The 55,276-nt window shown below is 71.7% G+C and carries 46 protein-coding genes, 1 tRNA gene and 3 pseudogenes; 39 read left to right on the top strand and 11 right to left on the bottom strand.

What is annotated here, in order from left to right:
- Positions 1 to 235 precede the first annotated feature (235 nt).
- From ACWEQO_RS30940 to ACWEQO_RS30900, 9 genes are all read left to right on the top strand, one after another.
- A complete protein-coding gene (locus tag ACWEQO_RS30940) occupies positions 236 to 400 on the top strand; it encodes a hypothetical protein (protein WP_361448857.1) in 165 nt (54 codons plus the stop codon).
- A gap of 340 nt (positions 401 to 740) precedes the next feature.
- Positions 741 to 2,099 carry a nitrate/nitrite transporter gene (locus tag ACWEQO_RS30935; RefSeq protein ID WP_452986015.1) on the top strand — a complete coding sequence of 453 codons (1,359 nt, stop codon included), beginning with the start codon at positions 741 to 743 and terminating at the stop codon, positions 2,097 to 2,099.
- Between the two features lie 142 nt (positions 2,100 to 2,241).
- Positions 2,242 to 3,411, top strand: coding sequence for a uroporphyrinogen-III synthase (locus ACWEQO_RS30930; protein ID WP_452986017.1), 1,170 nt, complete (start codon positions 2,242 to 2,244; stop codon positions 3,409 to 3,411).
- A gap of 128 nt (positions 3,412 to 3,539) precedes the next feature.
- Positions 3,540 to 4,136 (top strand): CGNR zinc finger domain-containing protein, encoded by a 597-nt coding sequence (locus tag ACWEQO_RS30925; RefSeq protein WP_361448863.1) that lies wholly within the window; start codon positions 3,540 to 3,542, stop codon positions 4,134 to 4,136.
- Positions 4,137 to 4,446: 310 nt separating this feature from the next.
- A complete protein-coding gene (locus ACWEQO_RS30920; RefSeq protein ID WP_361448866.1) occupies positions 4,447 to 5,058 on the top strand; it encodes a sigma-70 family RNA polymerase sigma factor in 612 nt (203 codons plus the stop codon).
- A gap of 74 nt (positions 5,059 to 5,132) precedes the next feature.
- Positions 5,133 to 5,897 carry an anti-sigma factor family protein gene (locus ACWEQO_RS30915; protein WP_361448869.1) on the top strand — a complete coding sequence of 255 codons (765 nt, stop codon included), beginning with the start codon at positions 5,133 to 5,135 and terminating at the stop codon, positions 5,895 to 5,897.
- A gap of 60 nt (positions 5,898 to 5,957) precedes the next feature.
- The gene (locus ACWEQO_RS30910) at positions 5,958 to 8,258 is read left to right on the top strand and encodes a HelD family protein (RefSeq protein ID WP_452986014.1); all 2,301 of its coding nucleotides are present in this window, start codon (positions 5,958 to 5,960) and stop codon (positions 8,256 to 8,258) included.
- Positions 8,259 to 8,675: 417 nt separating this feature from the next.
- On the top strand, positions 8,676 to 10,100 hold the full coding sequence (locus ACWEQO_RS30905; protein WP_361448874.1) for an NAD-dependent malic enzyme: 1,425 nt from the start codon (positions 8,676 to 8,678) through the stop codon (positions 10,098 to 10,100).
- A gap of 449 nt (positions 10,101 to 10,549) precedes the next feature.
- Entirely contained in the window at positions 10,550 to 10,831 is a 282-nt protein-coding gene (locus ACWEQO_RS30900) for an HU family DNA-binding protein (RefSeq protein ID WP_042173245.1), read from the top strand.
- A gap of 155 nt (positions 10,832 to 10,986) precedes the next feature.
- Here the strand turns inward: ACWEQO_RS30900 and murA are convergent, their stop codons facing one another.
- Positions 10,987 to 12,333 (bottom strand): UDP-N-acetylglucosamine 1-carboxyvinyltransferase, encoded by a 1,347-nt coding sequence (gene murA / locus ACWEQO_RS30895; protein WP_361448877.1) that lies wholly within the window; start codon positions 12,331 to 12,333, stop codon positions 10,987 to 10,989.
- 320 nt (positions 12,334 to 12,653) lie between these two features.
- On the opposite strand from murA, the gene ACWEQO_RS30890 reads away from it, so the two are divergent.
- From ACWEQO_RS30890 to ACWEQO_RS30840, 11 genes are all read left to right on the top strand, one after another.
- Entirely contained in the window at positions 12,654 to 13,226 is a 573-nt protein-coding gene (locus ACWEQO_RS30890) for a YqgE/AlgH family protein (RefSeq protein WP_361448880.1), read from the top strand.
- A gap of 29 nt (positions 13,227 to 13,255) precedes the next feature.
- Positions 13,256 to 13,552 (top strand): DUF3039 domain-containing protein, encoded by a 297-nt coding sequence (locus tag ACWEQO_RS30885; RefSeq protein WP_279335692.1) that lies wholly within the window; start codon positions 13,256 to 13,258, stop codon positions 13,550 to 13,552.
- A 259-nt stretch (positions 13,553 to 13,811) separates the two neighbouring features.
- Positions 13,812 to 15,104: an extracellular solute-binding protein gene (locus ACWEQO_RS30880; RefSeq protein ID WP_452986013.1), complete on the top strand. Its 1,293-nt coding sequence runs from the start codon at positions 13,812 to 13,814 to the stop codon at positions 15,102 to 15,104.
- 4 nt (positions 15,105 to 15,108) lie between these two features.
- A complete protein-coding gene (locus ACWEQO_RS30875) occupies positions 15,109 to 16,071 on the top strand; it encodes a carbohydrate ABC transporter permease (RefSeq protein WP_452986012.1) in 963 nt (320 codons plus the stop codon).
- Between the two features lie 5 nt (positions 16,072 to 16,076).
- Positions 16,077 to 16,946, top strand: coding sequence for a carbohydrate ABC transporter permease (locus ACWEQO_RS30870; RefSeq protein ID WP_452986016.1), 870 nt, complete (start codon positions 16,077 to 16,079; stop codon positions 16,944 to 16,946).
- A gap of 1 nt (position 16,947) precedes the next feature.
- Entirely contained in the window at positions 16,948 to 18,627 is a 1,680-nt protein-coding gene (locus ACWEQO_RS30865) for a beta-N-acetylhexosaminidase (protein ID WP_452986011.1), read from the top strand.
- Between the two features lie 300 nt (positions 18,628 to 18,927).
- A complete protein-coding gene (locus ACWEQO_RS30860) occupies positions 18,928 to 19,821 on the top strand; it encodes an FAD binding domain-containing protein (RefSeq protein WP_361448893.1) in 894 nt (297 codons plus the stop codon).
- A complete protein-coding gene (locus ACWEQO_RS30855; RefSeq protein WP_452986010.1) occupies positions 19,818 to 21,491 on the top strand; it encodes a 2Fe-2S iron-sulfur cluster-binding protein in 1,674 nt (557 codons plus the stop codon). The genes ACWEQO_RS30860 and ACWEQO_RS30855 overlap by 4 nt, the downstream gene beginning before the upstream one ends.
- Complete coding sequence (locus ACWEQO_RS30850) at positions 21,488 to 23,803, top strand: xanthine dehydrogenase family protein molybdopterin-binding subunit (RefSeq protein WP_361448899.1); 2,316 nt, start codon at positions 21,488 to 21,490, stop codon at positions 23,801 to 23,803. Before ACWEQO_RS30855 ends, ACWEQO_RS30850 begins: the two co-directional genes overlap by 4 nt.
- Positions 23,804 to 24,143: 340 nt before the next feature.
- Positions 24,144 to 25,346, top strand: a complete 1,203-nt coding sequence (locus ACWEQO_RS30845) for an SUKH-4 family immunity protein (protein WP_452986009.1) — start codon at positions 24,144 to 24,146, stop codon at positions 25,344 to 25,346.
- 240 nt (positions 25,347 to 25,586) lie between these two features.
- A complete protein-coding gene (locus ACWEQO_RS30840) occupies positions 25,587 to 26,255 on the top strand; it encodes a hypothetical protein (protein ID WP_452986008.1) in 669 nt (222 codons plus the stop codon).
- A 38-nt stretch (positions 26,256 to 26,293) separates the two neighbouring features.
- Here ACWEQO_RS30840 and ACWEQO_RS30835 read toward each other — a convergent pair.
- A tRNA-Cys gene (locus tag ACWEQO_RS30835) sits at positions 26,294 to 26,365 on the bottom strand.
- 213 nt (positions 26,366 to 26,578) lie between these two features.
- Between ACWEQO_RS30835 and ACWEQO_RS30830 the strand changes: the two genes are divergently transcribed.
- The 6 genes from ACWEQO_RS30830 (at position 26,579) to ACWEQO_RS30805 (ending at position 34,093) form a co-directional block, all read left to right on the top strand.
- Positions 26,579 to 28,045 (top strand): MFS transporter, encoded by a 1,467-nt coding sequence (locus ACWEQO_RS30830; protein WP_452986007.1) that lies wholly within the window; start codon positions 26,579 to 26,581, stop codon positions 28,043 to 28,045.
- 126 nt (positions 28,046 to 28,171) lie between these two features.
- Complete coding sequence (locus ACWEQO_RS30825; protein WP_361448908.1) at positions 28,172 to 29,962, top strand: DEAD/DEAH box helicase; 1,791 nt, start codon at positions 28,172 to 28,174, stop codon at positions 29,960 to 29,962.
- Between the two features lie 294 nt (positions 29,963 to 30,256).
- Positions 30,257 to 30,898, top strand: a complete 642-nt coding sequence (locus tag ACWEQO_RS30820; RefSeq protein ID WP_361448911.1) for an IclR family transcriptional regulator — start codon at positions 30,257 to 30,259, stop codon at positions 30,896 to 30,898.
- 47 nt (positions 30,899 to 30,945) lie between these two features.
- The gene (locus ACWEQO_RS30815) at positions 30,946 to 31,737 is read left to right on the top strand and encodes a hypothetical protein (protein WP_452986006.1); all 792 of its coding nucleotides are present in this window, start codon (positions 30,946 to 30,948) and stop codon (positions 31,735 to 31,737) included.
- Between the two features lie 159 nt (positions 31,738 to 31,896).
- Positions 31,897 to 32,472, top strand: a complete 576-nt coding sequence (locus ACWEQO_RS30810) for an IS607 family transposase (protein ID WP_452986005.1) — start codon at positions 31,897 to 31,899, stop codon at positions 32,470 to 32,472.
- Entirely contained in the window at positions 32,465 to 34,093 is a 1,629-nt protein-coding gene (locus ACWEQO_RS30805) for an IS200/IS605 family accessory protein TnpB-related protein (RefSeq protein WP_452986004.1), read from the top strand. The genes ACWEQO_RS30810 and ACWEQO_RS30805 overlap by 8 nt, the downstream gene beginning before the upstream one ends.
- Here ACWEQO_RS30805 and ACWEQO_RS30800 read toward each other — a convergent pair.
- The 5 genes and pseudogenes from ACWEQO_RS30800 to ACWEQO_RS30780 all read right to left on the bottom strand — a co-directional run.
- Positions 34,090 to 34,401: pseudogene (locus ACWEQO_RS30800) on the bottom strand (glycine betaine ABC transporter substrate-binding protein); the annotation flags it as partial. The gene ACWEQO_RS30805 and the pseudogene ACWEQO_RS30800 sit on opposite strands and share 4 nt — an antisense overlap.
- The gene (locus tag ACWEQO_RS30795) at positions 34,398 to 35,360 is read right to left on the bottom strand and encodes an ABC transporter permease (RefSeq protein WP_452986003.1); all 963 of its coding nucleotides are present in this window, start codon (positions 35,358 to 35,360) and stop codon (positions 34,398 to 34,400) included. The pseudogene ACWEQO_RS30800 and the gene ACWEQO_RS30795, both read right to left, overlap by 4 nt.
- Positions 35,357 to 35,844: pseudogene (locus ACWEQO_RS30790) on the bottom strand (CBS domain-containing protein); the annotation flags it as partial. The pseudogene ACWEQO_RS30790 and the gene ACWEQO_RS30795, both read right to left, overlap by 4 nt.
- 22 nt (positions 35,845 to 35,866) lie before the next feature.
- Positions 35,867 to 36,514 (bottom strand): ABC transporter permease, encoded by a 648-nt coding sequence (locus ACWEQO_RS30785; protein WP_452986002.1) that lies wholly within the window; start codon positions 36,512 to 36,514, stop codon positions 35,867 to 35,869.
- A 34-nt stretch (positions 36,515 to 36,548) separates the two neighbouring features.
- Entirely contained in the window at positions 36,549 to 37,049 is a 501-nt protein-coding gene (locus ACWEQO_RS30780) for an Lrp/AsnC family transcriptional regulator (protein ID WP_361448926.1), read from the bottom strand.
- A 122-nt stretch (positions 37,050 to 37,171) separates the two neighbouring features.
- On the opposite strand from ACWEQO_RS30780, the gene hppD reads away from it, so the two are divergent.
- Entirely contained in the window at positions 37,172 to 38,320 is a 1,149-nt protein-coding gene (gene hppD, locus ACWEQO_RS30775) for a 4-hydroxyphenylpyruvate dioxygenase (RefSeq protein ID WP_361448929.1), read from the top strand.
- Between the two features lie 479 nt (positions 38,321 to 38,799).
- On the opposite strand, the pseudogene ACWEQO_RS30770 reads toward hppD, so the two are convergent.
- Positions 38,800 to 40,224 (bottom strand): annotated as a pseudogene (locus tag ACWEQO_RS30770) (tetratricopeptide repeat protein); the annotation flags it as partial.
- Positions 40,225 to 40,340: 116 nt separating this feature from the next.
- On the opposite strand from ACWEQO_RS30770, the gene ACWEQO_RS30765 reads away from it, so the two are divergent.
- The 3 genes from ACWEQO_RS30765 to ACWEQO_RS30755 all read left to right on the top strand — a co-directional run bounded on the left by ACWEQO_RS30765 (position 40,341) and on the right by ACWEQO_RS30755 (position 44,068).
- Positions 40,341 to 41,756, top strand: coding sequence for an FAD-binding oxidoreductase (locus tag ACWEQO_RS30765; RefSeq protein ID WP_452986001.1), 1,416 nt, complete (start codon positions 40,341 to 40,343; stop codon positions 41,754 to 41,756).
- A gap of 174 nt (positions 41,757 to 41,930) precedes the next feature.
- Complete coding sequence (locus ACWEQO_RS30760) at positions 41,931 to 43,310, top strand: RDD family protein (protein ID WP_452986000.1); 1,380 nt, start codon at positions 41,931 to 41,933, stop codon at positions 43,308 to 43,310.
- A 116-nt stretch (positions 43,311 to 43,426) separates the two neighbouring features.
- Complete coding sequence (locus ACWEQO_RS30755; protein ID WP_452985999.1) at positions 43,427 to 44,068, top strand: RDD family protein; 642 nt, start codon at positions 43,427 to 43,429, stop codon at positions 44,066 to 44,068.
- A 34-nt stretch (positions 44,069 to 44,102) separates the two neighbouring features.
- On the opposite strand, the gene ACWEQO_RS30750 is transcribed toward ACWEQO_RS30755, so the two are convergent.
- Entirely contained in the window at positions 44,103 to 44,396 is a 294-nt protein-coding gene (locus tag ACWEQO_RS30750) for a hypothetical protein (RefSeq protein WP_452985998.1), read from the bottom strand.
- Positions 44,397 to 44,754: 358 nt separating this feature from the next.
- On the opposite strand from ACWEQO_RS30750, the gene ACWEQO_RS30745 reads away from it, so the two are divergent.
- Together ACWEQO_RS30745 and ACWEQO_RS30740 are read left to right on the top strand one after the other, a co-directional pair.
- A complete protein-coding gene (locus tag ACWEQO_RS30745) occupies positions 44,755 to 47,115 on the top strand; it encodes an immune inhibitor A domain-containing protein (protein ID WP_452985997.1) in 2,361 nt (786 codons plus the stop codon).
- Positions 47,116 to 47,238: 123 nt separating this feature from the next.
- The gene (locus tag ACWEQO_RS30740) at positions 47,239 to 47,583 is read left to right on the top strand and encodes a hypothetical protein (protein ID WP_361448947.1); all 345 of its coding nucleotides are present in this window, start codon (positions 47,239 to 47,241) and stop codon (positions 47,581 to 47,583) included.
- Positions 47,584 to 47,632: 49 nt separating this feature from the next.
- Here the strand turns inward: ACWEQO_RS30740 and ACWEQO_RS30735 are convergent, their stop codons facing one another.
- Both ACWEQO_RS30735 and ACWEQO_RS30730 read right to left on the bottom strand, forming a co-directional pair.
- Positions 47,633 to 48,226: a nicotinamidase gene (locus tag ACWEQO_RS30735; RefSeq protein ID WP_361448950.1), complete on the bottom strand. Its 594-nt coding sequence runs from the start codon at positions 48,224 to 48,226 to the stop codon at positions 47,633 to 47,635.
- 206 nt (positions 48,227 to 48,432) lie between these two features.
- Positions 48,433 to 49,785 carry a nicotinate phosphoribosyltransferase gene (locus ACWEQO_RS30730; RefSeq protein WP_361448953.1) on the bottom strand — a complete coding sequence of 451 codons (1,353 nt, stop codon included), beginning with the start codon at positions 49,783 to 49,785 and terminating at the stop codon, positions 48,433 to 48,435.
- Between the two features lie 185 nt (positions 49,786 to 49,970).
- Here ACWEQO_RS30730 and clpS point away from each other — a divergent pair, with 185 nt between their 5' ends.
- The 7 genes from clpS (at position 49,971) to ACWEQO_RS30695 (ending at position 54,881) form a co-directional block, all read left to right on the top strand.
- The gene (gene clpS, locus ACWEQO_RS30725) at positions 49,971 to 50,288 is read left to right on the top strand and encodes an ATP-dependent Clp protease adapter ClpS (protein ID WP_361448956.1); all 318 of its coding nucleotides are present in this window, start codon (positions 49,971 to 49,973) and stop codon (positions 50,286 to 50,288) included.
- Between the two features lie 56 nt (positions 50,289 to 50,344).
- Entirely contained in the window at positions 50,345 to 50,947 is a 603-nt protein-coding gene (locus ACWEQO_RS30720) for a DUF2017 domain-containing protein (RefSeq protein ID WP_361448959.1), read from the top strand.
- Positions 50,948 to 51,362: 415 nt separating this feature from the next.
- Entirely contained in the window at positions 51,363 to 52,790 is a 1,428-nt protein-coding gene (locus ACWEQO_RS30715) for an amino acid permease (RefSeq protein ID WP_452985996.1), read from the top strand.
- 109 nt (positions 52,791 to 52,899) lie between these two features.
- Positions 52,900 to 53,322 carry a Mov34/MPN/PAD-1 family protein gene (locus ACWEQO_RS30710; RefSeq protein ID WP_452985995.1) on the top strand — a complete coding sequence of 141 codons (423 nt, stop codon included), beginning with the start codon at positions 52,900 to 52,902 and terminating at the stop codon, positions 53,320 to 53,322.
- Between the two features lie 96 nt (positions 53,323 to 53,418).
- The gene (locus ACWEQO_RS30705) at positions 53,419 to 53,514 is read left to right on the top strand and encodes a putative leader peptide (RefSeq protein WP_323056066.1); all 96 of its coding nucleotides are present in this window, start codon (positions 53,419 to 53,421) and stop codon (positions 53,512 to 53,514) included.
- A gap of 122 nt (positions 53,515 to 53,636) precedes the next feature.
- The gene (locus tag ACWEQO_RS30700) at positions 53,637 to 53,924 is read left to right on the top strand and encodes a MoaD/ThiS family protein (RefSeq protein ID WP_361448971.1); all 288 of its coding nucleotides are present in this window, start codon (positions 53,637 to 53,639) and stop codon (positions 53,922 to 53,924) included.
- A 6-nt stretch (positions 53,925 to 53,930) separates the two neighbouring features.
- Positions 53,931 to 54,881 (top strand): PLP-dependent cysteine synthase family protein, encoded by a 951-nt coding sequence (locus tag ACWEQO_RS30695; RefSeq protein ID WP_109378356.1) that lies wholly within the window; start codon positions 53,931 to 53,933, stop codon positions 54,879 to 54,881.
- Positions 54,882 to 55,276 lie beyond the last annotated feature (395 nt).

Genomic DNA, 55,276 nt, shown 5'->3' with positions numbered 1-55,276 from the left:
ACACTCTTTCCCTACCCGCCGCTCTTCCGATCTGGCGTGGCCGTGCGACCCGGCCGGGGGCCGCCGGACAGGGGTTCCGGCGGCCCCCGGGCCGGAGACGGATGCCGTGCCGAAAACCGTGAGCAGTCGGCGGGCATGTGTCACGCAGACGCCCGCATGAGCAGTATCGGGACAGCAGTGGCCGAAGTGCTCACGCTTCGGTGCGGTGGACCGCCGCACCGGTCAGGAGACCCTCGTGAACGATTTTTCCCTCGGCACCGTGCTGATGTCCGTCGGAGCCGTGGCCACCGTGGCCGGAGCCCTCATGTACGTCCTTCCGGGCCCCGGCCTTCCCGTCCTGCTGGCAGGGCTGGCGCTCACGGCCGGCGGAGCCGCCGTACGGATCATCGGCGGCAGGTGAGACGGTCACTTCGCGCCGTGCGTGAGGCGGGCGGTCCAGGAGGCGGGGAGAGGGCGAGGCGCGGGCCGGCCATGACGGCGCGGTACTCGGCCGACTGAGCCTCCGCGTCCAGGAATCCGCGGCCTCCGTGGTGGGTGTCCGGCTCGACGGTGTCGAGCTGCGGTACGGCGCCCGCGGCGTACCGGCACGCCCGGCGCCTCTCGGCTCGCACCCGCCGGGAGTGAGGGCGACGTTCCCCGGTGGTCATCCGCCGGCACAGGGCGGAAACGCCGTCTTCCTATCTTCGGGACAGTCCCTCGCGGCATCCGTCCGCCGCGTCCCGGAGAGCAGTGGAGGCGTCATGACGGCTTCTGGCGGTCGCTGGATCCAGCACTGGGACCCCGAGGACGAGGACTTCTGGCACCGGACCGGGGAGAAGGTCGCCCGACGGAACCTCCTCTTCTCGGTGCTGTCCGAGCACATCGGGTTCTCGGTGTGGACGATGTGGTCGGTGCTGGTGCTCTTCATGGGCCCGGAGTACGGGCTGACCCCGGCCGACAAGTTCCTGCTGACGTCCCTGGTGACGCTGGTCGGCGCCGTGGTCCGGGTCCCGTACACCTTCGCCGTCGCGGTCTTCGGCGGGCGGAACTGGACGGTCGTCTCCGCCGCCCTGCTGCTCGTCCCCACGGTCGCCGCGTTCGCCGTGATGGAACCGGGGACGTCCTTCTCCACGTTCCTGCTGGTCGGCCTGCTGGCAGGCATCGGCGGCGGCAACTTCGCCTCCTCCATGACCAACATCAACGCCTTCTTCCCGCTGTGGAGGAAGGGCTGGGCGCTCGGCCTGAACGCCGGCGGCGGGAACCTCGGCGTCCCGGTGATCCAGCTCGCCGCCCTCGCGGTCATCGGGGCGGGCGGCGGACCGCGGGTGCTGCTCGGCCTCTACGTCCCGCTGATCGTCGCCGCCGCCGTGCTCGCCGGGCTCCACATGGACAACCTGGCCTCCGTGAGGAACGACACCGGTGCCGCCAAGGACGCCGTCCGGGAGCCGCACACCTGGATCATGTCCCTCCTCTACGTCGGCACCTTCGGCTCGTTCATCGGCTACAGCTTCGCCTTCGGGACGGTGCTCCAGAACGAGTTCGGCCGTACGCCGTTGCAGGCCGCGTACGTCACCTTCCTCGGCCCGCTGCTGGGCTCCCTGGCCCGCCCGGTGGGCGGACGGCTCGCCGACCGGTACGGCGGCTCACGGATCACGCTGTGGAACTTCGTCGGCATGGGCGCGGCGACCGGAGTGCTGATCGTCGCCTCCACACAGGAGTCCCTGGCACTGTTCACCGTCGCCTTCGTGGTGCTGTTCGTGCTCACCGGCCTCGGCAACGGCTCGACGTACAAGATGATCCCGGGCATCTTCCGGGCCGAGGCGCGGGCCCGGGGACTGAGGGGCGAGGCGGCGGTGGCGTACGGGCGTCGGCTGTCCGGGGCCGCCATGGGGCTGATCGGCGCGGTGGGCGCGCTCGGCGGGGTCGGCATCAACCTGGCCTTCCGCCAGTCCTACCTCTCCCACGGCTCCGGCTCCGGCACCGGCGCCTTCGTCGCCTTCCTGGCCTTCTACGCGGTCTGCCTGGCGGTCACCTGGGCCGTGTACCTCCGCCGCCCGGCGCGCCCGGCCGGCACGACGGCCGTGGCGGAGGAGCCGCGGGTCAGCCACGCCCGGGTGTGACGTAACACGGGGGACACGAAGCCGAACCGGGCCCGTCATGGAGCATGGGCAGAGTCGGTCGGCACGAGGCCGAGCCGCGTCTCACGCAGCACACCGACTCGAGTGCGGGACGAGAGTCCGGGAATCCGAGAATCCGAGAATGATGGACGACGAACAAGAGCAGTCACCGGAGCACGGGCCCCTCGCGGGCTTCACCGTCGGCGTGACCGCCGCGCGCCGGGCCGAGGATCTGGGCGCGCTGCTCCAGCGGCGGGGCGCCGCCGTGCTGCACGCCCCGGCCCTGCGGATCGTGCCGCTCGCCGACGACGGCGAGCTGCTGGCCGCGACCAAGGAGATCATCGAGCGGGCCCCGGACATCGCCGTCGCCACGACGGCGATCGGCTTCCGCGGCTGGGTCGAGGCCGCCGACGGCTGGGGGCTGGGCGAGGAGCTGCTGGCGAGGCTGCGCGGGGCGCGGATCCTGGCGCGCGGACCGAAGGTCAAGGGCGCGATCCGGGCGGCCGGGCTGACGGAGGAGTGGTCGCCGTCCTCGGAGTCGATGGCCGAGGTGCTCGACCGGCTGCTGGCGGAGGGCGTCGACGGACTGCGGATCGTCCTCCAGCTGCACGGCGAACCGCTGCCCGGGTTCGTGGAGTCGCTGCGGGCCCGGGGAGCGGAGGTGGTGGGGGTGCCGGTCTACCGGTGGATGCCGCCGGAGGACCTCGGTCCCGTCGACCGGCTGCTGGACGCGGCCGTCGCCCGGACCCTGGACGCGGTCACCTTCACCAGCGCGCCCGCCGTCGCGTCCCTGCTGTCCCGGGCCGAACAGCGCGGGATGCTCGACGAGGTCCTCGCCGCCCTGGGCCACGACGTCCTGCCCGCCTGCGTCGGCCCGGTCACCGCCCTGCCGCTGCAGGACCGGGGCATCGACACCGTCCACCCGGAACGCTTCCGCCTCGGCCCGCTGGTCCAGCTGCTCTGCCGGGAACTGCCCGGCCGGGCCCGCTCGTTGGCGGTCGCCGGGCACCGGCTGGAGATCCGGGGTCACGCGGTCGTGGTGGACGGCGAGCTGCGCCCCGTACCGCCCGCGGGGATGTCGCTGCTGCGGGAGCTGGCCCGCCGGCCCGGTTGGGTCGTCGCCCGCGCGGACCTGCTGCGCGCGCTGCCGGGCGCCGGGCGGGACGAACACGCGGTGGAGACCGCGATGGCCCGCCTGCGCACCGCCCTCGGCACGCCGGAACTGATCCGGACGGTCGTCAAACGCGGCTACCGCCTCGCCCTGGACCCGCACGCGGAGCCGGGGTACGCGGAACCGGAGTACGCCGAGGACTGAGGCCGGGGGGTTCCGGCCGGGGGAGCGGGCGGGCACTGTAGGAGGGAGCGGGTTTCCGGGACGGACTTCCCACTCGCTCCGCACCGGCCCCCACGCGGTCGGGGCGAACCCTAGGCGGTGACAGGCACATGGCACTGGGTACGGTCACGGCGCCCCACGAGCTGCGGTTCGACACCGGGCGGATCTGTCTGGATCTCCTCGCGACCGCGCATCCCGAGGAACGGCTCGGCTCCGTCGAGGTGGTGTGCGCCTGGATCACCGGTTCCGGACTCGTCCCGGCGGGCACCCCGCTGGCCCACGCCGACGGCTCCTGGCCGGCCGCCTTCCGCGAACTGCGCGGGCACCTCGCCCGCCTGGTGCGCGGCCGGCCGGCGCCCGGCACCCCGGCGTACGCCCGCGCGCTCGCCCGCGTCAACGACCTCGCCCGTGCCGCGCCCCCGGCGCCGCGGGCGGTTCCCGGTGACGACGGGGCGCTGGTGCGGCGGCTGGACGGGCCGCCCGGCAGCGCGGCCCTGCTCGCGGTGATCGCCCGGGACGCCGTGGACCTGCTCACCGACCCGCTCGCGCGCGCGAGCCTGCGGCAGTGCGAGGGCGACAACTGCCCGATCGTCTACCTGGACACCTCGCGCGGCCGCCGCAGGCGCTGGTGCTCCAGCGAGATCTGCGGAAACCGCGAACGGGTGGCCCGCCACCGCCGCAGGGCCGCCGCCCTGACCCGCACCTGACCCGCCCTCACCCCCGTCCCGGCCCTTTCGCGTCTTCCTCCCCCCAACTCCGCCGTCCCGTATGCGGCTTTCGCTCTCCACCCCGCGAAGTGACTTCGCTTACACCTCGTTTGACCCCCGCGCCGGGCGGGCAGCCCGGCCGGACCGGCCACTGTGGCGGGAATGTGAAGGAGAAGCGGGGGGAATGTGCTCCCATGTCCCGCTCTTCCCCCCGCTCCGCGGAAAACTCTCGCCCCGCGTTGAACACCCGGCCCACCCCGTCCGTACCGGTTGTCGAGCAAGCGACTGGGGGATCCCCCGGACACCGGAGGTGGGCGTGCGCAAGGATGCGGCCGTGGCCAATGAACGTGGAGCGAGGGCCCGACATCGCATGTCTGCGTCCTCATCGCCCTCATCATCGTCTTCGTCTTCGAGCGAACCTGACGAGGAGTTGATGCGTGCGCTGTACCGAGAACACGCGGGACCCTTGCTCGCCTATGTCCTGCGCCTGGTCGCCGGAGACCGGCAGCGCGCCGAGGACGTCGTGCAGGAGACGCTCATCCGTGCCTGGAAGAACGCCGGTCAGCTCAACCGAGCCACCGGTTCGGTACGCCCCTGGCTGGTGACGGTCGCCCGGCGCATCGTCATCGACGGCCACCGCAGCCGGCAGGCCCGGCCGCAGGAGGTCGATCCGTCGCCGCTGGAGGTCATCCCCGCGGAGGACGAGATCGACAAGGCGCTGTGGCTGATGACGCTGTCGGACGCACTCGACGACCTGACCCCGGCTCACCGGGAGGTGCTCGTCGAGACGTACTTCAAGGGACGTACGGTCAATGAGGCGGCCGAGACGCTGGGCATACCCAGCGGCACGGTCCGCTCCAGGGTCTTCTACGCCCTGCGTTCGATGAAGCTGGCACTGGAGGAGCGGGGGGTGACGGCGTGATGAACGGGTACGGGGGAAACCAGGGATTCGGCGCGGGTGGTTCGGGTATGTCTGGTGTCATGCAGGGATCACCGGTGCCGAACGAACATGAGACCGTCGGCGCCTACGCTCTCGGCATCCTCGACGATGCCGAGGCGACAGCGTTCGAGGCGCACCTCGCGAGCTGCGAGTGGTGCGCCCAGCAGCTCGACGAACTCGCCGGCATGGAGCCGATGCTGGCCGCCCTCGCGGACCTGCCCGGCACCGGCACACCGTCGCTCGGCGAGTCGCTGTCGGCCAAGCCGGCGCCGCGCGTGGTGGAGAAGCTGGTCGACGAGGTCGCCGAGCGCCGCGCCAAGAAGCGCCGCCGCAACTTCTACATGGTGGCCGCCGCCGGCGCCCTGATCGTCAGCGGCCCCTTCGTGGCCGTCGCGGCTAACGGCGGCAACGACGGCGGGGGCGGCGGGGGCAACGGCACCAGCCAGACCCTCTCCGCGAACCCCGCGCAGGACCTCTTCGAGCAGATCCCCGACAAGATCACGGCCACCGACCCGGGCACCAAGGTGTCCGTGACCCTGGCGCTGCAGAAGAAGGACTGGGGCACCGGCGTCGTCACGCAGCTGACGAACGTCAAGGGTCCCGAGAAGTGCGTGCTGATCGCCATCGGCAAGAACGGCGAGCGGGAAACCGTCACCACCTGGTCCGTCCCGGAATGGGGCTACGGCCTGGCGGACGCCAAGACGGACAAGGCCAAGCAGCCGCTCTACGTCCAGGGCGGAGCGTCGCTGGACCTCAACGACATCGACAAGTTCGAGGTCATCAACTTCGACGGCGAGAAGCTGGTCGAGGTGGACGCGTAGCCTCACGGGGCCCCCTTCGCGTACGGTTGACGGCTGCCCAGCACGTCAGAAGGGGGCCCGGTGGCCGCTCAGGCACAGCAGGAAACCGCGGTCGATCCGGTTCACGACTCCGTTCGCGACCGGGAGATCGATGCCGAACAGGTACATCTCGACCAGGTGTACCGACGGCTCGAGGAGAAGATCCACGAGGCCGAGTTCCTCATGCACGACGCCGCCCGGGGCGGTCAGGTCGGCACCCCCGGCGCACTCGCCGAACGGGACGCCCAGGTCTTCCGGGCCGGCGTCCACCTCAACCGGCTGAACAACGAGTTCGAGGACTTCCTCTTCGGCCGGATCGACCTGCTCCGGGGCAAGGACGGCAAGAAGGGACCCGACGGCGCCTACACCGCCGTCGAGCCCGCCGAGGGCGCCGTCCGCCCCGACAACACCGCCGACATCGCCGAGACCCTGCACATCGGCCGCATCGGTGTCCTCGACGAGGAGTACTCCCCGCTGGTCATCGACTGGCGGGCGCCCGCCGCCGCCCCCTTCTACCGGTCCACCCCGGTCGACCCGGGCCGGGTGGTGCGCCGGCGCGTCATCCGCTCCAAGGGCCGCCGGGTCCTCGGCGTCGAGGACGACCTGATGCGCCCCGAGCTGACGGCCTTCCTGGACGGCCGCGAGCTGCCCGCCGTCGGCGACGGCGCCCTGATGGCCGCGCTCGGCCAGGCCCGTACCCACAGCATGCGGGACATCGTGGCCTCCATCCAGGCCGAGCAGGACCTGGTGATCCGCGCCCCCGCCGCCTCCGTGACCTACGTCGAGGGCGGCCCCGGCACCGGCAAGACCGCCGTCGCCCTGCACCGCGCGGCCTACCTGCTCTACCAGGACCGGCGCCGGTACGCGGGCGGCATCCTGATCGTCTCGCCCACCCCGCTCCTGGTCGCCTACACCGAGGGCGTGCTGCCCTCCCTCGGCGAGGAGGGCCAGGTCGCCATCCGCGCCATCGGCTCCCTGACCGACGACGCGTCCGGCGCCACCCTGTACGACGCCCCGGCCGTGGCCCGCGCCAAGGGCTCGTACCGCATGCTCAAGGTGCTCAGGAAGGCCGCCCGCGGCGCGCTGGAGCACGGTGGCACGCCGACCCGGCTGCGGGTCGTCGCCTTCGGCCGGCGGATCGAACTGGAGGCCGACGAGCTGGCGGCCGTCCGCCACGCCGCCCTCGGCGGCACCGCGCCGGTGAACCTGCTGCGCCCCCGCGCCCGCAAGCTGCTGCTGGACGCGCTGTGGGAGCGCTCCGGCGCGGCCGGCCGGCACACCGACCCGGAGCTCGCCGCCGAACTGCGCTCCTCCTTCGACGAGGACGTCACCACCGAGGACGACTTCCTCGCCTTCTTCGACGCCTGGTGGCCCGAGCTGACCCCGGCCGCCGTGCTGGACGCCATGGCGGACGAGCGGCGCCTCGGCCGCTGGGCCCGGCGGATCCTCAACCCGGGCGAGGTCCGCCGGGTCGCCCGTTCGCTGCGCCGGGACGGCCGCTCGGTGCACGACATCGCCCTGCTCGACGAGCTCCAGGCCCTCCTCGGCGCCCCCGCCCGGCCCCGGCGCAGGCGCGAACTCGACCCCCTGGACCAGCTCACCGGCCTCGAGGAGCTGATGCCGGTGCGCGAGGAGTCGCAGCGCGAGCGGGCCGAACGCCTCGCCCAGGAGCGCACCGAGTACGCCCACGTGATCGTCGACGAGGCCCAGGACCTCACCCCGATGCAGTGGCGCATGGTCGGCCGGCGCGGCCGGCACGCCACCTGGACGATCGTCGGCGACCCCGCCCAGTCCTCCTGGTCCGACCCCGACGAGGCCGCCCAGGCCCGCGACGAGGCCCTCGGCAGCAGGCCCCGCCGCCGCTTCGAGCTCACCGTGAACTACCGCAACCCGGCCGAGATCGCCGGCCTCGCCGCCAAGGTGCTGGCGCTCGCCATGCCCGGCGCCGAGGCGCCGAGGGCGGTGCGCTCCACGGGCGTCGAGCCGCGCTTCGTCGTCGCGGAGGGCGCGCCGGGCGAGACCGTGCGCGCGGAGACGGCCCGGCTGCTGGAGCGGGTGGACGGCACGGTCGGAGTGGTCGTCGCCATGCAGCGCCGGGAAGAGGCGCGGCGCTGGCTCGACGGGCTGGGGGACCGCGCGGTGGCCCTCGGCAGCCTGGAGGCCAAGGGCCTGGAGTACGACGCGACGATCGTGGTCTCCCCGGCCGAGATCGCCGACGAGTCCCCGGCCGGCCTGCGCGTCCTGTACGTCGCCCTGACCCGGGCGACCCAGCAGCTCACCGTCGTCTCGACGGAACGGGACGAGCCGGACACCGCCGGGGTGCCGGACCTGCTCCGGGACTGAACCCGGAAAAAGGTTCCCGGGGGAATGGCCCCGCGCCATCCGTTTGTTAGCCTGGCAAGTGACACCGGCCCGATCCAAGCCCCCGGGCCCAACCTTCGTCGCTGCGAGCGACCACTTGCCGCGAGGCGAGCATGGCGGGTCGGTGTCACCGATCGACCGAGAGGCCCATGTCACTTCCGGGTGACATGGGCCTCCCGCGTCCCCGCTACCGTGCCGGCCGCGGACCGTCCCGCACAGCGGCTTACGCGCGCCCCCTGCCTCTCGTATGGTGGAACGGTCTTTCCGAAAGATGCCGCAGATACCCGCTTTCCGCGCGAACAAAACGTTCGCAATAGGAGGCGGCTACCGCGTACTCAGGGGTAGGTGCGACGATCGGACGGCACGAACAGCTACAGGTGAAAGCAGAGGAAGTCGGCCATGGCAACGGCGCCCAGCGTCTCCTACTCGATGACCATCCGGCTGGAGGTGCCGTCGAGCGGGACCTCCGTCTCCCAGCTCACCACCGCCGTGGAGTCCTCCGGCGGCACGGTCACCGGCCTCGACGTCACCGCGTCCGGGCACGAGCGGCTCCGGATCGACGTCACCATCGCGGCCACCTCCACCGCCCACGCCGACGAGATCGTGGAGAAGCTCCGCGACATCGAGGGCGTCACGCTGGGCAAGGTCTCGGACCGTACGTTCCTGATGCACCTCGGCGGCAAGATCGAGATGGCGTCCAAGCACCCCATCCGCAACCGTGACGACCTCTCCATGGTCTACACGCCGGGTGTGGCCCGCGTCTGCATGGCGATCGCCGAGAACCCCGAGGACGCCCGCCGCCTCACCATCAAGCGCAACTCCGTTGCGGTCGTGACGGACGGCTCCGCCGTGCTCGGCCTGGGCAACATCGGCCCCAAGGCCGCCCTGCCCGTGATGGAGGGCAAGGCCGCCCTGTTCAAGCGGTTCGCCGGCATCGACGCCTGGCCGATCTGCCTCGACACCCAGGACACCGACGCGATCGTCGAGATCGTCAAGGCCATCGCCCCGGGGTTCGCCGGCATCAACCTGGAGGACATCTCCGCGCCGCGCTGCTTCGAGATCGAGGCCCGGCTGCGCGAGGCCCTCGACATCCCCGTCTTCCACGACGACCAGCACGGCACCGCGATCGTCGTCCTGGCGGCCCTGACCAACGCGCTGCGGGTCACCGGCAAGACCATCGAGAACATCAGGGTCGTCATGTCCGGCGCCGGCGCGGCCGGCACGGCCATCCTGAAGCTGCTGCTCGCGGCCGGTGTGAAGAACGCCGTCGTGGCCGACATCCACGGCGTGGTGCACGCGGGCCGCGAGGACCTGGTGGACACCCCCGCCGACTCCCCGCTGCGCTGGATCGCCGACCACACCAACCCGGAGAACCTGACGGGCACCCTGAAGGAGGCCGTGCGCGGCGCGGACGTCTTCATCGGCGTCTCCGCCCCGAACGTCCTCGACGGCGCGGACATCGCCGCGATGGCCGAGGGCGCGGTCGTCTTCGCGCTCGCGAACCCCGACCCCGAGGTGGAACCGGCCGTCGCCCGCGAGACCGCGGCCGTGGTGGCCACCGGCCGCTCCGACTTCCCGAACCAGATCAACAACGTGCTGGTCTTCCCGGGCGTCTTCCGCGGCCTGCTGGACGCCCAGTCCCGCACCGTCAACACGGAGATGATGCTCGCCGCCGCGCAGGCCCTCGCCGACGTGGTCACCGAGGACGAGCTGAACCCGAACTACATCATCCCGAGCGTGTTCAACGACAGGGTCGCGGGCGCGGTCGCCGACGCCGTGCGGGAGGCGGCGAAGCTGACGCGGACCCCGGCCTCCGCCTCCTAGCGGCCCCCGGGCCGGGCCGCGCCGCTGTGACCATCACCACGACAGGTGTGCGACCGGCGCGTCGTGGAACCCTTGGTGTACGGCCGCGCTCTATCGTGGCGGCCGTACACCAAGGGTTCCGCCCCCGGCTCCCGCGCTCTGCTGCCGGAAGCGGACGCAGTGTCACCGACATCAGGCCGCCGCGTTCCCCGTATGACCCCCATGGGTGACTCCCACGGGTGTTCTCACGGTTCCCGCGGGTGCCGGATTGGCGTTACTGCCGCAGGTAGAGGCAGGATGCTGCACCAGGACAACGTCCAGGGGGCAGCACCTCCAGGGGCGTGCGGGCCCGACAGGACCCGGGTCCGGGCCCTCACCGAGGACCCTGGCAGCATCGGCTCGACCGTGCCCTGCGTGCGGCCCTGCCGCGTGGCACGCCTCAACGGCAAGAAGAACACGGGAGTAACAACATGAACCGCAGTGAGCTGGTGGCCGCGCTGGCCGACCGCGCCGAGGTGACCCGCAAGGACGCCGACGCCGTGCTGGCCGCGTTCGCCGACATCGTCGGCGACATCGTCTCCAAGGGGGACGAGAAGGTCACCATCCCCGGTTTCCTGACCTTCGAGCGCACCCACCGTGCCGCTCGCACCGCGCGCAACCCGCAGACCGGTGAGCCGATCCAGATCCCGGCCGGCTACAGCGTGAAGGTCTCCGCGGGCTCGAAGCTCAAGGAAGCCGCCAAGGGCAAGTGATCCTGCCGTTCGTACGTCCCGGGACGGCGTACGACGCACAGTGACGTCAAAAGGGCGGCCACCCGAACGGGTGGCCGCCCTTTCGGCAGGACCGGATCAAGCCGACCGAGGGCCTTGCCCCCGGCCGGTCGGGGGCCGGGGGCTCGGGGAGCGGGTCAGCCGAGGGCCTTGCCGGGGAGTTCGACCTTCGCCCCCAGCTCGACCAGCTTCTCCATGAAGTTCTCGTAGCCGCGGTTGATCAGGCCGATGCCGTGGACGCGGGACGTGCCCTGGGCGGCGAGGGCGGCGATCAGGTAGGAGAAGCCGCCGCGCAGGTCGGGGATGACCAGATCGGCGCCCTGGAGCCGGGTCGGGCCCGAGACGACGGCCGAGTGGAGGAAGTTGCGCTGGCCGAAACGGCAGTGCGAGCCGCCCAGGCACTCGCGGTAGAGCTGGATGTGCGCGCCCATCTGGTTGAGCGCCGAGGTGAAGCCGAGCCGGGACTCGTAGACCGTCTCGTGGACGATGGACAGCCCGGTCGCCTGCGTCAGGGCGACCACCAGCGGCTGCTGCCAGTCGGTCTGGAAACCCGGGTGGACGTCCGTCTCCAGCGCGATGGACTTGAGCTGGCCGCCGGGGTGCCAGAAGCGGATGCCCTCGTCGTCTATCTCGAAGGCGCCGCCCACCTTCCGGTAGGTGTTCAGGAACGTCATCATCGAGCGCTGCTGGGCGCCGCGGACGTAGATGTTGCCCTCGGTGGCCAGCGCCGCGGACGCCCAGGAGGCGGCCTCCAGGCGGTCGGGGAGGGCACGGTGGTTGTAGCCGCCGAGCTTGTCCACACCGGTGATGCGGATGGTCCGGTCGGTGTCCATCGCGATGATCGCGCCCATTTTCTGCAGGACGCAGATCAGGTCCTCGATCTCCGGCTCCACCGCCGCGTTGGACAGCTCGGTGACGCCCTCCGCGAGGACCGCCGTCAGCAGCACCTGCTCCGTCGTGCCGACGGACGGGTACGGCAGCTTGATCTTCGTGCCGCGCAGCCGCTGCGGGGCCTCCAGGTACTGGCCGTCCGCCCGCTTCTCGATGGTCGCGCCGAACTGCCGCAGCACGTCGAAGTGGAAGTCGATCGGCCGGCCGCCGATGTCGCAGCCGCCCAGACCGGGGATGAACGCGTGCCCGAGACGGTGCAGCAGCGGTCCGCAGAACAGGATCGGGATGCGCGAGGAACCCGCGTGGGCGTCGATGTCGGCGACGTTGGCGCTCTCCACCCGCGTCGGGTCGAGCACCAGTTCACCGGGCTCGTCGCCCGGACGCACCGTCACCCCGTGCAGCTGCAGCAGCCCGCGCACGACCCGGACGTCACGGATGTCCGGAACGTTGCCCAGTCGGCTCGGCTCGCTGCCCAGCAGGGCGGCGACCATGGCCTTCGGTACGAGGTTCTTCGCACCGCGGACCCGGATCTCACCCTCCAGCGGGGTTCCGCCGTGGACAAGCAGGACGTCTTCAGCTCCGTTGACGGTCATGAATCTCGCGTTCCGTGGAGGGGGGCAGGGGCCAGGAAGGCAAGCCTAGTCGTCCTCTCGCCGGGCGCTGTCAGCCCGTGTACGCTCCGGCCCCGCCCCACCGCCCCCACGACACGGGCAGTTCCCCGGCGGCCACTCGGGGTCACCGCCGTTCTGTGCGCCGGGGGTGCTCCCGTACGCCCGCCGGGCCCCCGGGCCCCCGGTCGCGGGCCGTTCGGGACACGGCTCGACCAGGCGGCTCCGCCGCCGCGCGGCCCGGTTCACCCGCGCACCCCCGATTGCCTCCCCACGGGAAGGGAAGATGCGGGATCATGTCTGGCATGACCGAGGTGTCCTCGCTCACAGGGCGGCTGCTCGTGGCCACTCCCGCCCTGGCGGACCCGAACTTCGACCGTGCGGTGGTGCTCCTCCTCGACCACGACGAGGAGGGTTCCCTGGGTGTCGTCCTCAACCGGCCGACCCCGGTGGACGTGGCGGACATCCTGGAGGGCTGGGGGGACCTGGCCGGCGAACCGGGGGTCGTCTTCCAGGGCGGCCCGGTGTCACTGGACTCGGCCCTAGGCGTCGCCGTCGTCCCCGGCGGGGCGGGGAACGGGGCCGCACCGCTGGGCTGGCGCCAGGTGCACGGCGCGATCGGGCTGGTCGACCTGGAGGCGCCGCCCGAGCTGCTCGCCTCCGCCCTCGGCTCGCTGCGCATCTTCGCCGGGTACGCGGGCTGGGGCCCCGGCCAGCTGGAGGAGGAACTGGCGGACGGCGCCTGGTACGTCGTCGAGTCGGAGCCCGGCGACGTCTCGTCCCCGTCGCCCGAGCGGCTCTGGCGCGAGGTGCTGCGCCGCCAACGGGGTGAGCTGGCGATGGTGGCCACGTATCCGGACGACCCTTCGCTCAACTGATGCGCGTGAGCTTCAGTACCCTTTGCCTTATGAGCACTCTTGAGCCCGAGCGCGGGACTGGTACGGGGACCCTCGTCGAGCCGACGCCGCAGACGTCCCACGGCGACGGCGACCACGAGCGCTACGCCCACTACGTCCAGAAGGACAAGATCATGGCGAGCGCACTCGACGGCACGCCCGTCGTGGCGCTGTGCGGCAAGGTGTGGGTGCCGGGCCGGGATCCCAAGAAGTACCCCGTCTGCCCCATGTGCAAGGAGATCTACGAGTCCATGAGCGGCGGCGACGACGAGGGCGGCAAGGGCGGCAAGGGCAAGGGCGGAAAGTAGCCCCCGCCCTCCCGCGAACCCTTTGCGGAGTCGTCCGGACCCGCACAGCCGTCCGGACGCGACCAGGGCCCCCCGGGTGCGTTTTGCGCGCCCTGGGGGCCTTTGCGCTGCCCGTGCGTTGCGCGGAGTGCTTCTGCCGGTCACAGAGTGGTCGAGACCTCTTGTGGGCCGGTTCACCCAGTACCTAACCTCCGTTGTTGTTGTGCACGGCGAAACCTTCATTGCGTATGTTGCAACGCCTCACCGGAGGAAGCAGTCCATGAAGTTGTCCGTCCGCCTGGTCGCTCTCGCGGCCGTCCTCGCCACCGCCGCCTGCGCGCCGCAGACTTCCTCGGGCTCCTCCTCCGCCGAGGACGAGAAGACCGGCACCTTACGCGTCTGGCTCTTCCAGGAAGTCAACAACGCGCCCAAGGAGGAGGTCGTCGAGTCCGTCGTCGCCGGATTCGAGAAGGCGCACGACGGCGCCGAGGTCACCGTCGAGTACATCCCGGTCGAGACCCGCGCCCAGCGCATCAAGGCCGCCTTCAACGACCCGAAGTCCGCGCCCGACCTCGTCGAGTACGGCAACACGGACACCGCCGGATACGTCAAGGACGGCGGACTCGCCGACGTCACCGAGGAGTTCGGCGACTGGGACGAGGCGAAGGACACCGATCCGACCGCCCGGCAGTCGGTCACCGTCGACGGCAGGGTCTACGGGGCGCCGTACTTCGTCGGCGTCCGCGCGCTCTACTACCGCACCGACGTCTTCGAGGAACTCGGGCTCGAGGCGCCCAGGTCACAGGCCGAACTGATCTCCACGGCCCGGAAGATCCGCGCCGCGAAGCCGGAGTTGTACGGCATCGCCGTCGGCGGCGCCTACACCTACGGAGCGATGCCCTTCATCTGGGCCCACGGCGGCGAGCTCGCCACCGGCAAGGGAGGCTCGTACGCCTCCGCGATCGACACCCCCGCCGCCCGCAAGGGCATCGAGGCGTACACCTCCCTCTTCGGCGACGACAACTGCCCGGCCGCCAAGTGCGCCGGCATGGGCGGCAACGACACGGTGACCGCCTTCGCCGCGGGCAAGGCCGCCATGGCGATCGGCGGCGACTTCAGCCACGCGGCCGTCGAGGCCGGCAAGGTGAAGGGCCGGTACGCGGTCGTGCCGCTGCCGGGAGTACGGCCCGGTTCCATCGCCCCCGCTTTCGCGGGCGGGAACAACCTGGGGGTCCTGAAGTCGACTTCGCACCGCACCCTCGCCGTCGACCTGATGCGGCGGCTCGCCTCGAAGGAGGCGCAGGGCGAACTGTTCGACGCGATGGGCTTCCTGCCGACCTTCTCCGACGTGCGGCAGCAGGCGGCCGCGAAGGAGCCGTTCCTGAAGCCGTTCGTCGAGACCCTCGCCGCCGACACCAAGTTCGTGCCGGCCTCGCCGGCCTGGGCGCAGATCGACTCCTCGCTGGTGCTGCCGACGATGTTCCAGGAGGTCGTCAGCGGCAAGAAGGACGTGGACGCTGCCGCTGAGGACGCGGCGCGGAAGATGAACGAGGCGTTCGGCTCGGTGGGCTGAGCCGATGGCGGTACAGGACACGGTGGCCGTGCGGAAGCGCCCCGCGCTCCGCACGGCCCCCGCCCCCCACGAGCCGCGAGGCCCCCGGCGCCGCGGTAAGGGCCTCACCCCCTGGCTGTACCTGGCGCCGGCCCTCGTCGTCCTCGGGGGGCTGCTCGCCTATCCGGTCTACCAACTCGGCCTGATCTCGCTCTTCCACTACACCCAGGCACAGGTCAGCGGCGGCGAACCGACCACCTTCGAGGGGTTCGGCAACTACGCCGAGCTCTTCGCCGACGACCAGTTCTGGCAGGTGCTGCTGGCCACCGTGCTGTTCGCGGCGGCCTGCGTGGTGTCCACCCTGGCCGTCGGCTGCGCGCTCGCCGTGCTGCTCACCCGGGTGCGCGCCGTGCCCCGGCTCGCCCTGATGCTGGCCGCGCTCGGCGCCTGGGCGACCCCGGCCGTCACCGGCTCCACGGTGTGGCTGTTCCTCTTCGACGCCGACTTCGGCCCGGTGAACCGGGTGCTGGGCCTCGGCGACCACGCGTGGACGTACGGGCGGTACAGCGCCTTCTTCCTGGTCCTGCTCGAAGTGGTCTGGTGCTCCTTCCCGTTCGTGATGGTCACCGTCTACGCCGGCATCCGCGCCGTGCCCGCCGAGGTGCTGGAGGCCGCCGCCCTGGACGGCGCCTCGCAGTGGCGTATCTGGCGCTCGGTGCTCGCCCCGATGCTCCGGCCGATCCTGGTGGTCGTCACCATCCAGTCGGTGATCTGGGACTTCAAGGTCTTCACCCAGATCTACGTCATGACGGGCGGCGGCGGCATCGCCGGCCAGAACCTGGTCCTGAACGTCTACGCCTACCAGAAGGCGTTCGCCTCCTCGCAGTACAGCCTCGGCGCCGCGATCGGCGTGGTGATGCTGCTGATCCTGCTCGCCGTCACGCTGCTGTACCTGCGGCTGCTGCGCCGCCAGGGGGAGGAACTGTGAGCCTCGTGGGCCCGGGCGGGGCACGCCGGGGGAATCCCGTGCGCCGGTTCGTACGGCGTCCGTGGCGGCTCGCGGCCGAGGCGACGGCGCTGCTCGTGGCGGCGGTGGTGGCCTTCCCGCTCTACTGGATGGTGCTGGGCGCCTTCAAACCGGCCGGCGAGATCGAGTCGGACCGGCCCCGGCCGTGGACCCTGACACCCACCCTGGACTCCTTCCGACGGGTGTTCGGGCAACAGGAATTCGGCCGGTACTTCGTCAACAGCGTGGTCGTCGCGGTCACCGTGGTGATCGCCTCGGCGCTGATCGCCTTTCTCGCGGCGACCGCCGTGACGCGATTCAGGTTCCGTATGCGGACCACCCTGCTGATCATGTTTCTGGTGGCCCAGATGGTGCCCGTGGAGGCGCTGACGATTCCGCTGTTCTTCCTCATGCGGGACCTCGGTCAGTTGAACACGCTGTGGTCGCTGATCCTGCCGCACATCGCGTTCTCGCTGCCGTTCGCGATCTGGATGCTGCGGGGGTTCGTGAAAGCCGTTCCCGAGGCGCTGGAGGAGGCCGCGTACATCGACGGAGCGAGCCGCGCGCGGTTCCTGTGGCAGATCCTTTTCCCGCTCGTTCTGCCGGGGCTCGTGGCCACCAGTGTGTTTTCCTTCATCTCCACCTGGAACGACTTCCTGTTCGCCAAGTCCTTCATCATCAGCGACATCTCGCAGTCGACGCTGCCGATGGCCCTGCTGGTCTTCTACAAGCCGGACGAGCCGGACTGGGGCGGCGTGATGGCGGCGTCCACGGTGATGACGATCCCGGTGCTGGTCTTCTTCGTACTCGTACAGCGGCGCCTGGTCTCCGGACTGGGCGGAGCGGTGAAGGAGTGACATGAGCGAACTGATCCCGGCGCCCCGCAGCGTCGTCGCCGGTTCCGGCGAGGTGCGGCTGACGGCGCGCTCCCGGCTCCACGCCGGTCCCGGGACGGAGGGCGTCGGTCAATGGCTGCGCACCGTCCTCGGGCAGGCGACCGGCCTGCCGTTGCGCGAAGGGCGGAAAACCGGCAACCCCGACAGCCCCGACGAAGCGGAAGGCGACGGCATCGGGCTCCGGCTCGATTCCGGGCTCGGTCCCGAGGAGTACCGCCTGGTCAGCGACTCGACGGGCGTCCTGATCGAGGGCGGCGGCGCGGCCGGCGTCTTCCGGGGCGCCCAGACGCTGCGGCAGCTCCTCGGCCCCGACGCGTACCGCAGGGCCCCGATCGGCCGCGGCCGGGTGTGGGCGGTGCCGCACGTGACGATCGAGGATTCCCCCCGCTTCCGCTGGCGCGGACTCATGCTCGACGTCGCCCGGCACTTCATGCCCAAGGAAGGCGTGCTGCGCTATCTCGATCTGATGGCGGCGCACAAACTCAACGTCCTCCACTTTCATCTGACGGATGATCAGGGGTGGCGCATCGAGATCAAGCGGTATCCCAGGCTGACCGAGATCGGTTCCTGGCGGGCCCGGACGAAAATCGGGCACCGGGCGTCACCGCTGTGGGACGACACACCGCACGGTGGCCACTACACACAGGACGACATCCGCGAGATCGTCGCCTACGCCGCCGAGCGGCATATCAGCGTCGTACCGGAAATCGACGTGCCCGGGCACTCGCAGGCCGCCATCGCCGCGTATCCGGAACTCGGCAACACCGATGTCGTCGACACCGCCTCCCTGACCGTCTGGGACACCTGGGGGATCAATCCGAACGTACTCGCCCCCACCGACGACACCCTGCGTTTCTACGAAGGGGTGCTCGAGGAAGTCCTGGAACTGTTCCCCGCGGACGCCGGCCCCTCCACTTCCTTCACCCCCTTCTCGGGTTTCGTGCACCTCGGCGGCGACGAATGCCCCAAGGACCAGTGGCGTGCGTCGGCCGCCGCGCAGCAGCGGATCAGGGATCTCGGCCTGGCCGACGAGGACGCCCTCCAGTCCTGGTTCATCGGGCACTTCGCCGCCTGGCTCGCCGCGCGGGGGCGCCGGCTGATCGGCTGGGACGAGATCCTGGAGGGAGGGCTCGCCCCGGGCGCCGCCGTGTCGTCCTGGCGCGGCTACGCCGGCGGGATCGCCGCCGCCCGCGCGGGGCACGACGTGGTCATGTGCCCCGAGCAGCACGTCTACCTGGACCACCGGCAGGACGCGGGCCCCGACGAGCCGGTACCGATCGGGTACGTGCGCACCCTGGAGGACGTCTACCGGTTCGAGCCCGTGCCGCCGCGGCTGACGGCCGAGGAGGCCGGGCGGATCCTGGGCACCCAGGCCAACGCGTGGTCCGAGGTGATGGAGACCCAGGACCGGGTGGACTACCAGGTCTTCCCCCGGCTGGCCGCCTTCGCCGAGGTCGCCTGGAGCGCGCTGCCGGCCCCCGCGGAACGGGACTTCGCCGATTTCGAACGGCGAATGACCGCCCACCGCCGGCGCCTCGACGCCCTGGGCGTCGCCCACCGCCCGCCCACCGGGCCGCTCCCCTGGCAGCGGCGGCCCGGAGTGCTGGGCCGCCCCCTCGACGGCCCGCCCCCGAGCCGGTAGCGCGTACCCCGCACCGCCGGTGCGGGGTACGCGATTCGGCCATGCCCCGAAGTCGCCCCAACACCGAACGGATGGTGAAAAAAGGGCACAAGAGCTGCTGAAGGGTGCCGTCCGCCCGCATCGGCGATGTCCCGCCAAATCGGACCATGCCCGGGGTGGGGTGGGCGAATGCCTCCTGGCGGACCCCTGTCCTCGGCACCCGCGAAGATGTGCCAGAGTTGCCACGTCCGCCCTGTCAGGTCGTACCGTACGGCTGCGACAGGTGGGACCAGGTGGGGCCGCGGGAAGGGGCAGCCGGTTTTGAGCACGCACGCACCGCAGGCGGCGCAGGCCGTGACGCTGCCCACGACGCTGGACGAGGCGGTGGCGGCGCTCACCGCCATGCCCGCCGCCGTGCCCGTCGCGGGCGGTACGGATCTGATGGCCGCCGTCAACTCCGGGCAGCTCAGGCCCGCGGCGCTGGTCGGCCTCGGCAGGATCAGCGAGATCCGCGGCTGGCAGTACCAGGACGGCCACGCGCTGCTCGGCGCGGGCCTCACCCACGCTCGCATGGGCCGCCCCGACTTCGCCGCCCTCATCCCGGCGCTCGCCGCCTCCGCGCGTGCCGCCGGACCGCCGCACATCCGCAACGCGGGCACCCTGGGCGGCAACATCGCCTCCGCCGCCCCCACCGGTGACTCGCTGCCCGTACTGGCCGCGCTGGAGGCGACGCTGATCATCGCGGGCCCGGGCGGAGCCCGCCGGGAGATCCCGGTGTCGCACCTGCTGGCCGGGGTGGACATGCTGCGCGCCGGTGAACTCATCGGCTACGTGCGGGTGCCGCTGTTGCACGCCCCGCAGGTGTTCCTCAAGGCCACCGGCCGCACCGGCCCCGGCCGCGCGCTGGCCTCCGTCGCCCTGGTGCTCGACCCCGCCCGGCGCGGCGTCCGCTGCGCGGTGGGCGCCATAGCGCCGATGGCGCTGCGGCCCCTGGAGGCCGAGCAGTGGGTCGCCCAGCTGATCGACTGGGACAACAACCGCGCGCTCGTGCCGGAGGCGCTGCAGGCGTTCGGGGAGTACGTCGCCGCGGCCTGCATCCCCGACCCGGTCCCCGAGGAGGACGGCTCCGTCCCGCCGTTGCCCCCCGCGGTACTGCATCTGCGGCGCACCGTCGCCGCGCTGGCCCGACGAGCACTGGGGAGGGCGCTGTCGTGACCGACGACCAGCACGCGGAGGACACGTCCCGGGGCGGCGGCAGCCGCTGGGACCCGTTGCCCCAGGGCGACTACGACGACGGCGCCACGGCCTTCGTGAACCTCCCCGAGGGGGGCATCGACGCCCTGCTGGACTCGATGGAGAGCCCGCTCGCCGCGCCCGGCCACGGCTACGTGCCGCCGCCGATCACGGTCGCCCCCGCCACCACGGGCACCGACCCGGCGGGCACCGGCGGCTGGGCGGTGCCGGGCGCCGCCGTGCCGGGCGCGCCCGCCGACGGCGCCCAGTGGCACGTCCCGCACGACCCGCAGGCCGGCCCCTCCGGAGGGACGGCGGGGCAGGGCGGCCCCGAGGCGCGGGCCGCGCAGGGCCACAGCGGGCAGGACCGGTTCACCTACGACCCCGGGGCCTCCGGGCAGTGGGCCTTCGAGGAGCCGCCCGCCGCCGGGAACCCGGCACCGGGCTCCGACGTGACCGGGCAGTGGTCGATCCCCGTGGCCGAGGGCGACCTCCCGGACGAGTCCGGCGAGTTCACCACCTCCGCCCTGGCCGAACAGTGGGGCGCCACCCCGCCGGTCACCCCGCCCGCCACCCTTCCGGGCGGCGCCCCCGCGCCCTGGGCCGCGCAGTCCATCGGACAGCCGTGGGGACCGGGTGTGCCGGGCGTGGACCCGCACCACCCCGAGACCGGTTCCGAGCCCGGTCCCGGGACCGGCTCCGGCCGGGAGCAGGACGGCCCGGGACCCGGCCGGCCCGCGGAGGACGCCGCACGGCCCGCTCCCGGCCCCGGAGAGCCCGCCGGGACGGCGGAGTTCACCGGGCGTCCCGAAGCCCCGCACGGAGCCCAGGAGGCCCCGGAACGCCCCGCCGGTGACGACGCGTCCGCGCCGACCGCCGCCCCCGAGGCCGCACCGGACGCCCCGGAGGCGGCCGAGCACCCCGGACCCCCCGCGCCGGACGGCTCGCCGGCCGGACCCGAACCGCTCCCCGGCGCCGCCCACGACGACCACCCCCTCGCCACCTACGTGCTGAGCGTCAACGGCACCGACCGGCCCGTCAACGACGCCTGGATCGGCGAGTCGCTGCTCTACGTGCTGCGCGAGCGCCTCGGGCTCGCCGGCGCCAAGGACGGCTGCTCGCAGGGCGAGTGCGGGGCCTGCAACGTGCAGGTCGACGGTCGGCTCGTGGCGTCCTGCCTGGTCCCGGCCGTCACCACGGCCGGCAGCGAGGTCCGTACCGTCGAGGGACTCGCCCGGGACGGGCAGCCGTCGGACGTGCAGCGGGCACTCGCGCGGTGCGGCGCGGTGCAGTGCGGCTTCTGCGTACCGGGCATGGCGATGACCGTGCACGACCTGCTGGAGGGCAACCCGGCGCCCAGCCGGCTGGAGACCCGCCAGGCGCTGTGCGGCAACCTGTGCCGCTGCTCCGGCTACCGGGGCGTGGTGGAGGCGGTCCAGGAGGTCGTCGCCGAACGCGAGGCACACGCCGAGCACGCCGAACACGTAGAGCACACCGAGCACACCGAATCCGACCCGGGCACGGGCACGGACCCGGGCGAGCTCCGCATCCCGCACCAGGCCGGACCGGGCGCCGGCGGCGTCAACCCCGCCGCGTTCCCGCCCCCCGGACCGCACGACCGGCCCCACGGCCAGGACGGAGGCCAGGCGTGACCGACGAAGCCGCCACCGTGCAGGCCGCACGGGCCGCGGAGGACGCCCCCGGGGCGGAACCGGTCCCGCGCGGGCTGGGCACCTCCCTGCCGGCCGCCGACACCCGCGCCAAGACCGAGGGCACCTTCCCGTACGCCGCCGACCTGTGGGCCGAGGGCCTGCTGTGGGCGGCCGTGCTGCGCTCGCCCCACCCGCACGCGCGCATCCTGTCCATCGACACCACCCACGCACGCGAGATGCCCGGGGTGCGGGCCGTCGTCACCCACGAGGACGTCCCGGGCGAGCCGCTGTACGGCCGCGGCCGCGCCGACCGCCCGGTCTTCGCCTCCGACGTCGTGCGCCACCACGGCGAGGCCATCGCCGCCGTCGCCGCCGACCACCCGGACACCGCGCGGCTGGCCGCCGCGGCCGTCATCGTCGAGTACGAGGTGCTCGACCCGGTGATCGACCCCGAACAGGCCTTCGAGGCCGAGCCGTTGCACCCCGACGGCAACCTGATCCGGCACATCCCGCTGCGCCACGGCGACCCGGACGCGGTCGGCGACCTCGTCGTCGAGGGCCTGTACCGCATCGGCCGCCAGGACCCCGCCCCCATCGGCGCCGAGGCCGGACTCGCCGTACCCCGCCCCGACGGGGGCGTCGAGCTGTACCTGGCCTCCACCGACCCGCACGGCGACCGGGACACCGCCGCCGCCGCGTTCGGTCTGGAACCCGACCGCGTCAAGATCGTCGTCACCGGGGTGCCCGGCGCCATCGCCGACCGCGAGGACCAGAGCTTCCAGCTGCCGCTCGGCCTGCTGGCGCTGCGGACCGGCTGCCCGGTCAAACTCACCGCCACGCGCGAGGAGTCCTTCCTCGGTCACGCCCACCGGCACCCCACCCTGCTGCGCTACCGCCACCACGCCGACGCCGAGGGCAAGCTGGTGAAGGTCGAGGCGCAGATCCTGCTCGACGCGGGCGCCTACGCCGACACCTCCTCCGAGGCCCTGGCCGCCGCCGTCGCCTTCGCCTGCGGCCCCTACGTCGTCCCGAACGCCTTCATCGAGGGCTGGGCGGTCCGCACCAACAACCCGCCCTCCGGCCATGTGCGCGGCGAGGGCGCCCTGCAGGTGTGCGCCGCCCACGAGGCGCAGATGGACAAGCTGGCCAAGAAACTCGGCCTCGACCCGGCCGAACTGCGCCTGCGCAACGTCATGGCGACCGGTGACGTCCTGCCCACCGGCCAGACCGTGACCTGCCCCGCTCCGGTCGCCGAACTGCTCGAAGCGGTACAGGACTTCCCGCTGCCGCCGCTGCCCAAGGACACCCCCGCGGAGGAGTGGCTGCTGCCCGGCGGCCCCGAGGGCGCCGGGGAACCGGGCGCGGTGCGCCGCGGTGTGGGCTACGGCCTCGGCATGGTGCACATGCTCGGCGGCGAGGGCGCGGACGAGGTGTCCACGGCCACCGTGAAGGTTCAGGACGGCGTGGCGACGGTGCTGTGCGCGGCCGTCGAGACCGGCCAGGGCTTCACCACGCTGGCCCGGCAGATCGTCCAGGAGGTCCTCGGCGTCGACGAGGTGCGGGTGGCCCCCGTGGACACCGACCAGCCCCCGGCGGGCGCGGGCTGCCGCGGCCGGCACACCTGGGTGTCGGGCGGCGCGGTGGAGCGCGCGGCGAAGATGGTGCGCACCCAGCTCCTCCAGCCCCTGGCCCACACGTTCGGCATGTCCGCCGAGCTGCTCCAGATCACCGACGGCAGGATCACCTCGTACGACGGGGTGCTGTCGACGCCCGTCGCCGAGGCCCTGGCCGGCAAGGAACTGTGGGCCACCGCCCAGTGCCGTCCGCACCCCACGGAACCCCTGGACGACTCCGGCCAGGGCGACGCCTTCGTCGGGATGTCCTTCTGCGCGATCCGCGCGGTGGTCGACGTCGACATCGAGATCGGCTCGGTGCGGGTCGTGGAACTGGCCGTCGCCCAGGACGTGGGCCGGGTGCTGAACCCGGCCCAGCTGGCCGCCCGGATCGAGGCGGGGGTGACCCAGGGCGTGGGCGCCGCGCTCACCGAGAACCTGCGCACGCCCCGCGGCCTGATCCGCCACCCCGACCTCACCGGCTACGCCCTCCCGACCGCCCTGGACGCACCCGACATCCGGATCGTGAAGCTCGTGGAGGAGCGGGACGTGGTCGCGCCCTTCGGCGCGAAGGCGGTCAGCGCGGTGCCGGTGGTGACCGCCCCGGCGGCCATCGCCTCCGCCGTCCGGGCCGCCACCGGCCGCCCGGTCAACCGCCTGCCGATCCGCCCCCAGGCCGCGGTGGTGACCGGCGGCTGACGGCGGCCGCCGGAGAACGCGTCGCAGGTCGAAACGCGTTGCAGGGCGAAACGTGTCTCGGGCCGAAACGTGTTCCGGACCGATTCGCGGGCACAGGCAACGCACCGGGCCGTTCACGCGTCTTGTGGGGTGAGGGCGGCCGTGTCCGTGGGCGGCCGCCTGCCCGTCCGGCCGTCCGCCGGGCCGTCCGTCCTCTGTGGACCGGGGCGTTGTCAGTGGTGGCGCGTAGTGTTCCGAGCGGTGGGGGACGGCTGCCGACCCGAAGGCGCGGGGGCCCCTCCCGCCCGGGCGGGGCGGAGCACGGTACACGGGACTGAGCACACGAATGCGCGGGGGAGCCATGAGCACGACCGACACCGTTGTCACGGATGCCGCGGCAGCGATCACCCTGACCGACGACGCCCTCGACCCGTTCGTCACGCACGCGTCCACGCGCCGCTGGCTCACCGGTCCCGGACTCCCGTGCGACAGCGGCCTGTTCAGCTTCGCGCGGCTGCGGACCGAGGGCCTGCGCACCGTCGCCGGCTCGACGGACTCCGCGGATGGCACGGACGGCCGGCTCTCCGCGGAGCTGCGGGACCAGCTGGTCATCGGCGGGCTGCTCGGCCCGGCCGGCACGGAGACCGAGTCGGTCCTGCTGGACGGGGCCACCGGCGCGGTCTCGACGACGTACTTCTTCCACGACCGCCCCGACCGACCCGACCTGATGGACATGCGCCCGCTCGCCCCGTCACTGCCGACCCTGGTGCGGTTCGCCGCCGCGACGGACGAACTGGCGGGGCTGCGCGGCCAGTTCGCCGCGTACGCGGGCCGCTACGGCACGAAGGCGGTGGCCGAGGCCTCGCGGCAACTGCTCGCGGTGTTCGAGGAGGGCGCGGACGGCGAGCCGGCCCCGCTGTGGCGGATGGCCGCGCTGATCCGGCCGCTGGCCCTGGTGGCGGGCCCGGGCACGGCCTCGGGGCTCGCCCTGGACCTCCCGGTGCGGCTGCTGGACCGGGAGTTCGGCCGGGGCGGTGTGGTCCGCTTCGAGGAGGTCGACTTCCCCGCCACGCTGACGCACGAGCCGACCCGCCGCTTCCTGCGCGAGACGGGCCTGCCCGAGGACGGCTTCCTCTTCCAGCTGGACACCGACCTGCCGCTGCGCACCCTCACGGAGTACTACGCCGACGGCGAGGGCGGGTTCCCGCCCGCTCGCCTCCCCGCCCACGCCGACCGGCTCATACGCCTCGGCCACCTGATCGAGGACCACAGCCTGGTCGTCGACGGCGCCACCGGCGCGGTCCTGGACTGGAGCGAGCCGGACTCCGTCCTGTACCCGCTGAACACGGACATCTCGACCCTCGCCTTCACCCTCTGGCTGCTGCACCGCGAGCACGCCATCGACGAGGAGTCGGGCCACGCGCTGACCAGCGAGACGTACGACCAGCTGGCCATGACGATGATCCAGGTCCTGTCCGCCGTCGACCCCACGGGCACCACGACCGACGCGGACTGGCACTACTGGACGGAACTGTTCCAGGACGAAGCGGGCGGGGTGCTCTGAGGCGCGGGGGCGCCAGGAAGAGGGCGAAGTATCTCCGCGCCGTGGAAACCGCGGTGAGGAAACACCGCCGAAACTGCTGGACCGGTGGACCGGTGGGCCGGGGAAGAACAAAGGCCGCCCGATTTCCCGGGCGGCCCTCGTCCGACATCTGAACCCTGGGGTGTGGCCTGCCCTCGTTCGAGGGCTACCAGGGACGATTCCAGGGTCTTCGTCGCCCAGTGTACCTATGCTCGCCCCATCATGCGCAGCACACCGCCGACCGGCATCGAGCCACCCGACGACAAGACCGTCATCGAGCTGATCAGCCCCGACAGGCTGAATCCCTACCTGACCGCGTGCGCCGGCGACACCACCGCCGCGCTCGCGCTGTATCGGTGGAACAGCGATCTTGCCGCGGCCTTCTTCGAACCGCTGGGTCATCTGGAGATCATGCTGCGCAACGCGCTCGACGCCCGACTCGTCGCCCGCCAACAGCGTCGGGGCCGGACCGCGGAATGGTACGCCGACACGGCTGTCCCGCTCAGTGGCAAGGCCCGCAGCGACATCATCCAGGCCCAGCAGCGTGCCGGCAGAAACGGGACGGCCGTCCCGCGCGGAAAGGTCATCGCGGAGTTGAGTTTCGGGTTCTGGCGTTTCCTGCTGGCCCGCCAGTACACGGCCACCCTGTGGCCCGATCTGGCAGGCGCCTTCCCCCACGCTCCCAACCGCGCGCTGACCACGGTGGAGGATCCGGTGAAGCGGCTGCACAAGTTCCGTAACCGGATCGCCCACCACGAGGGCATCTGGCACCTGCCGCTCGAAGCCCGCCGTGACGACATCCAGACCGTGCTGGGCTTCATGGCGCCGACCGCGGCGGCCTGGGTTTCCGACGCGTCCCGCATCGACGACGTCCTCGCCCACCGGCCGTGACCCGCACGGCCGTCCAAGTCGATGCGGTGAGCAGGCTGAGGCCGTGGCGGGGATCGAACCCGCGTACCTCGCTTTGCAGGCGAGTCCCTGAGCCACTCGGGCACACGGCCGGGTCGGTGCGGACCGCTCCGGGAAGCGGTTCCGCGAACCGGATGTCATGACCGTAGGGCGGGCTTGCCGGGGGCTCAAGGGAACGCGGGGTGCCGCAACGGGACTGCCATGCTCCGTTCACGAACGGGCGGTGGGTCTTACGTCCGAGGTCCCGGTCAGGTCCCGACCCCCGACAGGGGTCAAAGCAGTCCGTGGACCTTACTCTGGCGGGCATGACCACCCCGAACCCGCGCGACACCGGTGTCGCCGACCCCGCTGAGCCCGTTGTTCCCGTCCCGACCCTCGCACCCGACCCCGACGCGACCGTACTGAGCCGCCCCTACCGGGCGCTGAGCATCGGGATCGTCTCCGTGGTGCTGCTGATCGCCTTCGAGGCGACCGCGGTGGGTACGGCGATGCCGGTGGCGGCGCGGGAGCTGGACGGGGTGTCCCTGTACGCGTTCGCGTTCTCGGGGTACTTCACGACGAGCCTGTTCGGCATGGTGCTCTCCGGCCAGTGGTCGGACCGGCGCGGCCCGCTCGCGCCGCTGACCTGGGGCATCGCCTCCTTCGCCGTCGGCCTGCTGCTCTCCGGGACGGCGGGCGCGATGTGGCCGTTCATCCTCGGGCGGGCCGTGCAGGGGCTCGGCGGCGGGCTGGTGATCGTCGCGCTGTACGTCGTGGTCGGGCGGGCCTACCCGGAGCGGCTGCGACCGGCGATCATGGCCGCGTTCGCGGCGAGCTGGGTCGTGCCGTCGATCGTCGGCCCGCTGGCCTCCGGCACGGTGACCGAACACCTCGGCTGGCGGTGGGTGTTCCTCGGCATCCCGGTGCTGGTGGTGTTCCCGCTGGCCCTGGCGCTGCCGCAGATACGCCGACTGGCCTCCGGCCCGGTGCACGACGGCGCGGAGGCGCCGGCCTCCTTCGACCGCCGCCGCATCCGGCTCGCCCTGGCGATCTCCCTCGGCGCCGGACTGCTCCAGTACGCCGCCCAGGACCTGCGCTGGCTCTCCCTGCTGCCCGCCGCGGCGGGCGTGGCGCTGCTCGTCCCCGCGGTGCTGGGGCTGCTCCCGCACGGCACCTGGCGGGCGGCCCGCGGACTGCCCTCGGTGGTGCTGCTGCGCGGCGTCGCCGCCGGGTCCTTCATCGCCGCGGAGTCCTTCGTCCCGCTGATGCTGGTCACCCAGCGGGGACTCAGCCCCACACTCGCCGGGTTCTCGCTCGCGGCGGGCGGCGTGACCTGGGCACTGGGCTCCTGGCTCCAGTCGCGGCCGCGGCTGGAGCCGTACCGGGAGCGGCTGATGACCCTCGGGATGCTGCTGGTGGCGGCGTCCATCGCGGGGGCCCCGAGCGTGCTGATCCCCGCGGTGCCCGCCTGGGCGACGGCCGTCGCCTGGGCCTTCGGCTGCCTCGGGATGGGCCTGGTGATCTCCTCCACCAGCGTGCTGCTGCTCCAGCTCTCCGCCCCCGAGGAGGCCGGCGCCAACTCCGCCGCGCTCCAGATCTCCGACGGCCTCTCCAACGTCCTCCTGCTGGCCATGGGCGGCGCCGCCTTCGCCGCCCTCGGCGGCGGCATGGTGGCCCACGGGGCGACCCAGACCACCGGCTCCCACCCGGCCGCCTTCGCCGCGGTGTTCCTCCCGATGGCGGCGGTGGCCCTGGCCGGCGTGTGGGTGACGACGCGGCTGCGGCGGTTGTGACGTCGGTCCCACCCGGGAGCGGCCCGGCACGGTCCGCGTCATCGGGGTGCCGGGGCGCGGATATGGTGGCCCGGTCGTCATCGGCGGCCGTGCCGCCCGAACCAGCCCCCGTCCCCCACGGAGACCGTGACTACCACCGCCGCTTCCGCCTCGCACCACCTGTCCCCCGCCTTTCCCGGCCGTGCCCCCTGGGGAACCGCCGGGAAACTGCGCGCCTGGCAGCAGGGGGCGATGGAGAAGTACCTCCAGGAACAGCCGCGCGACTTCCTGGCGGTCGCCACCCCGGGCGCCGGAAAGACGACCTTCGCGCTGACGCTGGCCTCCTGGCTGCTGCACCACCACGTCGTGCAGCAGGTGACCGTCGTGGCGCCCACCGAGCACCTGAAGAAGCAGTGGGCCGAGGCCGCCGCGCGGATAGGCATCAAACTGGACCCCGAGTACAGCGCGGGTCCGCTCGGCAAGGACTACCACGGCGTCGCCATCACCTACGCCGGTGTCGGGGTCCGCCCCATGCTGCACCGCAACCGGGTCGAGCAGCGCAAGACCCTGGTCATCCTCGACGAGATCCACCACGCCGGTGACAGCAAGTCCTGGGGCGAGGCGTGCCTGGAGGCGTTCGAGCCGGCCACCCGCAGGCTCGCGCTCACCGGTACGCCGTTCCGGTCCGACACCAACCCCATCCCGTTCGTGGCGTACGAGGAGGGCGACGACGGCATCCGCCGGTCGGCCGCCGACTACACCTACGGCTACGGTTCCGCGCTCCGCGACAACGTCGTCCGTCCCGTCATCTTCCTCTCCTACAGCGGCAACATGCGCTGGCGCACCAAGGCCGGCGACGAGGTCGAGGCCCGCCTCGGCGAGCCCATGACCAAGGACGCGATCAGCCAGGCCTGGCGCACCGCCCTCGACCCGCGCGGCGAGTGGATGCCGTCCGTGCTGCGTGCCGCGGACCAGCGGCTGACCGAGGTCAGGAAGTCCGTCCCGGACGCCGGGGCCCTCGTCATCGCCACCGACCAGGACTCCGCCCGCGCCTACGCCAAGCTGATCCGCGAGATCACCGGCAGCAAGCCCACCGTCGTCCTGTCCGACGACACCGGCGCCTCGAAACGGATCGACGACTTCAGCGGCAACGACGACCGCTGGATGGTCGCCGTCCGCATGGTGTCCGAGGGCGTCGACGTGCCGCGCCTGGCGGTCGGCGTGTACGCCACCACCATCTCCACCCCGCTGTTCTTCGCCCAGGCCGTCGGCCGTTTCGTGCGGTCCCGGCGGCGCGGCGAGACCGCGTCCGTGTTCCTGCCGACCATCCCGAACCTGCTGGAGTTCGCGAACGAGATGGAACGCGAACGCGACCACGTCCTCGACCGGCCCAAGAAGGAGGGCGAGGAGGACCCGTACGCCGAGTCCGAGAAGGAGATGGACGAGGCGAACCGGGAGCAGGACGAGGACACCGGCGAGGACATGCTGCCCTTCGAGGCGCTGGAGTCCGACGCGGTCTTCGACCGGGTCACCTACAACGGCGCCGACTTCGGCATGCAGGCCCACCCCGGCAGCGAGGAGGAGCAGGACTACCTCGGCATCCCGGGGCTCCTCGAACCCGACCAGGTGGAACTGCTGCTGCAGAAGCGGCAGGCCCGGCAGATCGCGCACAGCCGCAAGAAGCCGGACAGCGAGGCCGACCTGCTCGAACTGCCCGCCGAGCGGCGCCCCGTGGTCTCCCACAAGGAGATGATGGAACTGCGCCGCCAGCTCAACAACATGGTCGGCGCCTACGTCCACCAGAGCGGCAAACCGCACGGCGTCATCCACACCGAGCTGCGCCGCACCTGCGGCGGACCGCCCGCCGCGGAGGCCACCCCGGGACAGCTGCGCCAGCGGATCGCCAAGGTGCAGGAGTGGGCCACCCGCATGCGGTGATCCGGTCCGCCGACGCACATCCGGTGGTCCAATCGGGACAAAAAGCGCCAGTTCAGGGGTGAGGGTGCCCGGATTCTGGACAACGCCTTCCGCTGATCGGACCGGCTCGCTACTGTCCGGCTACGCACACGCCCCGTGGCAGCGCCGCCGCGGAGCGCAGCCGTGAAGCGACCGTGCCCGGAACATGGCCGGGCCGCCGGCCGATCGGCGGCCTCTGAAGCGCGTTGCCGACGGGACTCGGTGACGCACACGCCGCGAGGGGGCCGCCGACCTCACCACGAAGGAGTGGGCGTCGTGACCGCGGAGACCTCTCAGACGCTCGACCGGGGACTGCGGGTCCTCAAGCTGCTGGCCGACACGGACCACGGCCTGACCGTCACCGAGCTTTCCCACAGACTGGGCGTGAACCGGACCGTCGTGTACCGGTTGCTCGCCACACTGGAACAGCACGCGCTGGTACGCCGTGACCTCGGCGGCCGGGCCCGGGTCGGGCTCGGCGTGCTGCGGCTGGGCCACCAGGTGCACCCGCTGGTACGGGAGGCGGCGATGCCGGCCCTCCGGTCGCTGGCGGAGGACATCGGCGCGACCGCGCACCTGACCCTGGTCGACGGCGCGGACGCGCTGGCCGTGGCGGTGGTGGAACCCTCGTGGACGGACTACCACGTCGCCTACCGCGCCGGGTTCCGGCACCCGCTGGAACGGAGCGCCGCCGGCAAGGCGATCCTCTCGGCCCGCCTGCAACGGTCCGAGGAACCCGGATACGTCCTCACCCACGGCGAACTGGAGGCCGGGGCGTGCGGAGCGGCGGCGCCCCTGCTGGGAGTCACCGGGGTCGAGGGCAGCGTCGGCGTGGTGATGCTGGCCGACGTGGTGCCCGAACGGGTCGGCCCCCGGGTCGTGGACGCCGCCCGCGAGGTCGCGGAGGCCCTGAGCTGACGGCCGGCGGGGGAGGCGGGGTGAAGGCGTCGCGTTAGATTGATCCCGTGCTCTCTCGCCTCACACGTCCCCAGGCCCTGGCCGTCTGCGCCGCCCCCGCCGTCGCCCTGCTGGCCACGGCGGTCCTCGCACCGCTGCCGTTCTCGGTGGCGCAGCCGGGGCTGACGGCCGACGTGCTCGGCGAGAACAAGGGCACGCAGGTCATCACCGTCTCCGGCGCCGAGACCCGCGAGACCACCGGCCAGCTGCGGATGACGACGATCGAGGCGACCTCCCCGGACACCCGGGTCGACCTCCCCGACGTGATCGACGGCTGGTTCGGCACCGACCAGGCGGTCATGCCCCGCGACTCGGTCTACCCCTCCGGGGGCGACGTCAAGGAGATCGAGCGCTACAACGAGAAGCAGATGAAGCAGTCGCAGGACGAGGCGACCCGGGCCGCGCTGGGCTACCTGGACCTGGACGGCAAGGGCGTCGAGGTCGAGCTGAAGCTCGCCGACGTCGGCGGCCCCAGCGCCGGCCTGCTCTTCTCCCTCGGCATCGTCGACAAGCTGAACGGCGACGGCAGCGGCGGCGACCTCACCGGCGGCCGGATCATCGCCGGTACGGGGACCATCGACGCCGACGGCACGGTCGGCGCCGTGGGCGGAGTGCCGCTGAAGACGCAGGCCGCCCGGCGGGACGGCGCGACCGTCTTCCTGGTGCCCGAGGCGGAGTGCGCCCAGGCCCGGACCGAACTCCCGAAGGGGCTGCGCCTGATCCCGGTCACCACCCTCGGGGGCGCCGTGGACGCCCTGGTCTCCCTGCAGAAGGGCACCGGCAAGGTCCCCAGCTGCTGACCGGGCGCCGCCGCCGTCCCCGCACCGCCGCTACCTCCTCCTGACGAAGCCCTCGTCCACCATCCAGTCCAGCGTCACCTGGCGGGGGTCTTCACCTGCTGGTCCTCGAAGTCGGTTAAGTGAGCGTAACCATGTGTGAGTGAGTGTCGTTGCCAGGGTGTGAATCTGACGGAATGGGCGAAGGCGCAGGGCGTGCATCCGCAGACCGCGTATCGCTGGTTCCGTGAGGGGACCCTGCCGGTACCGGCTCAGCGGGTCGGGCCACGCACGATCCTGGTGAACATCGACGCGAACACCACGCCCGAGGCCATCGGAGGTCTGGGCCTATATGCCCGCGTGTCCTCGCACGGTCAGAGGACCGATCTGGAACGCCAGGTCGCTCGGCTGTCGGCGTGGGCGGCGAAGACCGGTCACCGAGTCGTTCGTGTCGAGGCGGAGATCGCTTCCGGGATGAACGGCTGCCGTTCCAAGGCCCGGCGTCTGCTGGCCGACCCGGACGTGACCTGCGTGGTGGTGGAGCACAAGGACCGGCTCGGCCGGATGAACGTCGAGCTTGTCGAGGCTGCCTTGTCCGCGACGGGCCGTCGCCTGCTGGTGCTGGACGACGGCGAGGTCGAAGACGACCTGGTGCGGGACATGGTGGAGGTGCTGACGTCGTTCTGTGCCCGGTTGTACGGGCGCAGGTCGGCAAAGAACCGCGCCCGCAAGGCACTGGAGGCCGCCGAACATGGCTGACCTCCGCCCGATCGCCGCGCCATTCGTCGCTCTCGGCCCGTCCGGCGTGGCGGTTCGTGACCACCTCAAGTACCTCACGCCCGAGGACGAGAAGGTGCTCAGGCTGGTGGGCGTGCACCTCGGATCGCTCGCGTCGAAAGACCTCAAAGCCCGCTGCATGGACGGACTTGAACACTCCACCGACACATGGGCGGCGCGGAAGCGGGAGCTGACGGCCCAGTCGTCCTCGCGGTGGGCGGGAAGTATCACCAAGGCCACACACGACCAATGGGCACTGGCCCGGCGCGGACAGACAGCGCACCTTCAATCTCTCGAAGCCGGCGTCCGGACGATCCGGCACCGCCTGTCGCTCCCGGTCGGCGAGAAGGGTGGCAAGCGCGTTCCGGGCGGCTACCGCTCCGCCCACGAATGGTTTCACAAGACGCGCCGCCTTCATGTCCTCGAAGACCGACTCGACAAGGTCCGCGCCGACCGTGACAACGGCGTCGTACACGTGACGCGGGGCGGCAAACGCCTGCTCGACACCCGCCACCACCTCGACGAGGCGCAGCTCACCGGGACCGAATGGCGCGAACGCTGGGAGGCGGAGCGCCGGTTCCTCGCCGCTGACGGGGAGTCCGGCAAGAGGTTCGGGAACGAGACGATCCGTATCTCGCCCGACGGCGAAGTGTCGATCAGGCTCCCGGCCCCGCTCACCGACCTGGCGAATGCCAGGCACGGCCGGTACGTACTCGCCGCGAAGGTGCGCTTCCCTCACCGGGGCGAGGAGTGGGCCGACCGTGTGGAAGCGAACCGGGCGGTTGCCTACCGCATCCACTACGACGTGCGGCGTGGGCGCTGGTATGTGACGGCCTCCTGGCAGATCCCGCCGACGAAGACCGTCCCGATGGAAGCAGCCCTCGCCCACGGCGTGATCGGTGTGGACACCAACGCCGATCACCTGGCCGCGTGGCGCCTCGATGCCCATGGGAACCCGATCGGCCGTCCCCGCCGGTTCGGCTACGAGCTGTCCGGCAGCGCGGACCATCGTGACGCCCAGGTGCGGCACGCCCTGTCACGGCTACTGAACTGGGCGAAGTCCTGCGGTGTCACAGCCATCGCGGTCGAAGACCTCGACTTCACGGCGGAGAAGACCCGCGAGAAGCACGGCCGCCGACGCCGCTTCAGACAGATGATCTCGGGCATACCCACCGGCAGGCTACGTGCCCGGCTGACCTCGATGGCCGACCAGACCGGCATCGCGATCATCGCCATCGATCCGGCGTACACCTCGAAGTGGGGCGCTCAACACTGGCAGAAGCCGATGGCCACCCTCACTCGTAAGACCACCCGTCACGATGCCGCGAGCATCGCGATCGGACGACGCGCCCAAGGGCATCCGATCCGGCGACGGACGACACCGCCCCGTGCACACCAGAGCGATGCGCACGGGCATCGGACCGTCCAGGCCCGACCGGCGGTCCCTGGGCGTGAGGGACCCCGCCCCCGCATCCCCGGACCACGGACACGATCCGTGCCGCCGGACGCGGCGAGAACGCGGGCGACCAGGACACCCAAAACCGTTCGGGGTGTCCGCAGTGACCAGGTATGGGTCCAAGACTCACTCCTGCTCACTGATTAGGAACGGTCCTCCCCGTCCACGTCCACCTTGGCGTTCAGGGTCCGTGCCACGTCGTTGTCCAGCCTCGCCGTGACCGGGTCGAGGACCTCCGCGATCGCCGACCACTCCTTGAGCGTGTCGGTGTTGACCGTCGGTGCCGCGTTGTAGTCGGGGAAGAACTTCTTGTCGTCCTCCGTCACCACCAGGTTCATGGACCTGATGCGGCCGTCGGTGGTGAAGACCTCGCCGTAGGTGCAGGCGCCCTTGGCCGTCTGGGTGTAGATGATCCCGGTGTCCATCTCCGTGATGTTCCCCGCGCCCACGTTCATGTGCCCGTCTCCAGCCCCCGTGGCCGCAGCAGCAGTTCGGCCAGCGAGGCCAGCCAGTCCACCAGCAGGGCCAGGGCGACGGTGAGGATCGAGCCCAGCACCAGTACCGGCATCCGCTGGCTGGTGATGCCGGTGGTGATCAGCACGCCCAGACCGCCGCCCCCGCCGAATGTCGCGAGGGTGGCCGTGCCGACGTTCAGAACGAGTGCCGTACGCATCCCGGCGAGGATGAGGGGGACGGCCAGGGGTAGCTCCCCCCGGGTCGGCACGCCCGGCGGGGACACGCCGATGCCGCGCGTCGCCTCCAGCAGCGCCGGGTCGTTGGCCCGCAGACCCGCGATGGTGTTGGAGAGCACCGGCAGCACGGCGTAGGCGACGATGCCGACGAGGGCGGCCCTGCGGCCGACCCCCAGCCAGATCACCAGCAGCGCGAGCAGACCGATCGCGGGCGTCGCCCGGCCCATGTCGGCGAACGTCATCGCGGCCGGGGCGGCCCTGCGGAACCTGGGCCGGGTCAGCAGGATGCCCAGCGGGATCGCGATGATCAGTACGAAGAACGTCGAGATCACGGTCAGCTCGATGTGCTGCCAGAGCGCCTTGGACACCTGCCCGTCGGACAGCGCGTTCTCGGACAGCGTGTCCAGATCGGCCTGGACGAACCACAGCCAGGTCGCGAGCAGCAGGGCGACCAGCATCATGGGCAGGAACGTCAGATGCCGCCAGGTCACCCGGGGCGCACTCACGGACGAGACTCCGGACTCCGGGGGCCCCGGCCCCGCACCGCGCGTGGCCCCGCCCCCACCCCTGCCTCCGTTCCCGCCCCTGCCGTTGCCCTCGCCGTCCCCCCGGTCGTCGCTCCGGCCGTCTTCGTCCTGGTCGTAAGCCTGGCCCTTGTTCCGGAAGGCGAGCCCCCTGACCTCGTACTCGCCGTCGGGCCGCCGCTGCGGAGAGGCGCTCACGCGTTCACCTCCTCGTTTACGCCCTCCTGCTCGGCGTGCGTCCGGTCGCTCCGCATACTTTTCGGTTCGTGCTGGGCCTCCATCGCCTTCAGCCGGTCGGCCTCCAGCAGTTCGTGCACGGAGTTCATCAGCGTCTCCACATCGACGACGCCCTCGTACGTGCCGCGCCCTCCGGTGACCACCACTCGTCCGAGCTGTCGGTGAGGACGGCCTCCAGCGCGTCCCGCAGGGCCGCGTCCCGGGCCACCGCGTCGTGCACCGGGGTGCCCGCGCGGGCCGGCGAGCCCTTGGCCCGCATCAGGTCGCCGCGCCGGAGCCACTTGTAGGGGCGGCCCCGCCGGTCGAGTAGCAGGATCTCGTTCGAGCGGCTGGAACGGAGCACGGTGAAGATCTGCTGGAGCGGGTCGTCGACGGTCACCGTCGGACAGTCGGTGATCCCCACGTCCCGCACCCGGGTGAGGTTCAGCCGCTTCAGCGCCGCCCCGGGGGCCCCTGTCGTCGGTGGCTCAGACACGGATCCCCCTGGAGATGGTCAGCCGTCCGAGCAGGACGTACGCGGCGTCGAAGAGCAGCGCGAGGACGATGATCCCGAGGGTGCCCGCGAGGACCTGGTTGAGCGCGTTCTCGCTGCCCAGCGAGGCGATGCCGCGGAAGATCAGGTTCCCGAGGCCGGGACCGGAGGCGTAGGCGGCGATGGCGGCGATGCCCATCAGCATCTGTGTGGAGACCCGGATCCCGGTGAGGATCGGCGGCCAGGCCAGCGGCAGTTCGACCCGTACCAGCCGGGCCGTCCGCGACATGCCGATGCCCGTGGCCGCGTCCACCAGCGACGGGTCGACCCCGCGCAGGCCGACGATCGCGTTGCGCACGATCGGCAGCAGCCCGTACAGCGTCAGCGCGATCACCGTCGGCGGCACCCCGAGCCCCACCAGCGGGATCAACAGGCCGATCATGGCCAGCGACGGGATGGTCAGCAGGGTCGAGGTGGTGGTCGTGGCCAGGTCGCCCGCCCAGCCGCTGCGGTACGTCACGACCCCGATCAGCACCCCGAGCACGGTCGCCGCCACCATGCACTGGAAGACGACACTGGCGTGCTGGTACGCGTCGACGAGCAGCTGCTGATGGCGGTTGCCCAGGTACTCCCAGAAGTTCACGTCCGCTCACCCCAGCTCGGCCAGGCCCGTCCGGTCAGTCCGGTGCGCTCCGGCCGCCCCTCGGCGGCTCGTGGAGCGCCGCCTGCTCCACCAGGGGGATGATCCGCAGCGGAACGGGGTTCTCCATCACGATCGCCGTGGCGGCCCGGACGATCCCATCAAAACCGACGACCCGGTCGATCACCCGTTGGAGATCGGCGTTGGAACGGGCCACGAGCCGGCACAGCATGTCCCCGCTGCCGGTGGTGGTGTGCAGCTCGAGCACCTCCGGCACGCTCGCCAAGTGCTCCCGGACATCGGGCCCTTGACCCTGCCGGATCTCCAGCGTCGCGAACGCCGTGACCGGATAGCCGAGGGCCGCCGGGTCCACCTGGGGGCCGAACCCGCGGATGACTCCGTTCGACTGAAGCCGGTCCAGCCGCGCCTGCACCGTCCCCCGCGCCACCCCGAGCCGCCGGGACATCTCCAGCACGCCGATCCGCGGCTCCCGTGCCAGCAGCAGGATGATCCGCCCGTCCAGATGATCGATCGCCATACCGGCCTCCTCGATGGTCATCCTGTACAGAAAGCCCGCGCGGGCGGGCGTACAGCTGAACACATTGCCCAGTGAACGGGCAAACTATTGCGCACCTTGCAGGGCTGGCCCACCCTGCACCTATGACGCAGACCACACACCTCACTCCCGACGCGACCGCCCGGCAGGCCGACCCCTTCCCGGTCAAGGGAATGGACGCGGTCGTCTTCGCCGTGGGCAACGCCAAGCAGGCGGCGCACTACTACTCCACCGCCTTCGGCATGAAGCTGGTCGCCTACTCCGGACCGGAGAACGGCAGCCGCGAGACCGCGAGCTACGTCCTGGAGAGCGGCTCCGCCCGCTTCGTCCTCACCTCGGTGGTCAAGCAGTCCACCGAGTGGGGCGCCTTCCTCGCCGACCACGTGGCCGCGCACGGCGACGGCGTCGTCGACCTCGCCATCGAGGTCCCGGACGCGCGCGCCGCGTACGCCTACGCCGTCGAGCACGGCGCCCGCTCCCTCGCCGAGCCGTACGAGATGAAGGACGAGCACGGCACCGTCGTCCTCGCCGCGATCGCCACCTACGGCGAGACCCGCCACACGCTGGTCGAGCGCACCGGCTACGACGGTCCCTACCTGCCCGGTTACGTCGCCGCCGACCCGATCGTCGAACCGCCGGCCCAGCGCTTCTTCCAGGCCGTCGACCACTGCGTGGGCAACGTGGAGCTCGGCCGGATGAACGAGTGGGTCGCGTTCTACAACAAGGTCATGGGCTTCACGAACATGAAGGAGTTCGTGGGCGACGACATCGCCACCGAGTACAGCGCGCTGATGTCGAAGGTGGTCGCCGACGGCACGCTCAAGGTCAAGTTCCCGATCAACGAGCCCGCCGTCGCCAAGAAGAAGTCCCAGATCGACGAGTACCTGGAGTTCTACGGCGGCGCCGGCGTCCAGCACATCGCGCTCAACACCAACGACATCGTGCAGACGGTCCGGCAGATGCGCGCGGCCGGTGTGCGGTTCCTGGACACCCCGGACTCGTACTACGACACCCTCGGCGAGTGGGTCGGCGACACCCGGGTGCCCGTCGAGACCCTGCGCGAGCTGAAGATCCTCGCCGACCGGGACGAGGACGGCTATCTGCTGCAGATCTTTACCAAGCCGGTCCAGGACCGGCCGACCGTGTTCTTCGAGATCATCGAACGGCACGGCTCCATGGGCTTCGGCAAGGGCAACTTCAAGGCCCTGTTCGAGGCGATCGAGCGGGAGCAGGAGCGCCGCGGCAACCTGTGACCGGCCGGTTCGGCCGGCGGGGCGCCGGACGCGGGACCCCCGCATCCGACGCCCCACCGGCCGACCCCGCCTCAGCCCGCTTCAGCCTCTTCGGCTCCCGTGAGCTCTTCGGCTGCCCCGGCCCTTTCGGCCGTCTCGGGCGTCTCGGCCCTCTCGGTTCTCTCGGCCTCTTCGGCCGCCCTGGCCCTTTCGGCCCTCTCGGCTTCCTCCGCCCTCTCGGCTTCCTTCGCCCTCGCAGCTCTCTCGGCCTGCTCGGCCGCCCTGGCCCTTTCGGCGTGCTCGGCCTTCCTCGCTTGCTCGGCCTTCCTGGCTTCCTCGGTTTCCTTGGCCCTCTCGGCTTCCTGGGCCCTTTCGGCCTCCCTGGCCCTCTCCGCCCTCTCCTCTCTCTCCGCCCTTTCGGCCCTCTCCGCCTGCTCGGCCTCCTCGGCCCTTCTGGCTTCCCTGGCCTCTTCGGCCCTCTCGGCCTCCTCCGCCCAGGCGGGCGGTCCGTCGACGGGCGGTTCGCCCAGCCGCTCCAGTGCCGCCCGGGCCAGTGGCACCCGGAGCGGGGAGAAGTACGGGTTGAGCGCCATCGCCTCCCGCAGATGCCGCCGCGCCGGCCCGTGCATGTCCAGCTGCCCCTCGATCATGCCCCGGTGGAAGAGGTGCGGGGCGGTGCGCACCCCGCCCTTCGTCACCTCCGTCGCCCGCACCGCGTACTCCAGCGCCTCCTCGTACCTCCCCGACCGGTGCAGCGCCCAGCCCAGCGCGTCGGCCACCTCCGCCGACGGCTGCCGCTTCCACTCCGCCCGCAGCAGCCGCACCGCGGTCCCGGGGTCCCCGTGGTCGGCTTCGAGCCGCCCGAGGACCAGGTCCTCGTCGACCCCGTGCGCGGCGGCCGCCCGCGCCCGCTCGCGCAGCAGGTCGTACTGGTCCCGGGCCGCCTGCCGCATCCCCAGCGACGCGTACAACTCGCCCAGTTCCAGCGCGTACTCCGGCCGCGGCTGCCGCGCCAGCGCCGCCCGGTAGGCGTCGATCGCCTCCGTGGTCCGGCCGAGCGCGGCCAGCGCCCTGCCCTGCCCCGCCTGCGCCGCCCGCTGGTCCGGGTCGATCCGCAGCGCCTCCCGGAAGTGCCGCAGCGCGTCCTCCCGGTCGCCGCGTTCCCAGGCCAGCTGCCCGGCCCGCTCCAGATACCCGGCCCGCTCGGCGGGTTCCCCGGCGGCCGCGGCGGCGTCGGACAGCTGGGCCGCCGCGTCCTCCCGGCGGCCCTTGTCCCGGTGCAGGGCCGCCGCCCGGGCCATCACGACCGGTCCGGACCGCAGTGCCTCCAGCCGGTCCAGCATCTTCTCCGCCGCCCCGTTGTCGCCGAGCCCGGCATACGCCTCGATCAGCGGCGGATACGTCGTCCACCGCTCCGGCTCCAGCCTCAGCGCCCGCTCGCCCCACTCGCGGGCGGCGGGGTAGTCGCGGCGGGCGTTCGCCAGCACCGCCATCCCGCGCAGCGCCCCGGCGTTGGCCTTCGCCCGCACCCGCAGCGAGGTGCGCAGCGCCTTCTCGGCCCGCGGGTAGTGCGCGGGGTCCGCGAGCCGCCGCCCCTGCTCCACCCGGGCCGTCCCGAGCACCGTCCAGGCCTCCGCGTCCTGCGGATGCTTCTCCAGATGCCGCTGCCGCTCCGCGATCAGGCTCTCCAGCTCGGGCAGCGACGCCGGCACGCCGCTGGCGACCGCCGCCAGGGCCGGCGCCCCCGGCGCCGGTTCCACAGGCCCGTCCGCCCCGTTCCCCCACGGCAGCAGCACCAGCACCCCGCCGATCACGGCGCACCCGGCGACCGAGCCGAGCAGCATCCGGCGGTTCACCCGCCGACGGGTGCCGCCGTGCGCAGGGGCCGCGTCCGGCTCGCGGGTCTCTCGTGGCTTGTCGTCCATGGCGCACACTGTGCGTCACATCATCTGCCGATACGACGAACCACACCCCGGCTCACCACGGCTTACCACCGGGTGCCGTACGCGGGGTTCACACCGATGGCCCCGGGTGTCACGCTGTGATCGTGAGCCGTATCGAAGCGCGACGCGATGAAGACACGGTGCCGGCCGACAGCCTCGTCGACCGCCTGCTCGGCGGCCTGCCGCCCGGAGCGGTGCTCACCGACCCCGACATCACGGCCTCCTACGCCAACGACATGGCGAGCTTCTGCCCGGCCGGCAGCCCGGCGGTGGTCGTCCTGCCCCGCACGGTCGAACAGGTCCAGCACGTCATGCGCACCGCCACCGCGCTGCGCGTCCCGGTCGTCCCGCAGGGCGCCCGCACCGGCCTGTCCGGCGCCGCCAACGCGACCGACGGGTGCATCGTGCTCTCCCTGACCAGGATGGACGCCATCCTGGAGATCAACCCCGTCGACCGGATCGCCGTCGTCGAACCCGGCGTCGTCAACGCCACCCTCTCCCGGGCCGTCGGCGAGCACGGCCTCTCCTACCCGCCCGACCCCTCCAGTTGGGAGACGTGCACCATCGGCGGCAACATCGGCACCGCCTCCGGCGGGCTGTGCTGCGTGAAGTACGGGGTCACCGCCGAGTACGTGCTCGGCCTCGACGTGGTCCTCGCCGACGGCCGCCTGATGTCCACCGGCCGCCGCACCGCCAAGGGCGTCGCCGGGTACGACCTGACCCGCCTGTTCGTCGGTTCCGAGGGCTCCCTCGGCATCGTCGTGCGCGCGATCCTCGCCCTGCGGCCCGAACCGCCCGAGCAGCTCGTCCTGGCCGCCGAGTTCGCCTCCTCCGCCGCCGCCTGCGACGCGGTGTGCCGCATCATGGCCGGCGGGCACGTCCCCTCCCTCCTCGAACTCATGGACCGCACCACGGTCAAGGCCGTCAACGACATGGCCCGCATGGGCCTCCCCGAGAGCACCGAGGCCCTGCTGCTCGCGGCCTTCGACACCGCCGACCCCACCGCCGACCTCGCCGCCCTCGGCGCGCTCTGCGAGGCCGCCGGAGCCACCCAGGTCGTACCGGCCGACGACACCGCCGAGTCCGAACTGCTGCTCAAGGCCCGGCGGCTGTCCCTGCCCGCGCTGGAGGCGGTCAAGGGCACCACGATGATCGACGACGTGTGCGTGCCCCGCTCCCGGCTCGCCGAACTCATCGACGGCGTCGAACGGATCTCCGAGAAGTACCGGCTCACCATCGGAGTCGTCGCCCACGCGGGGGACGGCAACACCCATCCGACGGTCTGCTTCGACGCCCGGGACGCCGAGGAGTCGCGCCGCGCCCGCGAGTCCTTCGACGAGATCATGGCCCTCGGCCTGGAACTCGGCGGCACCATCACCGGCGAGCACGGCGTCGGCGTCCTGAAGAGGGAGTGGCTGGCACGCGAGATCGGCCCGGTGGGCCTGGAGATGCAGCGGGCCGTCAAACGGACCTTCGACCCGCTGAACCTCCTGAACCCGGGCAAGCTCTTCTGAACAGCCGCTGTCCGCACCGTCCTTCCCTGCCGCACCGGTACGAAAGGTTTTTCGTCGCTTTACCAGATCGGTGCCCGAAAGGGGTGGCTCCGGCCGGACGGGCGGTGGTGCCTGCGCCCGTCTGATAGATGTGGTGCCCCCGACCCACCCCCGAGCAGATACGGGACGACGGACATGAGCGCCCCCACCCCGGCCCCCGGCGACGACACGCCGCGCGAAGGCTATTACCCGGACCCGTCCATTCCCGGATACGTCCGGTACTGGAACGGTGCCGCCTGGGTGCCGGGCACGAGCCGTCCGGCACCGGAGGGCGGCGGCGCGCCCCTCGCGCCGGCGTCGTCCGCCGGTACCGCCCCGGCGGTGCCCCCCGTCGAGGAGACCGGCCCGCACTTCTTCGACGAGGACCCGGCCGACGAACCGTCCCCTTTCCCGGCTCCCTCCCCGGCCGAGTCCCAGCACGGCAGCCGGCCCGAGCCCGCCTCCGCCTGGGGTGCCGACCGCTCCCGCCAGTCGGGCTTCGGCGGCGACCAGGACCGCCGGGTCTCCTGGGGCGCGGACCCGAGAGTGCCGCACGCCGCCCCCGCTCCGGACGCCGGTGGGACGCCCGTGGACGACCGGTCCGCGTTCCGTCCGCCGACGGCTCAGCCGCCCGCCGCACCCGCCGCCTCTTCGGGGTCCGCACCTTCCTCCGGCGGTGCCCCGGCGGACGAGGGCACCGTGACCTTCCGCGCCGTCGGCCCGCGCAAGGGTTCCTCCGGGGGGCCCGGTTTCGGGGCCGGGAAGGCCGCCGCCGCGCGTGCCGCCCGCGCCGCCGCCCAGGCGGAGAGGGGGAGTCCGGCCGCCGCCGCCCCGGGGGTCCCTCCACAGGCCGCCGCTCCGGCTCCCGCTCCCAGCCCCACCCCCGCTGCCGCTCAGGCCCCGGCAGCCGGGCCGCTGTCGAGCGGTCCCGGCGGGGGGCAGTCCTCCTGGGCGCAGCAGGCGCACCGGCGTGCGGACGGGGGCGAGCAGCCGCCCGCGCCGTGGAAGCCACCGGTCGAGGACGTGTTCCAGGCCGCCGCCAGACGCCGGGCCTCGGCCCGGCCGGCCGGACTCGGCAAGCGGCTGGCCGCGCGGCTGCTGGACACGGTCCTGCTCGGCGGGGTCACCGCGGTGGCCGCCGTGCCGCTCGGCATCGCGGCGGCGGATCACCTCACAGCGAAGATCGACGCGGCCAAACTGTCCGGCGAGACCGTCACGGTGTGGCTGCTCGACGGCACCACGTCGGTCTACCTCGGCATCGTCCTCGCGGTGCTCCTGGTCGGCGGCGTCCTCTACGAGGTGCTGCCCACCGTCAAATGGGGCCGCACCCTGGGCAAGAAGCTGCTGGGGCTCGAGGTACGGGACATCGAGGGCCACGAGACACCGGAGTGGGGCGCGGCCCTGCGCCGTTGGCTGGTCTACAGCATCCCCGGACTGCTCGTCATCGGTGTGGTGGGCGTCCTGTGGTGTCTGTTCGACAAGCCGTGGCGGCAGTGCTGGCACGACAAGGTCGCGCACACGTTCGTCGCGGGCTAGGGCTTTTTCCGCCGGAATCCTTCCGCCGGAACGCTTCCGACGGTCGTCCCGGCGCCGGTACTCCGGACGGCGGCTCGCCGGATGCGGCGCCGGGGGGTTCGCGGTCGACTCGGGCCATGAGCACCGAACCGCCCCCCGGCTCCGGTCAGCAGCCGCCGGACGACGACCCGTTCAAGAAGCAGCCCCCGCCGCCGCACCAGGGCGAGGGCGGCGGCTCGTACGAGGGCGGCGGCCCGTACGGCGAGGGCGGCGGAGGTCCGTACGGCGGTGGCAGCCCCTACGGGCCCGGTCCCACCGACCCCCTCGCGGGAATGCCGCCGCTCGCCGACAGCGGCAGGCGCACCCTCGCCCGCATCATCGACATGATCCTCGTGGGCATCGTCCTCTGGCTGCTCACCTGGCCCTTCGGGGTGAGCCAGTACAGCGTGAACGGCGACCAGCTCAACGCGGGGAAGTCCTTCGCCCAGTCCCTCATCGCCGCGGTCCTCTACACCGGCTACGACACCTTCATGACGGCCCGCACGGGGCAGACCCTCGGTAAGAAGTGGCTGAAACTGAGGGTGGCCGACCTGTCCGACGGCGCGACCCCGTCCACGCAGACGTCGCTGATCCGTGCCGCCGTGCTCTGGCTGCCGTTCGCGTTCTGCTGCGCCTGCGTCTGGACCGTGATCGCGGGCGGCTGGAGCTTCTTCGACCGACCCTACAAGCAGGGCCTGCACGACAAGGCGGCCAAGACGGTCGTGGTGAGCACGGGGTGACGCCGGGCCGGCTCGAGGCCGGCTCGGCACTCCGTCAGGAGGCAGCCCGCTCCCGCACCGCCTCGCGGGTCCGCGCGGCCGCCGGTGACGGCACGGTCACCCGTGCCGGCGGCTGCGGCGCGGACCGCGCCACCGGGGCGGGACGGGTGCGCCCGGAGAGCGGCACCGTCATGGCCACCAGCAGGCCGAGGGCGAGCGCCACGACGGCGACGAGCGCGATACCCGCGCCCGAACTCGTCTGGAACAACAGCAGCATGGTGAGGGTGGAGAAGACCACGGTGCACGAACCGTAGGCGAGCTGAGCGACAGTCGGACGGGGCATGGCCATCGTGTCCTCGGAGGTCGGGGGCTGTCGGCCTGGCTTTCCACCGGCTCAACGGTGTGCCGCCAAGCGACTCTAACGGCGAGAGTGCCCGAGCGGAACGCAGAGTAAGCGTGACCTGACCGACAGGTCCGGTGCACAGGGGGCGCACGGAGTCATGCCGTCCGCACGACCGTGCCCGGCGGGCCCGCGAAGCCGGCCGTCCCTCCGCATAATGCAGTTGACCTGTTCAAGTCAAGATCTGTTTTTTCTGCTGAACCTTTAGTCAAATGTGGTCACTTGACTACACGCGTTGATCACGTGTGCGCGACCATCCATCACCCGGACCCGCTTTCGCGCGCACGAACGCGGGAGGGGATCTCAAGTGACCAGTAGACCCTGGACGTTCAGAGCGGCCGCGACGGGCGTGGCGCTCGCGGCGGTCACCGCCACCTGCTCTGCGTTCACCGTGGCCCAGGCCGACACGGCCGACCGGGCCGACCGGCCCGCCACCGTGGACCGACAGGACCCGGCGGAGCACCAGCACGTGGAGCACGACCTCGCGGGACCGCTCTCCAAGACGCAGGCGGCACAGCGCGAAGAAGCCCTGAACCAGGTCATATCAGGCCAGGCGTCGGTCAAGAACCGGGACGGTTCGAAGGTCGTCGAACTCAAGGGCAAGGGCAAGAAGGGCACCGGCAAGTACGTCGAGCTCGGCCGGGAGAAGACCGACAGGATCTTCACGATCCTGGTCGAGTTCGGCGACAGGGTCGACAGCCGTTACGGCGGCACCCCCGGCCCGCTGCACAACGAGATAGCCGAGCCGGACCGCCGCGTGGACAACTCCACCGCGTGGCAGGCGGACTACGACCGGAAGCACTTCGAGGACATGTACTTCGGCACCGGCAAGGGTGTCGAGTCGGTCAAGACGTACTTCGAGAAGCAGTCCTCGGGCCGCTACTCGGTCGAGGGCGCGGTCTCCGACTGGGTCAAGGTCCCCTACAACGAGGCCCGTTACGGCTCCAACCAGTGCGTCCCCGACAACTGCGCCTGGTTCGTGGTGCAGGACGGAGTCAACGCCTGGGTCGACGACCAGAAGGCGGCCGGCCGGACCGGCGCCGAGATCAGGGCCGATCTCGCCGAGTACGACCAGTGGGACCGCTACGACCACGACGGCGACGGCGACTTCAACGAGCCCGACGGCTACATCGACCACTTCCAGATCGTGCACGCCGGTGAGGACGAGTCCGCCGGCGGCGGCGCCCAGGGCGAGGACGCGATCTGGGCCCACCGCTGGTACGCCTTCGGCACCGACGCCGGCGCCACCGGACCCGAGCAGAACAAGCTCGGCGGCACCCAGATCGGCGACACCGGCGTCTGGGTCGGCGACTACACCATCCAGCCGGAGAACGGCGGACTCGGCGTCTTCGCCCACGAGTACGGCCACGACCTCGGCCTGCCGGACCACTACGACACCGCGGGCGGCGAGAACTCCACCGGTTTCTGGACCCTGATGTCCTCCGGTTCCTGGCTCGGCACCGGCAAGAACGAGATCGGCGACCTGCCCGGCGACATGACCGCCTGGGACAAGCTCCAACTGGGCTGGCTGGACTACGACACGGCCAGGGCCGCGACGAAGTCGAAGCACAAGCTGGGCCCCGCCGAGTACAACACCCGCGACAAGCAGGCCCTCGTGGTCGAGCTGCCCGAGAAGGCGGTCACCACCGAGGTCGTCGTCCCGGCCGAGGGCGAGACCCAGTGGTGGAGCGGCAGCGGTGACGACCTGAGGAACACGCTGACCCGTTCCGTGGACCTCACCGGCAAGGCGTCGGCCGAGCTGACCCTCGATGGCTGGTACGAGATCGAGTCCGACTACGACTTCCTCTACGCCGAGGTCTCCACCGACGGCGGCGCCAACTGGACCGCCCTGGACGGCACGGTCGACGGCCGGCCGATCCCGCGCGACGGCAGCGACAAGCCGGCCCTGCACGGCACGGTCGACGGCTACCAGCCGCTGGCGTACCCGCTGGACGCCTACGCCGGCCGGCGGATCGACCTGCGCTTCCGCTACCAGACCGACGGCGGCCTGGCGATGAAGGGCTTCGCGGCCGACCGGATCTCGGTCACCGCGGACGGCGCCGCCCTGTTCACGGACGACGCGGAGACCGCGGACGCCGCCTGGACGGCGAAGGGCTTCTCCCGCATCGGCGCGTCCTTCACCAAGGACTACGCGCAGTACTACATCGCCGAGAACCGCCAGTACGTGTCGTACGACAAGACGTTGAAGGCCGGCCCGTACAACTTCGGCTTCGCGGACAGCCGTCCGGACTGGGTGGAGCACTTCCCTTACCAGAACGGCCTGTTGATCTGGAAGTGGGACACCTCCCAGGTCGACAACAACACCAGCCGCCACCCGGGCAGGGGCCTGATCCTGCCGGTCGACTCGCACCCGACCGCGCTGAAGTGGTCCGACGGCACGCTGATGCGCAACCGCATCCAGACCTACGACGCCCCGTTCAGCACGTTCCGCACGGACGGCATCACGCTGCACAAGAACGGCGTCGCGACCAAGATCCGCTCCTCGAAGGGGGTGCCGGTCTTCAACGACCGGACCCACACCTACTACGACGAGACGAACCCGACCGGCGGTGTCCGGATCACTGACACCAACACCAAGATCAAGATCGTCAAGGAGTCCGGAAACGGCTCGACGATCCACCTCGAGGTGGGCCGAGCGACCAGGTAAACAGCGTTTTCGCAGGTCAGAGCGTGATCGGCGGCGGCCCCCTGGCGGGTTGCCGCCGATCCGTGTTTAGGTGCGTCCTGTGGCTTTCTTATTGACACCTGGTCCCACGGGGGTATGACATCCATGGCCGCAGGAGGTTTCTGCAAGCTGCCGAACGGCACCGTGGTGGTGGCGCTGAACCTGCCCAGCCCCGCCGCCGGCCCCGCCGGCTCGGTGCGCTTCCTCGTGCACGCGGGCAACCGGGCGCGCGCCCTGACCAGGCTGCGCAACCTGGGTCTGCGCGCCGTCTACCTGCGGGGCAACGCGGCCCCGCCGAGCCCCGACGAGATCACCGCGGTGCTGCACCATCCCGACGGGCTGATCTGGCGCACGGCGCCCGGCAGCGGCGTCCTGGCCGGCACCGCGCCGGCCGTGGAGCTGTGGCATCCGATCAGGGCGCTGCTCAGAAGCCCCGCGGCCCCCGCCTGACCCGGCGGTCGCGCGGTCGCCGCACGGTCACCGCGCGACCACCGCACGCCTACTGCACGACCGGCTTCCCCGAGAGCTCCACACCCGCTCCGCGCAGCTCCTCGAGCGCCCGCTCGGTGGTCTGCGCGGCCACCCCGGCGGTGAGGTCGAGCAGGACCCGGGCGCGGAAGCCCTCGCGGACGGCGTCCAGCGCGGTCGCGCGCACGCAGTGGTCGGTGGCGATGCCCACCACGTCCACCTCGTCGATCTGCCGCTCCCGCAGCCAGTCGGCCAGCGTCACACCGTTCTCGTCGGTCCCCTCGAAGCCGCTGTACGCCGCCGAGTACGCCCCCTTGTCGAAGACGGCGTCGACCGCTCCGGAGCCGACCACGGGGGCGAAGTTCGGGTGGAAGGCGGCGCCCTCCGTCCCGGCGACGCAGTGCGCGGGCCAGGAGCTGACGTAGTCGGGGCGGTCGGCGAAGTGGCCGCCGGGGGCGATGTGGTGGTCGCGGGTGGCCACCACGTGCCGGTAGCCGGCCGGGGCGGGGGCCTGCGCGATCAGCTCGGTGATGGCGGCGGCCACGTCGGCGCCACCGGTGACGGCGAGGCTGCCCCCCTCGCAGAAGTCGTTCTGCACGTCGACGACGATCAAGGCGCGGCGCATGGTCGGAGTCCTCCGGCTGTGGGGTCGGGCGGGGAGCGGACCCGGCCGGTGAGGCTCCGGGCCCGCGGAACACGGGATCAAACGCAGGATCAAACGCAGAATCGAATGTGGAACGGTGTGGACAGGGGTGCGGCACGAAGGGCCGGGGTCCCGGCCGGGGAGCCGTGCGCGCGGTGGGTGCGGCGGGTGCGGCGGGACACGCGGTTCTAGCTACCCGAGCCCTCGTGCGCGTACTCCGTGGGAATGACGGGTTCCCCCCGGGAGAGCTGGGTCGCGGAGAGCGGCAGGTTGGCGCGGGCCGCCCGGTGCCGCTCGCGGAGCACGTCCAGCGGCTCGCGCGCGGTCCCGGTCACCTCGCCGCCCTTGACCAGTTCCACCAGCAGCTGCCGGTCGGCCAGGGCGTCGGGCACCCGTCCGGTGCCGACCACCTCGGCCTCGGCGACGCCGTACTCGTCCAGCCGCCGCGCGGCCCACTTGCGGCCGCCGACGGAGGTCTTGCCGCCGGTGGACCTCTTCGCCACCGGCACCAGCGGCGCCTCGGGGTCGGCGGACTCGGCGCGGGCGACCAGCTTGTAGACCATGGAGGCCGTCGGGTGCCCGGAGCCGGTCACCAGCTGGGTGCCGACGCCGTACGCGTCCACCGGCGCGGCGGCCAGGGAGGCGATGGCGTACTCGTCCAGGTCGGAGGTCACCAGGATCCTCGTACCGGTGGCGCCCAGCTCGTCCAGCTGCTGCCGCACCCGGTGCGCCACCAGCAGCAGGTCGCCGGAGTCGATCCGTACGGCGCCCAGCTCCGGCCCGGCGACCTCGACGGCCGCGCGGACCGCCTCGGCCACGTCGTAGGTGTCCACCAGCAGCGTCGTACCGCCGCCGAGGGAGTCGACCTGCGCCCGGAAGGCGTCCCGCTCGGTGTCGTGCAGCAGAGTGAAGGCGTGTGCGGAGGTGCCCACGGTCGGGATGTTGTAGCGGAAGCCGGCCGCCAGGTCCGAGGTGGAGGTGAAGCCGCCGAGGTACGCGGCCCGGGAGGCGGCCACCGCGGCCAGCTCGTGGGTGCGCCGGGCGCCCATCTCGATCAGCGGCCGGTCCCCGGCGGCGGAGGTCATCCGGGAGGCCGCCGCGGCGATCGCCGAGTCGTGGTTGAGGATCGACAGGATCACGGTCTCCAGCAGCACGCACTCCGCGAAGCTGCCCTCCACCCGCATGATCGGCGAGCCCGGGAAGTACACCTCGCCCTCCGGGTAGCCCCAGATGTCCCCGGAGAAGCGGTAGTCGGCCAGCCAGTCGAGGGTCCGCCCGTCGACGACGTCCTTCTCGCGCAGGAAGTCGAGGACGGCCCCGTCGAAACGGAAGTTCTCCACCGCGTCCAGGACCCGCCCGGTACCGGCCACCACGCCGTAGCGGCGGCCGTCCGGCAGGCGCCGGGTGAAGACCTCGAACACGCTGCGCCGGTCGGCGGTGCCGCCGTTCAGGGCGGCCTGCAGCATCGTCAGCTCGTAGTGGTCGGTGAAGAGCGCCGTCGACGGCACCGTCACCGGCAGCCCAAGGTCCGCTGTGTTCATACGACGAATGCTACCCCCATTTCGTCACTCTGACGATTTCTGTCCCGTCGCAGACCGGCCGGAGTCGGTCCGGGGCCGGTCCGGGATCGGTCCGAGGTCGGCCCCGGAGGGAATTCCGGGTGAAACCAGGACGTATGACGGCCCGCGCGGGCCGGTTTGTGCTCCTGACGCCTTCCGGTGGCAGCATGGGCACTGTGACGTCACCCGCACCCCTGGAGATCGAACGCACCGAGCCGGCGGAAGAGGCCTTCGCCGTACCCGAGCCCGACGTCCCCTGGATCACCATCGTCCACAACGACCCGGTCAACCTCATGAGCTATGTGACGTACGTCTTCCAGACGTACTTCGGCTACTCCAAGGACAAGGCCACCAAGCTCATGCTCGACGTCCACCACAAGGGCCGGGCGGTCGTCTCCAGCGGCACGCGCGAGGAAATGGAACGCGACGTCCAGGCCATGCACGGCTACGGCCTGTGGGCCACCCTCCAGCAGGACCGGAAGTGACCCCGCCGGACCCGACCCGCCCCCGCCCGCGTGACCGGAAGTAGCGAATCGCCTCCATGTCAGGACACTTCGAACCGCTCCCCGACGGCGGCGCGGCCGTCGCCCTCGACGACGTCGAGATCTCCATCATCCGCTCCCTGGCCGTGCAGCTCATGGAGCTCCTCGGCCCCGGTCCGGCCGAGGACGTCCCCGAGGACCCGTTCGCCGGACTCTTCGCCGAGGGCCCGAGCGAGCCGCCCACCGACCCGGTGCTGCGCCGGCTCTTCCCGGACGCCTACGGCGACCCCGAGGAACCCGCCTCCCTCAAGGACACCGAGGAGCAGCGGGCGCACTCCGCGGAGTTCCGCCGCTTCACCGAGAACGACCTGCGGGCCGGCAAGCGCGACAACGCCCTCGCGGTGATCCGCTCCCTGGACGAGCTCACCGCGGCCGGTGAGGGCGGGGCGGTGCTGAAGCTCTCGGCCGCGGAGTCCCGGCGGTGGCTCGGCGCGCTGAACGACCTGCGCCTGGCGATCGGCTCCCGGCTGGAGATCGACGACGAGGACGACACCGAGCTCCTCTTCCGCCTCCCGGACGAGGACCCGCGCAAGCCCATGGTGATGGCGTACCTGTGGCTCGGCGGCCTTCAGGAAACCCTCGTCGCGACCCTCATGCCGTAGGCGCGCCGCGCCCGTCGAGGTGCGGCGCCACACTTTCGGCGGAGCGACGCCGCCCATGCCGTGCAACTGGTCGGTATGTTCGGAAAAGTCCGCTGACGTGTTCGCTCAGAGAACACTCAAGCCCACGTGATGATCCTGTCAAGGCTTCCGCCTCCTATGCGCTTCCCGAGTGACGTTCGCCCGTTTCCTCCTGTGATGTACGCCACGAATCGCTGCTGATCAGTGGTGCGGCCGTGATAAATCTGCACGACCGCCCGGTGAACACCACCTGTACGTCCGCCGGGTGCGCCACCGAGCCGGCCACCGCCGGCCAGGCACGAGCGGACCCGCTCAGCTCCATCAGTCCGGGGGGGACCGAGACCCGACCCGGGGCCCACCAGCGGCCCGGATCGGCATGGAGAAAGGCGCACGACACATGGCCTCACCGCAGGTCGACACGGAGTCCGTATCCGGCGAAGGGTACGAGCGCGGACTCAACGGCCGCCAGGTCCAGATGATCGCCATCGGCGGCGCCATCGGCGTCGGTCTCTTCCTGGGAGCCGGGGCGAACATCGCCAAGGCCGGGCCCAGCCTGATCGTCATGTACGCCCTCGCGGGCGTGATCATCTTCTTCATCATGCGGGCGCTCGGCGAGCTCCTGCTCTACCGCCCGGTCTCGGGTTCCTTCGCCGAGTACTCGCGGGAGTTCCTCGGCCCGTTCTTCGGCTACTTCACCGGCTGGACGTACTGGCTGATGTGGATCGTCATCGGTATGGCCGAACTCACGGCCGCCGCGATCTACATCAACTACTGGTTCCCGCAGATCCCGCAGTGGGTCACCGCCCTGGTCTTCCTGATCCTCCTCTTCGGGGCCAACCTCATCTCGGTGAAGCTGTTCGGCGAGATCGAGTTCTGGTTCTCGATGGTCAAGGTCACCGCCATCATCGGCATGATCGTGATCGGGCTGGGCGTGCTCACCTTCGGCTTCAGCGCTGCCGGGGACACCGCCGCCGTCTCCAACCTCTGGGCCTTCGACGGCTTCTTCCCCAAGGGCGTCGGATCGTCCCTGATGACCCTGCAGGGCGTCATGTTCGCCTACCTCGCCATCGAACTCGTCGGCGTCACCGCCGGCGAGTCCAAGAACCCGGAGAAGACGCTCCCCAAGGCGATCAACACCCTCCCCTGGCGGATCGCCCTGTTCTACGTCGGCGCCCTCACCGTCATCCTGTGCGTGGTGAAGTGGACCGAGTTCTCCGCCGACGCCAGCCCCTTCGTCAAGGCGTTCGCGGTCATCGGCATCCCGGCCGGTGCCGGCATCGTCAACTTCGTCGTCCTGACCGCCGCCCTGTCCTCGTGCAACTCCGGGATGTACTCCACGGGCCGCATGCTGCGCAGCCTCGCGGAGAACGGCGAGGCCCCGCGGATCTACCAGCGGCTGTCCTCCACCAAGACCCCGGCGCTCGGCATCGCCACCTCGGTGGTCTTCATGGGCATCGGCGTCGTCCTGAACTACGTCGTCCCGGAGAAGGCGTTCGGCTACGTCACCTCCATCGCCACGGCGGCCGGCATCTGGACCTGGCTGATGATCCTGATCAGCCACATCCTCTACCGCCGCAAGGTGGTCGCGGGCCGGCTGCCCGCCTCCCCCTTCCCGGCGCCCGGCGGCTCGGTGTGCTCCTACATCGCCATCGTGTTCCTGCTCTTCGTCACCGCCCTCATCGCGCTCGACGCGGAAGCCAGGATCTGCCTCTACGTGATGGCCGGCTGGGCCCTCGTCCTGGGGACCGGCTGGATGGTCCTCAAGAGCCGCAACCCGCGGATCACCGGGGGCCGCGAACCGGAGTTCGAGAAGATCGGCGGCTAGCGCCGGACATCCCGGGCAACCGGGCGCCCCGCACCCCTCACGTCCGGCATCCGGGCCGTCCCGTACCACCCTTCGGTACGGGACGGCCCGTCTGCTTATCCTGAGGCTCATGCTGACCATTACCCGGGCTCTGCACGACCAGATCGTCGCCCACGCGCACAAGGACCACCCCGACGAGGCGTGCGGTGTGGTGGCGGGCCCCGTGGGCTCGGGCCGCCCCGAGCGTTTCATCCCCATGCTGAACGCGGCCCGCTCGCCCACGTTCTACGAGTTCGACTCGAAGGACCTGCTCAAGCTGTACCGCGAGATGGACGACAACGACGAGGAACCGGTGATCGTCTACCACTCGCACACCGCGACCGAGGCCCACCCCTCCCGCACCGACATCGACCTCGCCAGCGAGCCCGGCGCCCACTACGTCCTGGTCTCCACCGCCGACCTCGACGGCCTCGGCGAGTTCCAGTTCCGCTCGTTCCGCATCGTGAACGGCGAGGTCACCGAGGAGGAAGTCAAGATCGTCGAGGCGTACTGACGCCCCGATCTGCGCATTCCCACATCCCGGTCGTCAACCATCCGAAGCATGAGACGGCACTCGGTTCCCGTCATCGGGAATCGATACGATGAACTCATGGTTCTCCACGACGTGAGCGACAAGACGCCGGGCAAGCTGCTCGTGGCGCGGCTGCACGTCGACCTGTGCAGACTCGCCAGTGCCATCTGTTGACACCGAGCTTCCGCCGAACGGCCCGTGAGCCCCGGCGACCCCACCGCGTGGGCACGCTCACGCACCCCTGCGCCGCCGCGCGCCCGCCGACCAGACGACACAACCGACAGGAGCCCTCTGTTATGGCCATCGAGGTCCGTATCCCGACCATCCTCCGCCAGTACACCGACGGCCAGAAGGCGGTGGAGGGCACCGGGGAGACTCTCACCGACCTCTTCGCCGACCTCGAGACCCGGCACACGGGCATCAGGGCCCGCCTCGTCGACGACAGCAACGGCGACCAGCTGCGCCGCTTCGTCAACGTGTACCTCAACGACGAGGACGTCCGCTTCCTGGACGGCATCAACACCAAGCTGTCCGACGGCGACAGCGTCACGATCCTGCCGGCCGTGGCCGGCGGCGCGGCCTGATCCCGGATGCGTTACGACTCGCCGCTGGCCGCGGTGGGCAACACCCCCCTGGTGGGCCTGCCGCGGCTGTCGCCGTCCGCCGACGTCCGTATCTGGGCGAAGCTCGAGGACCGCAACCCGACCGGCTCGATCAAGGACCGCCCGGCCCTGTTCATGATCGAGCAGGCGGAGAAGGACGGCCGGCTCACCCCGGGCTGCACCATCCTGGAGCCGACGTCCGGCAACACGGGCATCTCCCTGGCGATGGCCGCCAAGCTCAAGGGCTACCGCATGGTGTGCGTGATGCCCGAGAACACCTCCCAGGAGCGCCGCGAGCTGCTCGCCATGTGGGGTGCGGAGATCATCTCCTCCCCGGCCGCGGGCGGCTCCAACACCGCCGTACGGGTGGCCAAGGAGATCTCCGCCGAACACCCGGACTGGGTGATGCTCTACCAGTACGGGAACCCCGACAACGCGGGCGCCCACTACGCGACCACCGGCCCGGAGATCCTCGCCGACCTCCCCTCGATCACCCACTTCGTGGCCGGCCTCGGCACCACCGGCACCCTCATGGGCGTCGGCCGCTACCTGCGCGAGCACAAGCCGGACGTGAAGATCGTCGCCGCCGAACCGCGCTACGACGACCTGGTCTACGGACTGCGCAACCTCGACGAGGGCTTCGTCCCCGAGCTGTACGACGCCTCCGTCCTCACCACCCGCTTCTCGGTCGGCTCCGCCGACGCGGTCACCCGTACCCGTGAACTCCTCCAGCAGGAAGGCATCTTCGCCGGGGTCTCCACCGGTGCCGCCCTGCACGCCGCGATCGGCGTCGCGAACAAGGCACTCAAGGCGGGGGAGTCCGCCGACGTCGCCTTCGTCGTCGCCGACGGCGGCTGGAAGTACCTGTCGACCGGCGTCTACACCGCCGCCACGACGGAGGAAGCCATCGACACGCTCCAGGGCCAGCTCTGGGCGTGACCCGCACGAGAACAGCACGAAGGGGCCGAAGACTTACTCCGGCCCCTTCGGCGTTTTCGGGGGTTCTGAGAGCTCCGGGGGCTTCGAGGGCTTCGAAAGCTCCAGGGACTCCGGGAGTTCTGAAGGTTCCAGGGGGCCGGGGGTGCTGAAGGGATCGGGGGTCCCAGGGGTCCCAGGGGTCCCGGGGGTTCCAGGGGGTTCCAGGGGGCCGGGGTTCTGAAGGTCTCGGTGGTCCCAGAGGTCCCAGAGGTGCCGGGAATCTCGGGAGGTTCTGGGGGTTCCAGAGGTCTTGGGGGGTCGGTGGTCCCAGAGGTCCCAGAGGTGCCGGGAATCTCGGGAGGTTCTGGGGGTTCCAGAGGTCTTGGGGGGTCGGTGGTCCCAGAGGTCCCAGAGGT

The sequence above is a fragment of the Streptomyces sp. NPDC004051 genome (genome assembly GCF_053604275.1).
This window is presented reverse-complemented; position numbering and strand designations above follow the sequence as displayed.

Bases quoted from the DNA above. Each gene is read 5' to 3' on its own strand.
- ACWEQO_RS30935 (WP_452986015.1), top strand. From the start codon at position 741: ATGACGGCTTCTGGCGGTCGCTGGATCCAGCACTGGGACCCCGAGGAC.
- ACWEQO_RS30930 (WP_452986017.1), top strand. From the start codon at position 2,242: ATGGACGACGAACAAGAGCAGTCACCGGAGCACGGGCCCCTCGCGGGC.
- ACWEQO_RS30925 (WP_361448863.1), top strand. From the start codon at position 3,540: ATGGCACTGGGTACGGTCACGGCGCCCCACGAGCTGCGGTTCGACACC.
- ACWEQO_RS30905 (WP_361448874.1), top strand. From the start codon at position 8,676: ATGGCAACGGCGCCCAGCGTCTCCTACTCGATGACCATCCGGCTGGAG.
- ACWEQO_RS30900 (WP_042173245.1), top strand. From the start codon at position 10,550: ATGAACCGCAGTGAGCTGGTGGCCGCGCTGGCCGACCGCGCCGAGGTG.
- murA (WP_361448877.1), bottom strand. From the start codon at position 12,333: ATGACCGTCAACGGAGCTGAAGACGTCCTGCTTGTCCACGGCGGAACC.
- ACWEQO_RS30890 (WP_361448880.1), top strand. From the start codon at position 12,654: ATGACCGAGGTGTCCTCGCTCACAGGGCGGCTGCTCGTGGCCACTCCC.
- ACWEQO_RS30885 (WP_279335692.1), top strand. From the start codon at position 13,256: ATGAGCACTCTTGAGCCCGAGCGCGGGACTGGTACGGGGACCCTCGTC.
- ACWEQO_RS30880 (WP_452986013.1), top strand. From the start codon at position 13,812: ATGAAGTTGTCCGTCCGCCTGGTCGCTCTCGCGGCCGTCCTCGCCACC.
- ACWEQO_RS30875 (WP_452986012.1), top strand. From the start codon at position 15,109: ATGGCGGTACAGGACACGGTGGCCGTGCGGAAGCGCCCCGCGCTCCGC.
- ACWEQO_RS30865 (WP_452986011.1), top strand. From the start codon at position 16,948: ATGAGCGAACTGATCCCGGCGCCCCGCAGCGTCGTCGCCGGTTCCGGC.
- ACWEQO_RS30845 (WP_452986009.1), top strand. From the start codon at position 24,144: ATGAGCACGACCGACACCGTTGTCACGGATGCCGCGGCAGCGATCACC.
- ACWEQO_RS30840 (WP_452986008.1), top strand. From the start codon at position 25,587: ATGCGCAGCACACCGCCGACCGGCATCGAGCCACCCGACGACAAGACC.
- ACWEQO_RS30830 (WP_452986007.1), top strand. From the start codon at position 26,579: ATGACCACCCCGAACCCGCGCGACACCGGTGTCGCCGACCCCGCTGAG.
- ACWEQO_RS30805 (WP_452986004.1), top strand. From the start codon at position 32,465: ATGGCTGACCTCCGCCCGATCGCCGCGCCATTCGTCGCTCTCGGCCCG.
- ACWEQO_RS30780 (WP_361448926.1), bottom strand. From the start codon at position 37,049: ATGGCGATCGATCATCTGGACGGGCGGATCATCCTGCTGCTGGCACGG.
- hppD (WP_361448929.1), top strand. From the start codon at position 37,172: ATGACGCAGACCACACACCTCACTCCCGACGCGACCGCCCGGCAGGCC.
- ACWEQO_RS30760 (WP_452986000.1), top strand. From the start codon at position 41,931: ATGAGCGCCCCCACCCCGGCCCCCGGCGACGACACGCCGCGCGAAGGC.
- ACWEQO_RS30755 (WP_452985999.1), top strand. From the start codon at position 43,427: ATGAGCACCGAACCGCCCCCCGGCTCCGGTCAGCAGCCGCCGGACGAC.
- ACWEQO_RS30750 (WP_452985998.1), bottom strand. From the start codon at position 44,396: ATGGCCATGCCCCGTCCGACTGTCGCTCAGCTCGCCTACGGTTCGTGC.
- ACWEQO_RS30740 (WP_361448947.1), top strand. From the start codon at position 47,239: ATGGCCGCAGGAGGTTTCTGCAAGCTGCCGAACGGCACCGTGGTGGTG.
- ACWEQO_RS30735 (WP_361448950.1), bottom strand. From the start codon at position 48,226: ATGCGCCGCGCCTTGATCGTCGTCGACGTGCAGAACGACTTCTGCGAG.
- ACWEQO_RS30730 (WP_361448953.1), bottom strand. From the start codon at position 49,785: ATGAACACAGCGGACCTTGGGCTGCCGGTGACGGTGCCGTCGACGGCG.
- clpS (WP_361448956.1), top strand. From the start codon at position 49,971: ATGGGCACTGTGACGTCACCCGCACCCCTGGAGATCGAACGCACCGAG.
- ACWEQO_RS30720 (WP_361448959.1), top strand. From the start codon at position 50,345: ATGTCAGGACACTTCGAACCGCTCCCCGACGGCGGCGCGGCCGTCGCC.
- ACWEQO_RS30715 (WP_452985996.1), top strand. From the start codon at position 51,363: ATGGCCTCACCGCAGGTCGACACGGAGTCCGTATCCGGCGAAGGGTAC.
- ACWEQO_RS30710 (WP_452985995.1), top strand. From the start codon at position 52,900: ATGCTGACCATTACCCGGGCTCTGCACGACCAGATCGTCGCCCACGCG.
- ACWEQO_RS30705 (WP_323056066.1), top strand. From the start codon at position 53,419: ATGGTTCTCCACGACGTGAGCGACAAGACGCCGGGCAAGCTGCTCGTG.
- ACWEQO_RS30700 (WP_361448971.1), top strand. From the start codon at position 53,637: ATGGCCATCGAGGTCCGTATCCCGACCATCCTCCGCCAGTACACCGAC.
- ACWEQO_RS30695 (WP_109378356.1), top strand. From the start codon at position 53,931: ATGCGTTACGACTCGCCGCTGGCCGCGGTGGGCAACACCCCCCTGGTG.